Origin of the sequence: Stenotrophomonas sp. AN71, assembly GCF_050435725.1 — a bacterium.
Lineage (GTDB): Bacteria > Pseudomonadota > Gammaproteobacteria > Xanthomonadales > Xanthomonadaceae > Stenotrophomonas.
Map to the genome: position 1 here is coordinate 169,471 of NZ_JBNDKU010000007.1, position 55,296 is coordinate 224,766.

Annotated in this window: 57 protein-coding genes and 4 tRNA genes (2 of these 61 cut by a window edge); 47 read left to right on the plus strand and 14 right to left on the minus strand. The window is 65.6% G+C overall.

Translation table 11 applies throughout. The annotated features are described in order from the left end of the window. Positions 1 to 1,383 carry the end of an efflux RND transporter permease subunit gene (locus ABH900_RS12960; RefSeq protein WP_429623320.1) on the plus strand. Its footprint begins 1,821 nt before the window's first position, so only the last 1,383 of its 3,204 coding nucleotides appear in the window; its start codon lies off the left edge, out of view; its stop codon occupies positions 1,381 to 1,383. After that, complete coding sequence (locus ABH900_RS12965; protein WP_429623322.1) at positions 1,380 to 2,831, plus strand: efflux transporter outer membrane subunit; 1,452 nt, start codon at positions 1,380 to 1,382, stop codon at positions 2,829 to 2,831. The genes ABH900_RS12960 and ABH900_RS12965 overlap by 4 nt, the downstream gene beginning before the upstream one ends. On the opposite strand, the gene ABH900_RS12970 is transcribed toward ABH900_RS12965, so the two are convergent. From ABH900_RS12970 to ABH900_RS12980, 3 genes are read right to left on the minus strand one after another with little or no spacing between them, the layout of a single operon-like run. After that, positions 2,794 to 3,651, minus strand: coding sequence for a polysaccharide deacetylase family protein (locus tag ABH900_RS12970; RefSeq protein WP_429623324.1), 858 nt, complete (start codon positions 3,649 to 3,651; stop codon positions 2,794 to 2,796). The two genes, ABH900_RS12965 and ABH900_RS12970, sit on opposite strands and share 38 nt — an antisense overlap. Beyond that, complete coding sequence (locus ABH900_RS12975) at positions 3,644 to 4,789, minus strand: glycosyltransferase family 4 protein (RefSeq protein ID WP_429623325.1); 1,146 nt, start codon at positions 4,787 to 4,789, stop codon at positions 3,644 to 3,646. Before ABH900_RS12975 ends, ABH900_RS12970 begins: the two co-directional genes overlap by 8 nt. 20 nt (positions 4,790 to 4,809) lie before the next feature. Beyond that, positions 4,810 to 6,693, minus strand: a complete 1,884-nt coding sequence (locus ABH900_RS12980; protein ID WP_429623326.1) for a DUF3413 domain-containing protein — start codon at positions 6,691 to 6,693, stop codon at positions 4,810 to 4,812. A 197-nt stretch (positions 6,694 to 6,890) separates the two neighbouring features. On the opposite strand from ABH900_RS12980, the gene ABH900_RS12985 reads away from it, so the two are divergent. The 27 genes from ABH900_RS12985 to pnp all read left to right on the plus strand — a co-directional run bounded on the left by ABH900_RS12985 (position 6,891) and on the right by pnp (position 34,517). Further along, positions 6,891 to 7,826 (plus strand): isopenicillin N synthase family dioxygenase, encoded by a 936-nt coding sequence (locus tag ABH900_RS12985; RefSeq protein WP_429623328.1) that lies wholly within the window; start codon positions 6,891 to 6,893, stop codon positions 7,824 to 7,826. 533 nt (positions 7,827 to 8,359) lie between these two features. Next, positions 8,360 to 9,115, plus strand: a complete 756-nt coding sequence (gene tpiA, locus ABH900_RS12990; RefSeq protein ID WP_429623329.1) for a triose-phosphate isomerase — start codon at positions 8,360 to 8,362, stop codon at positions 9,113 to 9,115. 32 nt (positions 9,116 to 9,147) lie between these two features. Beyond that, a complete protein-coding gene (gene secG, locus ABH900_RS12995; RefSeq protein ID WP_429623330.1) occupies positions 9,148 to 9,585 on the plus strand; it encodes a preprotein translocase subunit SecG in 438 nt (145 codons plus the stop codon). Between the two features lie 51 nt (positions 9,586 to 9,636). Beyond that, positions 9,637 to 9,721, plus strand: a tRNA-Leu gene (locus tag ABH900_RS13000). A gap of 111 nt (positions 9,722 to 9,832) precedes the next feature. After that, positions 9,833 to 10,189 (plus strand): NADH-quinone oxidoreductase subunit A, encoded by a 357-nt coding sequence (locus tag ABH900_RS13005; protein ID WP_005414075.1) that lies wholly within the window; start codon positions 9,833 to 9,835, stop codon positions 10,187 to 10,189. After that, entirely contained in the window at positions 10,180 to 10,734 is a 555-nt protein-coding gene (locus ABH900_RS13010; protein WP_197580418.1) for a NuoB/complex I 20 kDa subunit family protein, read from the plus strand. The genes ABH900_RS13005 and ABH900_RS13010 overlap by 10 nt, the downstream gene beginning before the upstream one ends. Before the next feature lie 33 nt (positions 10,735 to 10,767). Next, positions 10,768 to 11,517 carry an NADH-quinone oxidoreductase subunit C gene (locus ABH900_RS13015; protein WP_429623331.1) on the plus strand — a complete coding sequence of 250 codons (750 nt, stop codon included), beginning with the start codon at positions 10,768 to 10,770 and terminating at the stop codon, positions 11,515 to 11,517. After that, entirely contained in the window at positions 11,514 to 12,821 is a 1,308-nt protein-coding gene (locus ABH900_RS13020) for an NADH-quinone oxidoreductase subunit D (RefSeq protein ID WP_429623332.1), read from the plus strand. Before ABH900_RS13015 ends, ABH900_RS13020 begins: the two co-directional genes overlap by 4 nt. Positions 12,822 to 12,918: 97 nt before the next feature. Then, a complete protein-coding gene (gene nuoE / locus ABH900_RS13025) occupies positions 12,919 to 13,446 on the plus strand; it encodes an NADH-quinone oxidoreductase subunit NuoE (protein WP_429623334.1) in 528 nt (175 codons plus the stop codon). Positions 13,447 to 13,450: 4 nt separating this feature from the next. Continuing rightward, complete coding sequence (gene nuoF, locus ABH900_RS13030; protein ID WP_429623336.1) at positions 13,451 to 14,791, plus strand: NADH-quinone oxidoreductase subunit NuoF; 1,341 nt, start codon at positions 13,451 to 13,453, stop codon at positions 14,789 to 14,791. Further along, on the plus strand, positions 14,788 to 17,022 hold the full coding sequence (gene nuoG, locus ABH900_RS13035) for an NADH-quinone oxidoreductase subunit NuoG (RefSeq protein ID WP_429623337.1): 2,235 nt from the start codon (positions 14,788 to 14,790) through the stop codon (positions 17,020 to 17,022). The genes nuoF and nuoG overlap by 4 nt, the downstream gene beginning before the upstream one ends. Continuing rightward, the gene (gene nuoH / locus ABH900_RS13040) at positions 17,019 to 18,113 is read left to right on the plus strand and encodes an NADH-quinone oxidoreductase subunit NuoH (RefSeq protein WP_429623339.1); all 1,095 of its coding nucleotides are present in this window, start codon (positions 17,019 to 17,021) and stop codon (positions 18,111 to 18,113) included. The genes nuoG and nuoH overlap by 4 nt, the downstream gene beginning before the upstream one ends. 4 nt (positions 18,114 to 18,117) lie before the next feature. Continuing rightward, positions 18,118 to 18,606 carry an NADH-quinone oxidoreductase subunit NuoI gene (nuoI, locus tag ABH900_RS13045; protein WP_005417924.1) on the plus strand — a complete coding sequence of 163 codons (489 nt, stop codon included), beginning with the start codon at positions 18,118 to 18,120 and terminating at the stop codon, positions 18,604 to 18,606. Positions 18,607 to 18,615: 9 nt separating this feature from the next. Beyond that, positions 18,616 to 19,272, plus strand: coding sequence for an NADH-quinone oxidoreductase subunit J (locus ABH900_RS13050; RefSeq protein WP_093999837.1), 657 nt, complete (start codon positions 18,616 to 18,618; stop codon positions 19,270 to 19,272). Next, positions 19,269 to 19,574: an NADH-quinone oxidoreductase subunit NuoK gene (gene nuoK / locus ABH900_RS13055; RefSeq protein ID WP_005410454.1), complete on the plus strand. Its 306-nt coding sequence runs from the start codon at positions 19,269 to 19,271 to the stop codon at positions 19,572 to 19,574. Before ABH900_RS13050 ends, nuoK begins: the two co-directional genes overlap by 4 nt. Before the next feature lie 7 nt (positions 19,575 to 19,581). Next, positions 19,582 to 21,747: an NADH-quinone oxidoreductase subunit L gene (gene nuoL / locus ABH900_RS13060; RefSeq protein ID WP_429623341.1), complete on the plus strand. Its 2,166-nt coding sequence runs from the start codon at positions 19,582 to 19,584 to the stop codon at positions 21,745 to 21,747. Between the two features lie 23 nt (positions 21,748 to 21,770). After that, positions 21,771 to 23,279 carry an NADH-quinone oxidoreductase subunit M gene (locus ABH900_RS13065; RefSeq protein WP_429623342.1) on the plus strand — a complete coding sequence of 503 codons (1,509 nt, stop codon included), beginning with the start codon at positions 21,771 to 21,773 and terminating at the stop codon, positions 23,277 to 23,279. 15 nt (positions 23,280 to 23,294) lie between these two features. Beyond that, a complete protein-coding gene (gene nuoN, locus ABH900_RS13070) occupies positions 23,295 to 24,755 on the plus strand; it encodes an NADH-quinone oxidoreductase subunit NuoN (RefSeq protein WP_429623343.1) in 1,461 nt (486 codons plus the stop codon). Between the two features lie 127 nt (positions 24,756 to 24,882). Further along, positions 24,883 to 24,959, plus strand: a tRNA-Met gene (locus tag ABH900_RS13075). 82 nt (positions 24,960 to 25,041) lie between these two features. After that, a tRNA-Met gene (locus tag ABH900_RS13080) sits at positions 25,042 to 25,118 on the plus strand. Positions 25,119 to 25,484: 366 nt separating this feature from the next. Then, positions 25,485 to 26,075, plus strand: a complete 591-nt coding sequence (rimP, locus tag ABH900_RS13085) for a ribosome maturation factor RimP (RefSeq protein ID WP_429623344.1) — start codon at positions 25,485 to 25,487, stop codon at positions 26,073 to 26,075. Between the two features lie 4 nt (positions 26,076 to 26,079). Further along, positions 26,080 to 27,591: a transcription termination factor NusA gene (gene nusA, locus ABH900_RS13090; RefSeq protein WP_429623346.1), complete on the plus strand. Its 1,512-nt coding sequence runs from the start codon at positions 26,080 to 26,082 to the stop codon at positions 27,589 to 27,591. A gap of 92 nt (positions 27,592 to 27,683) precedes the next feature. Further along, positions 27,684 to 30,335: a translation initiation factor IF-2 gene (gene infB, locus ABH900_RS13095; protein ID WP_429623348.1), complete on the plus strand. Its 2,652-nt coding sequence runs from the start codon at positions 27,684 to 27,686 to the stop codon at positions 30,333 to 30,335. Positions 30,336 to 30,421: 86 nt separating this feature from the next. Then, complete coding sequence (rbfA, locus tag ABH900_RS13100; protein ID WP_429623349.1) at positions 30,422 to 30,805, plus strand: 30S ribosome-binding factor RbfA; 384 nt, start codon at positions 30,422 to 30,424, stop codon at positions 30,803 to 30,805. A gap of 109 nt (positions 30,806 to 30,914) precedes the next feature. Further along, positions 30,915 to 31,823, plus strand: a complete 909-nt coding sequence (gene truB / locus ABH900_RS13105) for a tRNA pseudouridine(55) synthase TruB (protein WP_429623350.1) — start codon at positions 30,915 to 30,917, stop codon at positions 31,821 to 31,823. Between the two features lie 173 nt (positions 31,824 to 31,996). Beyond that, a complete protein-coding gene (rpsO, locus tag ABH900_RS13110; protein ID WP_005410445.1) occupies positions 31,997 to 32,257 on the plus strand; it encodes a 30S ribosomal protein S15 in 261 nt (86 codons plus the stop codon). A gap of 151 nt (positions 32,258 to 32,408) precedes the next feature. Beyond that, positions 32,409 to 34,517 (plus strand): polyribonucleotide nucleotidyltransferase, encoded by a 2,109-nt coding sequence (pnp, locus tag ABH900_RS13115; RefSeq protein WP_429623351.1) that lies wholly within the window; start codon positions 32,409 to 32,411, stop codon positions 34,515 to 34,517. A 127-nt stretch (positions 34,518 to 34,644) separates the two neighbouring features. On the opposite strand, the gene ABH900_RS13120 is transcribed toward pnp, so the two are convergent. Then, on the minus strand, positions 34,645 to 35,637 hold the full coding sequence (locus tag ABH900_RS13120) for a hypothetical protein (RefSeq protein ID WP_429623352.1): 993 nt from the start codon (positions 35,635 to 35,637) through the stop codon (positions 34,645 to 34,647). Positions 35,638 to 35,860: 223 nt separating this feature from the next. Here ABH900_RS13120 and ABH900_RS13125 point away from each other — a divergent pair, with 223 nt between their 5' ends. Both ABH900_RS13125 and ABH900_RS13130 read left to right on the plus strand, forming a co-directional pair. Then, positions 35,861 to 37,051, plus strand: coding sequence for a glycoside hydrolase family 18 protein (locus tag ABH900_RS13125; protein ID WP_429623353.1), 1,191 nt, complete (start codon positions 35,861 to 35,863; stop codon positions 37,049 to 37,051). 97 nt (positions 37,052 to 37,148) lie between these two features. Next, positions 37,149 to 37,541: a VOC family protein gene (locus tag ABH900_RS13130; RefSeq protein ID WP_429623355.1), complete on the plus strand. Its 393-nt coding sequence runs from the start codon at positions 37,149 to 37,151 to the stop codon at positions 37,539 to 37,541. A 99-nt stretch (positions 37,542 to 37,640) separates the two neighbouring features. Here ABH900_RS13130 and ABH900_RS13135 read toward each other — a convergent pair whose 3' ends face one another. From ABH900_RS13135 to ABH900_RS13145, 3 genes are read right to left on the minus strand one after another with little or no spacing between them, the layout of a single operon-like run. After that, the gene (locus tag ABH900_RS13135) at positions 37,641 to 39,200 is read right to left on the minus strand and encodes a PepSY-associated TM helix domain-containing protein (RefSeq protein WP_429623356.1); all 1,560 of its coding nucleotides are present in this window, start codon (positions 39,198 to 39,200) and stop codon (positions 37,641 to 37,643) included. Between the two features lie 10 nt (positions 39,201 to 39,210). Further along, positions 39,211 to 39,474: a hypothetical protein gene (locus ABH900_RS13140; RefSeq protein WP_429623358.1), complete on the minus strand. Its 264-nt coding sequence runs from the start codon at positions 39,472 to 39,474 to the stop codon at positions 39,211 to 39,213. After that, on the minus strand, positions 39,474 to 39,770 hold the full coding sequence (locus ABH900_RS13145) for a hypothetical protein (protein ID WP_429623360.1): 297 nt from the start codon (positions 39,768 to 39,770) through the stop codon (positions 39,474 to 39,476). Before ABH900_RS13145 ends, ABH900_RS13140 begins: the two co-directional genes overlap by 1 nt. A gap of 430 nt (positions 39,771 to 40,200) precedes the next feature. Here ABH900_RS13145 and thrS point away from each other — a divergent pair, with 430 nt between their 5' ends. From thrS to ABH900_RS13190, 9 genes are all read left to right on the plus strand, one after another. After that, positions 40,201 to 42,102, plus strand: coding sequence for a threonine--tRNA ligase (gene thrS / locus ABH900_RS13150; RefSeq protein WP_429623361.1), 1,902 nt, complete (start codon positions 40,201 to 40,203; stop codon positions 42,100 to 42,102). 48 nt (positions 42,103 to 42,150) lie between these two features. Further along, on the plus strand, positions 42,151 to 42,693 hold the full coding sequence (gene infC, locus ABH900_RS13155; protein ID WP_429623362.1) for a translation initiation factor IF-3: 543 nt from the start codon (positions 42,151 to 42,153) through the stop codon (positions 42,691 to 42,693). 254 nt (positions 42,694 to 42,947) lie between these two features. Continuing rightward, positions 42,948 to 43,145 (plus strand): 50S ribosomal protein L35, encoded by a 198-nt coding sequence (gene rpmI / locus ABH900_RS13160; RefSeq protein WP_005410436.1) that lies wholly within the window; start codon positions 42,948 to 42,950, stop codon positions 43,143 to 43,145. Positions 43,146 to 43,156: 11 nt separating this feature from the next. Then, positions 43,157 to 43,516, plus strand: coding sequence for a 50S ribosomal protein L20 (rplT, locus tag ABH900_RS13165; protein ID WP_005410435.1), 360 nt, complete (start codon positions 43,157 to 43,159; stop codon positions 43,514 to 43,516). A 194-nt stretch (positions 43,517 to 43,710) separates the two neighbouring features. Further along, positions 43,711 to 44,706 (plus strand): phenylalanine--tRNA ligase subunit alpha, encoded by a 996-nt coding sequence (gene pheS, locus ABH900_RS13170; RefSeq protein WP_429623363.1) that lies wholly within the window; start codon positions 43,711 to 43,713, stop codon positions 44,704 to 44,706. A gap of 83 nt (positions 44,707 to 44,789) precedes the next feature. Further along, positions 44,790 to 47,186, plus strand: a complete 2,397-nt coding sequence (gene pheT / locus ABH900_RS13175) for a phenylalanine--tRNA ligase subunit beta (protein ID WP_429623365.1) — start codon at positions 44,790 to 44,792, stop codon at positions 47,184 to 47,186. 27 nt (positions 47,187 to 47,213) lie between these two features. Continuing rightward, on the plus strand, positions 47,214 to 47,513 hold the full coding sequence (locus tag ABH900_RS13180) for an integration host factor subunit alpha (RefSeq protein ID WP_005410432.1): 300 nt from the start codon (positions 47,214 to 47,216) through the stop codon (positions 47,511 to 47,513). Then, a complete protein-coding gene (locus tag ABH900_RS13185; protein WP_005410431.1) occupies positions 47,494 to 47,850 on the plus strand; it encodes a MerR family transcriptional regulator in 357 nt (118 codons plus the stop codon). Before ABH900_RS13180 ends, ABH900_RS13185 begins: the two co-directional genes overlap by 20 nt. A gap of 68 nt (positions 47,851 to 47,918) precedes the next feature. After that, a tRNA-Pro gene (locus tag ABH900_RS13190) sits at positions 47,919 to 47,995 on the plus strand. Between the two features lie 65 nt (positions 47,996 to 48,060). Here the strand turns inward: ABH900_RS13190 and ABH900_RS13195 are convergent. Together ABH900_RS13195 and ABH900_RS13200 are read right to left on the minus strand one after the other, a co-directional pair. Next, positions 48,061 to 48,486, minus strand: a complete 426-nt coding sequence (locus tag ABH900_RS13195; protein WP_429623412.1) for a GNAT family N-acetyltransferase — start codon at positions 48,484 to 48,486, stop codon at positions 48,061 to 48,063. A 113-nt stretch (positions 48,487 to 48,599) separates the two neighbouring features. Then, positions 48,600 to 49,109: a DUF3011 domain-containing protein gene (locus ABH900_RS13200; protein ID WP_429623366.1), complete on the minus strand. Its 510-nt coding sequence runs from the start codon at positions 49,107 to 49,109 to the stop codon at positions 48,600 to 48,602. A gap of 241 nt (positions 49,110 to 49,350) precedes the next feature. Here ABH900_RS13200 and ABH900_RS13205 point away from each other — a divergent pair, with 241 nt between their 5' ends. Next, positions 49,351 to 49,746: a hypothetical protein gene (locus tag ABH900_RS13205; protein ID WP_429623368.1), complete on the plus strand. Its 396-nt coding sequence runs from the start codon at positions 49,351 to 49,353 to the stop codon at positions 49,744 to 49,746. Positions 49,747 to 49,758: 12 nt separating this feature from the next. Here ABH900_RS13205 and ABH900_RS13210 read toward each other — a convergent pair whose 3' ends face one another. Further along, positions 49,759 to 50,451 (minus strand): aspartate/glutamate racemase family protein, encoded by a 693-nt coding sequence (locus tag ABH900_RS13210; RefSeq protein WP_429623369.1) that lies wholly within the window; start codon positions 50,449 to 50,451, stop codon positions 49,759 to 49,761. Positions 50,452 to 50,566: 115 nt separating this feature from the next. Between ABH900_RS13210 and ABH900_RS13215 the strand changes: the two genes are divergently transcribed. From ABH900_RS13215 to ABH900_RS13225, 3 genes are all read left to right on the plus strand, one after another. Beyond that, positions 50,567 to 51,199 carry a cation transporter gene (locus ABH900_RS13215; protein ID WP_429623370.1) on the plus strand — a complete coding sequence of 211 codons (633 nt, stop codon included), beginning with the start codon at positions 50,567 to 50,569 and terminating at the stop codon, positions 51,197 to 51,199. Between the two features lie 97 nt (positions 51,200 to 51,296). Then, a complete protein-coding gene (locus ABH900_RS13220; RefSeq protein WP_429623372.1) occupies positions 51,297 to 51,938 on the plus strand; it encodes a LysE family translocator in 642 nt (213 codons plus the stop codon). 94 nt (positions 51,939 to 52,032) lie between these two features. Then, the gene (locus tag ABH900_RS13225; RefSeq protein WP_429623374.1) at positions 52,033 to 52,206 is read left to right on the plus strand and encodes a DUF1328 domain-containing protein; all 174 of its coding nucleotides are present in this window, start codon (positions 52,033 to 52,035) and stop codon (positions 52,204 to 52,206) included. 22 nt (positions 52,207 to 52,228) lie between these two features. Here the strand turns inward: ABH900_RS13225 and ABH900_RS13230 are convergent, their stop codons facing one another. From ABH900_RS13230 to ABH900_RS13245, 4 genes are all read right to left on the minus strand, one after another. Next, entirely contained in the window at positions 52,229 to 52,561 is a 333-nt protein-coding gene (locus tag ABH900_RS13230; protein WP_429623376.1) for an SMR family transporter, read from the minus strand. 13 nt (positions 52,562 to 52,574) lie between these two features. Continuing rightward, positions 52,575 to 53,147, minus strand: a complete 573-nt coding sequence (locus ABH900_RS13235) for a TetR/AcrR family transcriptional regulator (protein WP_429623377.1) — start codon at positions 53,145 to 53,147, stop codon at positions 52,575 to 52,577. A gap of 90 nt (positions 53,148 to 53,237) precedes the next feature. Continuing rightward, positions 53,238 to 53,471 carry a DUF1653 domain-containing protein gene (locus ABH900_RS13240; RefSeq protein WP_429623378.1) on the minus strand — a complete coding sequence of 78 codons (234 nt, stop codon included), beginning with the start codon at positions 53,469 to 53,471 and terminating at the stop codon, positions 53,238 to 53,240. A gap of 12 nt (positions 53,472 to 53,483) precedes the next feature. Beyond that, on the minus strand, positions 53,484 to 53,768 hold the full coding sequence (locus ABH900_RS13245; protein ID WP_429623379.1) for a hypothetical protein: 285 nt from the start codon (positions 53,766 to 53,768) through the stop codon (positions 53,484 to 53,486). Between the two features lie 405 nt (positions 53,769 to 54,173). On the opposite strand from ABH900_RS13245, the gene ABH900_RS13250 reads away from it, so the two are divergent. The 3 genes from ABH900_RS13250 to ABH900_RS13260 form a co-directional block, all read left to right on the plus strand. After that, positions 54,174 to 54,380 (plus strand): hypothetical protein, encoded by a 207-nt coding sequence (locus ABH900_RS13250; RefSeq protein ID WP_429623381.1) that lies wholly within the window; start codon positions 54,174 to 54,176, stop codon positions 54,378 to 54,380. Positions 54,381 to 54,497: 117 nt separating this feature from the next. After that, positions 54,498 to 55,052 (plus strand): DUF3011 domain-containing protein, encoded by a 555-nt coding sequence (locus tag ABH900_RS13255; RefSeq protein WP_429623382.1) that lies wholly within the window; start codon positions 54,498 to 54,500, stop codon positions 55,050 to 55,052. Between the two features lie 169 nt (positions 55,053 to 55,221). Further along, a protein-coding gene (locus tag ABH900_RS13260) for a hypothetical protein (protein WP_005417823.1) crosses the window boundary here: on the plus strand, positions 55,222 to 55,296 show its beginning. It continues 129 nt past the right edge of the window; the window shows 75 of its 204 coding nt (coding positions 1-75); it begins with the start codon at positions 55,222 to 55,224; its stop codon lies off the right edge, out of view.

Here is a 55,296-nt window from a genome sequence, read left to right on the forward strand (position 1 = left end):
GGCGGCTTCCTGTTCGTGGTGCTGGTGCCGCGCGGGCAGCGCCCGCCGGTGACCGAGGTGGTGGCACGCCTGCGGCCGAAGCTGGCCGGCATCGAAGGCGTGGCGACCACGCTCAATCCGGTGCAGGACCTCAATGTCGGCGGTCGCCAGACCACCTCGATGTATCAGTACGTGCTCAAGGCCGAGGATGCCGGCCAGCTGCAGCAGGCCTCCACCCGTCTGCTGGCGGCGTTGAAGCCGCACAGCGATGTGCTGGTCGATCTGAACGTCGACCAGCAGGATGCCGGGGCCAGTGCCTATGTCGAGGTCGATCGCGATGTGGCGGCACGGCTGGGGGTATCGATGCAGTCGGTGGACAACGCGCTCTACGATGCGTTCGGGCAACGCCAGGTGGCCAATCTGTATTCGGGCCTCAACCAGTACCATGTGGTGATGGAAGCCGCCTCGCGCTTCAATGGTTCGCCGTTGGCGCTGGCCGACATCAAGGTGCCGGCCGGTACGCTGGTCACCAGTGTGACCGGCACCACCACGCTGGCCACGACCAGCACGGTGGCGACGGCCACCAGCGCATCTGCCTTGCCCGCCCGGTACGCCGCGCCGACGCGCACGCTGGTGCCATTGTCTGCCTTCTCGCAGTGGTCCCCGCAGTCGGCACCCGCACGGCTCAACCACAGCGACGGTGAGCCCTCGGCCACGGTGTCGTTCAACCTGCCGTCCGGCGTTGCGCTGGGGCAGGCGGCACAGCTGATCGATCAGGTGCTGCAGTCGCTGCACTTCCCGGCCAGCGTGCGTGGTGAGTTCGGCGGCACCGCGCGCGTCTTCAACCAGTCGCTGGCAACGCTGCCGTTGTTGATCGTGGGCGCGCTGCTGGCGATCTATGTGGTGCTGGGCATTCTGTACGAAAGCGCGATCCATCCGTTGACCGTGATGTCGACCCTGCCGGCCGCCGGTGTCGGTGCACTGCTGGCGTTGATCGTCACCGGCAGCCAGCTGGACCTGATCGCGCTGATCGCCATCATCCTGCTGATCGGCATCGTCAAGAAGAACGCGATCATGATCGTCGACTTCGCGCTGGAGGCGCAGCGCAACCGTGGCCTGAGCGCATTGCAGGCGATCCGTGAGGCGTCGATCCTGCGGTTGCGGCCGATCCTGATGACCAGCCTGGCCGCCGGGTTGGGGGCATTGCCGCTGGCGATCGGCTTCGGGGACGGCGCCGAACTCAGGCGGCCGCTGGGCATTGCGATCATGGGCGGGTTGCTGGTCAGCCAGTTCATCACGCTGCTGACGACGCCAGTGGTGTTCCTGGCACTCGATCGATCCGGCCGGGCGCGTCGACGTGGAGAGGGCGCCTTGCCGGCGATGCCTTCAGGAGGAGTGTCATGAAACCGGGTGCTGGTCTGTCGCTGCTGCTGATCATGGGCGCATTGCCCGCCTGCTCGTTGGCACCGGCCTATCACGGCGTGCCCATGCAGGTACCGCCGGAAAAATTCAAGGAGGCCCCGGGCTGGGCGGTGGCGGTACCCTCCGACGCCGTCGGCAAGGGCCAGTGGTGGACGCTGTTCAACGACCCGGCGCTGGATGCTTTGCAGGCACGGGTGCAGGTGGACAACCAGAACGTAGCCCAGTCCCGGGCGGCCTACGCCGCCGCGCGCGCGCTGGTCCAGCAGCAGCGGGCCGCGCTGTGGCCACAGGTGACCGCGCAGGGCAGTGGCACCCGCAGTGGCGGGCAGGGCAGCGATGCCAGCGGCAATGCTGCGGGGGGGCGGCGCTATTCGGTGCAGGTCGGCGCCAGCTGGGAGCCGGACCTGTGGGGGCGGCTCGGCAACGGTGTCAGCCAGGCCAGCGCCGAGGCTGCCGCCAGTGCCGGTGACCTGGCCAATGCCACGCTGTCGGCACAGGGCGAACTGGCCATCGATTACCTGCAGTTGCGCGGGCTTGATGCGCAGCATGAGGATCTGGTACAGACCGTGCAGGGCTACCAGCGTTCGCTGGACATCACCGGCAACAAGTATGCGGTGGGTGTTGCCGGTGCCGCCGATGTCGAGCAGGCCCGCACCACGCTGGCCAACGCACAGGCCCAGCTGCGCGCACTGGAGCTGCAGCGTGCCCAGCTGGAACACGCCATCGCGGTACTGGTCGGCGAGAACCCCTCGGCCTTCCGCCTTGCCCCTGCCGATTGGAATGATCAGGTGCCGGAGATGCCTTCCAGCGTGCCGTCGCAGGTGCTGCTGCGGCGCGCCGACGTCGCCGCTGCGGAGCGCCGGGTGGCCGCAGCCAACGCCAACATCGGCATCCAACGGGCCGGTTATTTCCCGCAGTTCACCCTCAGTGGCGATCGGCAGAGCAACGCCACGGCCTGGGGGCAGTTGTTCACCGCCTCGACCAGCCTGTGGTCGTTGGGCGTCAGCGCCGTGCAGACGATTTTCGATGCGGGCGCCACCCGCGGCCGGGTCGCGCAGGCACGGGCGGAGTTCGAACAGGCGGCGGCGGTGTATCGGCAGGCCGTGCTGGGCGCGTTCCAACAGGTAGAGGACAATCTGGCGGCAATGCAGGCCTACGCCGATGTCAGCCGGTCGCGGGTACAGGCCGAAGCCGCTGCCAACCGCGCGGAGGCGATCCTGCGCAACCAGTACCGCGCAGGGACAGTCGATTACACCTCGGTGGTGGTCGCACAGGGCGCTGCCAGCGGTGCGCGGCAGGCGCGCATCCAGGCGGTGGTCGACCGGCAGACGGCCATGGTGGCGCTGGCCCAGGCCATCGGTGGCAGCTGGGCCGAGGTGCCGGCGAGGGATATTACGGCCCCGGCACCATCTTCTTCTGGCGCGCCTTGAAGCCATTGAACAGCGGCGCGATCAGCGGGTTGTAGCTCTGCGCGATGCGCTTGCGCAGCCAGCTCGCGGGGCGGTTGCGGATCGCGAAGCGATAGATGCGTTCCGGGTCGCCGCCGATCACGTTGCGGCCGAACGGATGGGTGGTGTGCAGGTAGCGGAAGCCGTGCTCGCGCGCCACTTCGACGTGGTCCTGGTCGAAGTCGCCGTACGGCCAGCACAGCGTGTCCGACACTTCGCCCAGCTTGTCCTGCAGCACATCGCGCGCGATCGCCAGGTCCTGGCTCAGGCCCGCGCGGCGCTGCGCACGGTCGAGGTCATCGCGGCGCAGCCAGCGCGTATGGGTATGGGTATGGCAGTGCACTTCGAACGTGCCGGCGGCGATCGCCGCGCGCGCCTCGCTCCAGCGCATCATCACCTCATCGCTGCGATTCTGTTCGTAGATCGCTGCTTCGCAGCCGCGATGATCCGGCGTGGCCGGCAGCGTCGCACCGGCCATGCCGGCGTGCGGACGTTCCGGGCCTTCGCCCATCCAGCCGGTCACCACGAACACCACGGCATGCATGCCGTACTTCTGCAGGATCGGGTGGGCATACACCCAGTTGTCCAGGTAACCATCGTCGAAGGTGATCACGATCGACTTGCGTGGCACCGGCCTGCCGGCCAGGAAACCGGCGTACTGATCCAGCGTCAGCGAGGTCCAGCCGTTGCCGGCCAGCCACGCGATCTGGCTTTCGAAATTTTCCGGCGACACCGTGATCATGCCCGGCGACGGGCTCACGTGATGGTGCATCAACACCGGTACGGTTCGGGCATCAGCCATGTCCCAGCTCCTTCAGCCACTGGTGGTAATAGTGTTCGGTGGTTTCGCCGTGGCCGGCGGGGCTGAAACGGTGTGCGCCATGCATCCAGTCCCAGCCGGCGCGACCCATCTGCCGGCGCCGTTCCGGATCGTCCACCAGCAGGCGCAACGCACCCGTGAGGGCTGCATTGTCACCCAACCGGGTCAGGATCGCATTGCTGCCATCAACCACCATTTCCGGAACGCCTCCAACGCGCGTGGCCACGATCGGCACACCCACATAGGCGGCCTCCAGGAATACGGTGCCGGCCGCTTCCTTGTGCGAGGCGAGGGCGAAGATGTCGAAGCCGGCCATCAGGCGGCAGGCGCCGTCCCGGTAGCCGAGCAGGTGGACCTGCTGCTGAAGTCCGTGCTCGTCGCGCAGCGCCTGCAGCCGTTCCATGACCGCCTGGCCATCGCCGATCACTACCAGGTGCAGGTTCGGATGGGTCCTGCACAACGGCACCATTGCCTGCAGCAGGTCGACATGGCCCTTGGGTTCGCGCAGCACCGCCACGCAGCCGACGACGATGTCCTGCTCACCGAAGCCGAGCTCGGCGCGCACTTCCGCGCGCACTTCCTGCAGGCGTTGCCAGGGATCTTCCAGGTGGATGTCGCTCCAGCGCGGCGGCACGGCGATCGGCGGCACGATACCGATGTGCTCGGCGGGGATGCCGCGCTCGGCCAGCAACTGCTTGACGAAGCTGCTCACGGTCAGCACCCGGTGTGGCAGGCCGGTATAGGTCAACAGCGAATTGACCGGGCTCATCAGGTGGCGCGAGCGCACCACCAGCGGCGTGCCGCCCAGGCGTGCGCCGGCGGCGGCGATCAGTGCATCGCGGCGGCTGGTGGTGTTGACCACGTCGTAGCGCTCGCGGCGCACCAGCCGCGACACCGACCAGATGCCGCGCAGCAGCCGGGCCAGCCCACCCATGCGCAGGGTGTGCACGGTGAAGCCATCATCGCGTGCCAGCGTGGCCAGCCGCGCATCGGGCTGGCACAGCAGCGACACCTCGTGGCCGCGCGCGCGCATCACCTGCATGTGGCGGAAGATGTAGATCTCCTGCCCGCCCATTCCCTTGGCGGCTTCAGTGTGCAGGATGCGCAGCGGACGGTTCATGCGGGATCGATCCTTGAGGGTCAGCGGTTGCGGAAGCGGGTCAGCGCTTCCCATGCGGTACGGACGGCAGCCGCATCGGGGGCCTGCTGCGGCAGCGGGCGGTAGTGCAGGTCCAGCGCGGTGGCGTTGCCGAACTTGTCGAACACGTAGATGGCCTCGCCATGGCGTACTGCGCGCTGCGACCAGCTTTCGACCACCAGCGCGCGCTTGCCTTGCGGCTCGGCCAGCAGATCCTGGCCCGTGCTGAAATCGGTCAACGCGTTCTCGCAACCCAGCGCGTGGCGCATCAGTGTGGGTACCCAGTCTTCGTGCGAACTGGTGCGCGACTCATGGCCGCTGGCCTGGCCCGGCCAATGCAGCACGAACGGTACCTGCAACTGGTAGTCGGAGAAGTTGCCGTTGTGGCCCCAGTAGTTCAGCTTGAGGTCGTTGAATTCCTCGGCATGGTCGCCGGTGACCAGCACGATGGTGTCCTGTTCAAGGCCCTGTGCACGCAGGTCGTCCAGCAGTGTGCCGATCAGACTGTCGGCGTAGTGCACCGCGGTGTGGTAGCGGTTGAGTTCCGGCGTGGGGTCGTGTTCCGGGCCGAACTTGAGGAAGTCGATGTCGGCCGCCATCGGCGTGGCCACCGGCGGATAGCCGGCGGGCATGTGGTACGGCGCGTGGGTGGAGTCGAGGAACACGAAGCCGAACCAGGGGTGTTGTGCCGCCTGGCTGGCACGGATGTCCTGCTGCAGCGCGCTGATGATCGCGCGGTCGCGGCCATCGGATTTCAGGTCCGACGGGCCCTGGTGCAGCTGGTCGCGCACATCGGCGAACACCGTGCGGTCGAATTCCGGGCTGTACATCGGCGCACTGCCATACAGGTGCAGGTCGTAACCCTGCTGGCCGAGCACCTGGAACAGCTGCGAGCCGCGCTGTTCGTCGAGCATGCTGGCCCAGTAGCCGCCGGGCAGGCCGTAGAGCAGCCCGAACAGACCGTAGCGGGTGGCATTGCCGGTGCTGAAATGGTGGTCGTAGACGCGTGCATTGCGTGCCAGCGACGCGGTGTTGGGCATCAGCTGCGGAGTGAGTACGTCGTGGCGCAGCGACTCCAGCACCACCATCAGCACGTTCGGCCGGTGCGGGCTCTGGCAGCGCAGCGGGTGCAGCGGATACAGCAGCTGCGCATGGCGCGGGTCGGGCAGGCCGGCATGCTGTTCGCTGACCACACCCAGGCGGCGCATGAAACCCTTGGCGGTGATCGGTTGCGCCCACGGCAGGTAATTCCACTGCGCGATCACATCACGATCGCCCCGGGCGTCGTAGTAGGCAGTGGCGACCTGGCCACCTCCCATCAGCAGCGCGACCAGCGCCCAGGCCTGCAGCACCCGGCGCCGGCGCGGTGTGGCCGGCAGCAGCTTCCAGCACGCCCAGGCCAGCAGGCCCTCGGCGGTGAAGATCGCCGCGACCAGCAGCCCGGCCTGCAGCCAGGTCTTCCAGGACAGCGCGACCTGGTCCTGCAGCGCGCCGCCGAACACCATGTTCACCACCATGGCGTTGAGGTGGAAGCGATACAGGGTGAAGACCTTGGCGTCGACCAGCAGCAGGCACAGCCACAGGCCCTGCAACAGCACGGCGGAGATGCTCAGCGTGCGCGCGCTGCGCGGCCACAGGCCGAGCAGCAGCGGCAGCACGCCGGCCAGCGCGCCGAAGGCGAGCAGGTGGCCGGGCAGGGCGATCGCCAGGTAGGTCAGCCCGGCGCCACCGCCCGGGTTGTCACGCAGCGGCACATTGCCGAGCGTGATTGCCGCCGCCAGCACCGCATTGCCCGCGACGAACAGCGACCACCAGGCCAGCCGGCGCCAGCGGCGGGCAGGTCCTTCAAGGGTGACGATGGGGGCGGAAGGTGCAGCTGCGGGCATTGGCAGGGCGGATTCAGGGAGCGCGGAGAAAGGGGAGGGCCCCGGTGCGGCGGAAGCGTTGCTCCGCGCGCGGGTCGCGCATTGTATCGGTTTGTTTCTTCGTATCGAGTGGCGTCCCCCGGGCGATCTGTCACAATGTTCATGCGGGCCATGAATGCGTTGGCCCCCTCAGACCCAACGACAAGCCAGGAACCGCTGTGAGCCAGATCCCCACCCTCGACATCACCCGTTTCGACAGCGACCGTGAGGCCTTCGTGGCCGAGCTGGGCGCGGCCTACCGCCAATGGGGATTCGCGGGCATCCGCAACCACGGTATCCCCCAGGCCGAGATCGACGCGGCCTACGGTGCCTTCAAGGACTTCTTCGCCCTGCCGGAAGAGGTCAAGCGCAAGTACCACGTGGCCGGCAGCGGCGGCGCCCGTGGCTATACCCCGTTCGGCGTGGAAACCGCCAAGGGTTCCAAGCACTTCGACCTGAAGGAGTTCTGGCACATCGGCCGTGAAATCGCCGATGACTCCCAGTACCGCGACGTGATGGCGCCGAACCTGTGGCCGACCGAGGTCGAGGGCTTCCGTGAGCGCGGCTACGGCCTGTACCAGGCGCTGGACAACCTGGGCTCGCGCGTGCTGTCGGCGCTGGCCCTGCACATTGGTCTGCCGGAAGACTTCTTCGCCGACAAGACCAACTTCGGCAACTCGATCCTGCGCCCGATCCACTACCCGCCGATCACCACCGACGACATTCCGAACGTGCGTGCCGGTGCACATGGCGACATCAATTTCATCACCCTGCTGGTCGGCGCCAGTGCCGCCGGCCTGGAAGTGCAGTCGCATGAGGGCGAGTGGGTGCCGTTCACTTCGGACGCGGACACCATCGTGGTCAACATCGGCGACATGCTGCAGCGCCTGACCAACCATGTGTATCCGTCGACCATCCATCGCGTGGTCAACCCCCCGGGCGAGCTGGCCCGCCAGCCGCGTTACTCGGTGCCGTTCTTCCTGCACCCGAACCCGGACTTCCTGATCGATGTGCTGCCCTCGTGCATCACCCCGGAGAACCCGAGCCGGTACCCGGAGCCGATCACCGCCCACGGCTTCCTCGAGGAACGCCTGCGCGAGATCAAGCTGAAGTAAAGAAAAGTGAGGCCGCCGAAAGGCGGCCTTTTTCTTTGCAGGGCTGCGCCCTGCACCCGCAGAGGCCAAAGCCAAGGCCCAAAGCCAAAGCGGCTCTGGATTCGTGCCGGTTGGGCGGGGCGGTGTGGGTTGGCAGGACACGCCGTGAACCCATCCATGGGGGCTCGATGGCGCCATCCATGGCGCCAACGGTCCTGCCAACCCACACCGTCCCACCCCTGACAGTTTCCCGGTGACGGTGGGTAAATCGCGATTTCCGGTAGGTGTCGACCTCGGTCGACACGATAGATCCACACCATGCGTGGATGAAATTTGTCAGATTGAGGTGGGGTAGGGGGTTGGTCCAACCCGGCAGCCACCCGCACGGCCAAGCCCACCAACCCACCCGGGGCCCTCCGCGACCAACCCAACCCCGACCCCCGCCACGAGGGGCCGCGCCGTTGGCTGAAAATCCATGTAACCGCTTACAAAGAAACGGATTTTTGCCGTAACGGGTATCATGATCGGCTGACTTCACACAGGAGCCACCGCTCATGCGCCGCAAGATCGTCGCCGGAAACTGGAAGCTGCATGGCAGCCGTCAATTCGCCAATGAACTGCTGGGGCAGGTGGCCGCCGGGCTGCCGCTGGACGGGGTGGATGTGGTGATCCTGCCGCCGCTGCCGTACCTGGGCGAGCTGGTCGAGGATTTCGGCGACACCGGTCTGGTATTCGGTGCCCAGGACGTCAGCAGCAACGAGAAGGGCGCCTACACCGGGGAGGTGTGTGCCGCGATGCTGCACGAGGTCGGGGCGCGCTATGGCCTGGTCGGCCATTCCGAGCGCCGCCAGTACCATCATGAGAGCAGCGAGCTGGTCGCGCGCAAGTTCGCCGCGGCCCTGCATGCCGGCCTGGTACCGGTGCTGTGCGTGGGCGAGACCCTGGAGCAGCGCGAGGCCGGGCAGACCGAGGCGGTCATCGCCAGCCAGCTGGCACCGGTGCTGGAACTGGTCGGCGCGGCGGGCTTCTCCCGGGCCGTGGTGGCCTATGAGCCGGTCTGGGCCATCGGCACCGGCCGTACCGCCAGCAAGGAGCAGGCACAGCAGGTGCACGCGTTCATCCGTGGCGAAGTCGCGCGCATCGATGCTAGAATTGCTGATTCACTGCCCATTGTTTACGGCGGTAGCGTGAAGCCCGACAATGCCGGGGAACTGTTCGCGCAGCCGGATGTCGATGGTGGGCTGGTCGGCGGTGCCTCCCTGGTGGCCGCGGACTTCCTGGCCATCGCAAGGGCGGCGGCCGCGAACTAATCCTAAGAAGTATTGTCCGAGGGCGGTTTTCAATGCTGATGTTGATCCTCAATGTCGTCTACGTGCTGGTCGCTGTGGCCATGATCGCGCTGATCCTGATGCAGCGTGGCTCGGGTGCGGCGGCGGGTTCGGGCTTTGGCGCCGGTGCCTCGGGTACGGTGTTCGGTGCGCGTGGCGCCTCGAACTTCCTGTCCAAGTCGACCAAGTGGCTGGCCGTGGTGTTCTTCGGCATCAGCCTCTTCATGGCCTGGTATGCCGGTCATGGCACCCGTCCGGCGGCAGACCAGGATCTGGGCCTGATGTCCGCTCCGGTGGCGACTGCTCCGGCGGCTCCGGCGGGCGAACTGCCGGCCGTTCCGAAGGCCGATGCGGTCCCGGCCGCCCCGGTTCCGGCCGCGAATGTGCCGGTCAAGGCGGAATCTTCGGTTTCTGGTGAAGAAAAGCCTTCGGAAGGCTCCCAGAAACACTGAAGCCGGTTACAATACGCGGCGCATCGGGAAGATAGTCTGATGTGATCGTTTGCCCAGGTGGCGGAATTGGTAGACGCACTACCTTGAGGTGGTAGCGACTTAGGTCGTAGGGGTTCGAGTCCCCTCTTGGGCACCATTTGTAAGTAAAGCGGGTTCGTCTGGCGCGCAAGGCGCCAGGCAGATTCCCGTCCACTCCCCCATGCCAAAGCGCCTGCAGGCGCAGCGGCAGAGGCAAGAGAGAATCGCTGTGCTGGCCGAATATTTGCCGTCTCTGCTGTTTCTGATCGTTGCCACCGGTATCGGCATTACGCTGATGCTGGTTGGCCGATTCCTCGGTCCCCGCCGCCCCGATCTGGAAAAGCTGTCGCCATATGAGTGCGGCTTCGAGGCCTTCGAAGACGCGCGCATGAAGTTCGACGTGCGCTACTACCTGATCGCGATCCAGTTCATCGTCTTCGACCTGGAAATCATCTTCATCGTGCCGTGGACCCAGGTCTTCATGGAACTGGGCGCCCGTTCGCTGGTCACCATGGGCCTGTTCGTCGGCATGCTGTTCCTCGGTTTCATTTACGTCTGGAAGAAGGGAGCGCTGGAATGGGAGTGATTCAGACTCTCGATGGCCTCATGAACAACCCGTCGCCGGAAGGCCGGGTGGATGACATCCTGCGGCCGGAAGGCGACAACCCGTTGCTGGAAAAGGGTTTCGTTACCACCAGCGTCGATGCACTGCTGAACTGGGCGCGCACCGGCTCGATGTGGCCGATGACCTTCGGTCTGGCCTGCTGCGCGGTCGAGATGATGCACGCCGGCGCCGCGCGCCTGGACCTTGACCGCTACGGTGTGGTGTTCCGCCCGTCGCCGCGTCAGTCCGACGTGATGATCGTGGCCGGTACCCTGGTCAACAAGATGGCTCCGGCGCTGCGCAAGGTCTATGACCAGATGCCGGACCCGAAGTGGGTCATCTCGATGGGCAGCTGTGCCAACGGCGGTGGTTACTACCACTACTCCTATTCTGTGGTGCGCGGCTGTGATCGCGTGGTGCCGGTGGACATCTACGTCCCGGGCTGCCCGCCGACCGCCGAGGCGCTGGTGTACGGGATCCTGCAGCTGCAGAAGAAGATCTGGCGTACACAGACCATCGCCCGCTGACCCCTTCACCTGACAAGAGCGCGCCAAGCCCCCATGGCAGAGCAAGCATCCTTCATCGACCGACTCTCCGCACGTTTCGCAGGTGCGAAGGTCATCGTGGTCGAACCCCGCGGCGAAGTGACGCTGGAAGTGCCTGCCGCCGAGTGGCACGCCACCGCCCTGGCGCTGCGTGACGAGTTTGGTTTCGAGCAGGCCGTGGACCTCTGCGGCGTCGACTACCTTGGCTATGGCTCCGACGAATGGGACACCGCCGACGTGTCCTCGCAGGGTTTCAGCCGTGGCGTCGAAGGCAAGGCCCAGGGCCGTTTCGCGTGGGGCGAGTTCCCCACCGAAGAAAACGGTGCCGACGGTGCCCGCCCGCAGCACATGCCGACCCAGCGTTTCGCCGTGGTCGCCCAGCTGCGTTCGTACCAGCACAATCTGATGATGCACCTGCGCTGCTTCGCCCCTGACGAAGCGCTGCCGGTGGTGTCCTCGCTGACCAATGTCTGGCCGGGCCTGAACTGGTTCGAGCGTGAAGCGTTCGACCTGTACGGCGTGATCTTCGAAGGCCACCCGGACCTGCGCCGGATCCTGACCGACTACGGTTTCGTCGGCCATCCGTTCCGCAAGGACTTCCCGCTGATCGGCAATGTCGAAGTCCGCTACGACGAAGAAAAGAAGCGCGTGGTCTACGAACCGGTCACCTCGGTGGAGCCGCGTGTCGGCGTGCCGCGCGTGATCCGTGACGACGCCCGTCTGCAGACCGCAGAAGGTGAGCGCGCGCAGGAGGCAGTGAAGTGAGTCAGTTCCATCAAGCCAGCGAAGCCTTTGCCAGCAATCCGGCCGAAGCACGGCAGGAGATCCGCAACTACACCATGAACTTCGGCCCGCAGCATCCGGCCGCGCATGGCGTGCTGCGCCTGATCCTGGAAATGGACGGCGAAACCATCATGCGTGCCGACCCGCACGTGGGCCTGCTGCATCGTGGTACCGAAAAGCTGGCCGAGTCCAAGCCGTTCAACCAGTCGATCGGCTACATGGATCGCCTGGACTACGTGTCGATGATGTGCAACGAGCACGCCTACGTGCGCTCGATCGAGACCCTGATGGGCATCGAGGCGCCGGAGCGTGCGCAGTACATCCGCACGATGTACGACGAAATCACCCGCATCCTCAACCACCTGATGTGGCTGGGCTCCAACGCGCTCGACCTGGGTGCGATGGCGGTGATGCTGTACGCCTTCCGCGAGCGCGAAGAGCTGATGGACTGCTATGAAGCGGTCTCCGGCGCGCGCATGCACGCGGCGTACTACCGTCCGGGCGGTGTCTACCGTGACCTGCCGGACCACATGCCGAAGTACAAGGAATCGCGCTGGCACAAGGGCAAGGCGCTGAAGCAGCTCAATGCTTCGCGCGAGGGCTCGCTGCTGGACTTCCTGGAGAACTTCACCAACGAGTTCCCGGGTCGTGTCGACGAATACGAGACCCTGCTGACCGACAACCGCATCTGGAAACAGCGTACGGTCGGCATCGGCGTGGTGACTCCGGAACTGGCCCACCAGTGGGGCATGACCGGCGTGATGCTGCGCGGCTCGGGCATTGCCTGGGACCTGCGCAAGAAGCGCCCGTATGCCAAGTACGATGCCGTCGATTTCGACATCCCGCTGGGCAAGGAAGGCGACTGCTACGACCGTTACCTGGTCCGCGTTGCCGAAATGCGCGAGTCCAACCGCATCATCAAGCAGTGCGTGGCCTGGCTGAAGGCCAACCCCGGCCCGGTCATGGTCAAGAACTTCAAGGTCGCTCCGCCCAAGCGCGAGGACATGAAGGACGACATGGAAGCGCTGATCCACCACTTCAAGCTGTTCAGCGAAGGCTATTGCGTGCCGGCCGGCGAGACCTACGCCGCAGTGGAAGCCCCGAAGGGTGAGTTCGGCTGCTACCTGGTCTCCGACGGCGCCAACAAGCCCTTCCGCGTGCACCTGCGCGCACCGGGCTTCGCCCACCTGTCCTCGATCGACTCGATCGTGCGCGGCCACATGCTGGCCGACGTGGTGGCGATGATCGGTACCTACGATCTGGTGTTCGGCGAGGTTGACCGGTAATGCCGTCCGCCACGCCAACGCCTGCTGCAGGCAGCCGGCGCAAGCCGGCGCCGCAGTTTCTGGAATTTCACGTTATGCATTTCGCTGAGGTCGGCCGATGAAGGCGACAGGTAATTTCGAGACGGCGCGCGACGTCGACCCGATGGTGGTGCTGAGCGACAAGACCCGTGCTCACATCGATCACTGGCTGTCCAAGTTCCCGCCGGACCGCAAGCGCTCGGCCGTGCTTCAGGGCCTGCATGCGGCCCAGGAGCAGAACGAGGGCTGGCTGACCGACGAGTTGATCGCCGGTGTGGCCAAGTACCTCGACCTGCCGCCGGTGTGGGCCTACGAGGTCGCCAGCTTCTACTCGATGTTCGAGACCGAGAAGGTGGGCCGCAACAACGTGGCCATCTGCACCAACATCAGCTGCTGGCTCAATGGCGCCGAGGACATCGTGCGCCATTGCGAGAAGAAGCTGGGCATCAAGCACGGTGAATCGACCCCGGACGGCCGCGTCTACCTCAAGCGCGAGGAAGAGTGCCTGGCCGGTTGCGGCGGCGCGCCGATGATGGTCATCAACGGTCACTACCATGAGCGTCTGACCCTGCAGAAGGTCGACGAGCTGCTGGACGGGCTGGAGTAAGGGCATGGCACATCACCACGAATCCAAGGGTCCGGTCGGCCCCGCACCGCTGCCGCACCAGGTGGTCTACACCACCCTGCATTACGACACCCCGTGGTCGTACGAAAGCTACCTCAAGACCGGTGGCTACGCCGCCCTGCGCAGGATCCTCGAAGAGAAGATCCCGCCGGAGCAGGTCATCGAGATGGTCAAGGCCTCGGGTCTGCGTGGCCGCGGTGGCGCAGGCTTCCCGACCGGCCTGAAGTGGTCCTTCATGCCCAAGGGCAACATGCAGAAGTACATCCTCTGCAACTCGGACGAATCCGAGCCGGGCACCTGCAAGGACCGCGACATCCTGCGCTACAACCCGCATTCGGTGGTGGAAGGCATGGCGATCGCCTGTTATGCCACCGGTTCGACCGTGGGCTACAACTACCTGCGCGGTGAGTTCCATCACGAGCCGTTCGAGCACTTCGAGCAGGCCCTGGCCGACGCCTATGCGAACGGCTGGCTGGGCAAGAACGTGATGGGCTCGGGCGTGGACATCGACATCTACGGTGCGCTGGGCGCCGGCGCGTACATCTGCGGCGAAGAAACCGCGCTGATGGAATCGCTGGAAGGCAAGAAGGGCCAGCCGCGCTACAAGCCACCGTTCCCGGCCAACTTCGGCCTGTACGGCAAGCCGTCGACGATCAACAACACCGAAACCTACGGTTCGGTGCCGGCGATCATCCGCAACGGTCCGGAGTGGTTCAAGGGCCTGAGCCTGACCGCCAATGGCGGTCCGAAGTGCTTCTCGGTGTCCGGCTGCGTGCAGAACGGCGGCAACTTCGAAGTGCCGCTGGGCACCACCTTCCACGACCTGCTGGAAATGGCCGGTGGCCTGCGTCCGGGCCGCACCCTCAAGGGCGCGATCCCGGGCGGCGTGTCGATGCCGGTGCTGACCGCGGCCGAGCTGAAGGATCTGCCGATGGACTACGACACCATCCGCGCACTGGGCTCCGGCCTGGGTTCGGGTGCGATCGTGGTGCTCGACGACAGCGTCTGCTGCGTCAAGTTCGCCTGTCGCATCAGCCAGTTCTTCCACAAGGAATCCTGTGGCCAGTGCACCCCGTGCCGTGAAGGTACCGGCTGGATGCACCGCGTGCTGGAGCGCATCGTCGCCGGCAAGGCCACGATGGAAGACCTGCACCAGCTGAAGGCGGTGGCCGGCCAGATCGAAGGCCACACCATCTGTGCGTTCGGTGAAGCGGCTGCATGGCCCATCCAGGGTTTCCTGCGCCAGTTCTGGGACGAATTCGAGTACTACATCGTCAACGGTCATTCGATGGTTGACGGCAAGAAGGTGGAGGCAGCCGCCGCATGAGCGCGCAACCCGTAAACCCGAACGTGCCACCGGATCACGTGACCATCGAAATCGATGGCAAGTCCCTGGTCGTGCCCAAGGGTTCGATGATCATCCAGGCGGCCGACAAGGCCGGCATTTCGATTCCGCGCTTCTGCTACCACGAGAAGCTGCCGATCGCCGCCAACTGCCGCATGTGCCTGGTGGACGTGGAGAAGTCGCCGAAGCCGGCGCCTGCCTGCGCCACCCCGGTGATGGATGGCATGAAGGTCGCCACCCGCAGCGAGAAGGCACTGAAGTTCCAGCGCTCGGTGATGGAGTTCCTGCTCATCAACCACCCGCTGGACTGCCCGATCTGCGATCAGGGCGGTGAGTGCGAGCTGCAGGACGTGTCGCTGGGCTATGGCCGTTCGGTCAGCCGCTTCAACGAGCGCAAGCGCGTGGTGCCGGACGAGGACATGGGTCCGCTGGTCGCCACCGAGATGACCCGCTGCATCCAGTGCACCCGCTGCGTCCGCTTCACCGCCGACGTTGCCGGTACCTACGAACTGGGTGGCATGTACCGCGGTGAGAACCTGCAGATCGGTACCTTCGACGGCAAGCCGCTGACCACCGAGCTGTCCGGCAACGTCGTCGACGTCTGCCCGGTCGGTGCGCTGACCAACAAGGTGTTCCAGTTCCGCGCCCGTCCGTGGGAACTGACCGCGCGCGAGTCGCTGGGCTACCACGACGCGATGGGTTCGAACCTGTTCCTGCACGTGCGCCGCGGCGAAGTGCTGCGCACCGTGCCGCGCGACAACGAAGCCGTCAACGAATGCTGGCTGTCCGACCGTGACCGCTACTCGCACCAGGGCCTGTACAGCGAAGACCGTGCGGTCAAGCCGCTGCGCAAGGTCAATGGCGAGTGGAAGGAAGTGAGCTGGGCCGAAGGTCTGGCCGCTGCCGCCGAGATCCTCAAGGCCAACCAGGGCGACAACCTGGGCGTGCTGGTGCACCCGTCGACCTCGAACGAGGAAGGCGCGCTGCTGGCCCGCCTGGCCAAGGGCCTGGGCTCGAGCAACATCGACCACCGCATCAACAACCGCGATTTCTCCGACGCCGCAACCGCCGAAGTGTTCGGCCTGCCGCTGGCCGAAATCGAAGGCGCCGACCGCATCGTCGTTCTGGGCAGCAACATCCGCCACGAACTGCCGCTGCTGCACGCCCGCCTGCGCAAGGCGCAGACCACCAACGGCGCGAAGATCCACGTCGTCAACCCGGTGGACTTCGACTTCGCTTTCAGTGTCGCCGGCAAGCAGATCGTTGCGCCGTCGAAGTTCGTCGATGCGCTGGCCAACGCCGAGCTGCGTTCGGCAGTGCAGGGCGGCAACAACACCGTGCTGATCGTCGGTGGCATCGCCGAGAACCACCCGCAGGCTGCCGCGATCCGCGCCGCTGCGCGTGACTTCGCTGCCGCCACCGGTGCCAAGCTGTGCCGCATTCCGCAGGGCGCCAACGCCGTTGGCCTGGCCCGTGCCGGCGTGCTGCCGGCCGGCAAGGACGTCGCCGCGATGCTGGCGCAACCGCGCCAGGCCTACGTGGTGTACGGCCTGGAACCGGGCCTGGACTTCGCCGATGCTCCGGCCGCGCGCAAGGCGCTGGTCGGTGCCAAGGTGGTGGCCTTCAGTCAGTTCGCTTGTGTCTCGACCCGCGACGTTGCCGACGTGATCCTGCCGATCGGTGCGCTGCCGGAAATCGACGCCACCCTGACCAACCTCGATGGTCGCGAGCAGTCGGCCCGTGCCGGCGGCAAGCTGCCGGGCGAGGCGCGTGAAGGCTGGCGTGTGCTGCGCGCTCTGGGCGGCGAGCTGGCCGTGGCCGGTTTCGACTTCACCGACCTGGTCGGCCTGCGCGCCAGCCTGGCTCCGGTGCCGGTCACCGTGGCCGCTTCGGCACAGCCGGTGGTCGCCGGTGAAGGCCTGGAAGTGGCTTCGACCGCTGCGATCTACCGCACCGACGCAGTGGTCCGCCGTGCGCCGGCGCTGCAGTCGCATCCCTTGAACAACGCCCCGCGCATCGTGCTGAACGCTGAAGATGCCACTCGCCTGCAGCTGCAGGACGGGCAGATGGCCAAGGTCGGCACCGATGCCGGCAAGGCCACCCTGCCGGTAGTGGTCGACGCCCGCGTCGCTGCGGGTTCGGTCTGGATTGAATCGGGCCACGGCGCGACCGCGCCGCTGGGTGCCGCTCGCGTAACGGTGGTGGCTGCATGAACGAATTGCTGTTGAACGCGACCGATCCGCTGCACCAGTGGCTGCTGGGCCTCGGTGACATCGGCGCGCTGATCTGGATCATCCTGAAGATCCTGGTGATCACCGTTCCGGTGATCGTCTCGGTAGCCTTCTACGTGGTCTGGGAACGCAAACTGATCGGCTGGATGCACGTCCGCCACGGCCCGATGTACGTGGGCATGGGCATCTTCCAGGCCTTCGCCGACGTCTTCAAGCTGCTGTTCAAGGAAGTGCTGCAGCCGAGCAGCGCCAACAAGGCGATCTTCCTGTTGGCCCCGCTGGTCACCCTGGCCCCGGCCTTTGCGGCCTGGTCGGTGGTTCCCTTCGATTCGCAGATCGTGCTGTCCAACGCCAACGCCGGCCTGCTGTACCTGCTGGCGATGACCTCGCTGGGCATCTACGGCATCATCCTGGCCGGTTGGGCATCCAACTCGAAGTACGCGTTCCTGGGTGCCATGCGCGCCTCGGCACAGATGATCAGCTACGAAATCGCGATGGGCTTCGCCCTGGTCGGCGTGATGATCGCATCGGGTAGCCTGAACCTGAGCAGCATCGTGATGGCGCAGGCAGGCAGCTCCGGCTTCTTCGACTGGTTCCTGCTGCCACTGTTCCCGCTGTTCGTCATCTACTGGGTTTCGGGCGTTGCTGAAACCAACCGCGCGCCGTTCGACGTCGTGGAAGGTGAATCGGAAATCGTGGCCGGCCACATGGTCGAGTACTCCGGCGGTGCGTTCGCCCTGTTCTTCCTGGCCGAATACGCGAACATGATCCTGATCAGCTTCCTGATCTCGATCTTCTTCCTCGGCGGCTGGCTGAGCCCGATCCAGGGCTGGGTCAATCCGGGCGACATCTCGCCGCTGGTCGACTGGATCTGGAAGGGCGGTGCACCGTGGCTGTTCGTCAAGGTGTTCTTCTTCGCCAGTGCCTACATCTGGTTCCGTGCCAGCTTCCCGCGCTTCCGCTATGACCAGATCATGCGCCTGGGTTGGAAGGTTTTCATCCCGCTGGCCATTCTGTGGATTGCGGTTACCGCCGTCATGGTGTTCTTCGGCGTGATTCAAAAGGGCGTCTAAAGTGATGAACAGGATTACCCATTACTTCAAGAGCCTGCTGCTGCTCGAACTGCTGGCCGGCCTCTGGCTGACGCTGAAGTACAGCTTCAAGCCGAAGTACACGATGATGTACCCGATGGAGAAGTTCCCGCAGTCGCCGCGCTTCCGTGGCCTGCATGCGCTGCGCCGTTATCCCAACGGCGAAGAGCGCTGCATCGCCTGCAAGCTGTGCGAAGCGGTGTGCCCGGCGCTGGCCATCACCATCGACTCGGCCAAGCGCGAGGACGGCACCCGTCGTACCACCCGCTACGACATCGACCTGTTCAAGTGCATCTTCTGCGGCTTCTGTGAAGAAAGCTGCCCGGTGGACTCGATCGTCGAAACCCACATCCTCGAGTACCACTTCGAGAACCGTGGCGAAAACATCGTTACCAAGCCGCAGCTGCTGGCCCTGGGCGACCGTCTCGAGTCCGAGATCGCCGAGCGTCGTGCCGCCGATGCCGCTTACCGCTGAGGTCGAGAAATGGATTGGGTAAATATCGCTTTCTGGGTCTTCGCCATCGCGGCAACGGTTTCGGCCGGTGCGGTGATCAGCGTGCGCAATCCGGTGCATGCCGTGCTGTGCCTGGTGCTGACCTTCTTCTCCATCGCCTGCGTGTGGCTGCTGGTGGGCGCCGAGTTCCTCGGTGTGGCACTGGTGCTGGTCTACGTTGGCGCGGTGATGGTGTTGTTCCTGTTCGTGGTGATGATGCTGGACATCGACCCCACCAAGATGCGTGAGGGTTGGGTGCGTTACCTGCCGGTCGGCCTGATCGTCGCCGTGGCCATGCTGGTGCAGATGCTGATCCTGATCGGCGTGAAGGGCAGGGCGGTTACCCCGTTCCCGGCCGACAACGCCGCCGCGGTCGCTGCCGACAGCTCCAACGTCACCTGGCTGGCGCGCACGCTGTTCACCGAGTACCTGCTGCCGTTCGAGTTCGCCGCCGTCATCCTGACCGTGGCCGTGGTTGCCGCCGTGATGCTGACCCTGCGTCGCCGTACCGGCGTGAAGAGCCAGAACCCGGGCGAGCAGACCATGGTCAAGGCCGGCCAGCGCCTGCGCATGGTCAAGATGGGCGCCGAGGCACCGGTCGTGCACAGCAACAGCAAGCCGGCCGCCGGCGAGGAGACCCAGCCGTGATTACCCTTGGCCACATGCTTGCGCTCGGCGCGGTGCTGTTCGCCATCAGCCTGGCGGGCATCTTCCTGAACCGGAAGAACGTCATCGTCCTGCTGATGTCGATCGAACTGATGCTGCTGTCGGTGAACATCAACTTCGTCGGCTTCTCGCGTCAGCTGGGCGATCCGTCCGGCCAGCTGTTCGTGTTCTTCATCCTGACCGTCGCCGCCGCGGAAGCCGCCATCGGCCTGGCGATCCTGGTGACCCTGTTCCGCACCCGCCGCACGATCAATGTCGGCGAAGTCGATTCGTTGAAGGGCTGATCCACAGATGGAAATCACTCTCTCCAAGAGTCTGTTGATCGCAGTGGTGCTTGCACCGCTGTTCGGCAGCATCATCGCCGGCCTGTTCGGTCGCCAGGTCAAGCGCTTCGGCGCGCAGACCATCACCATCCTCGGCGTCGCGGTTGCTTGCGGCCTGTCGATGTACACGTTCTACCAGTTGATGTGGGGCGGCGCGCAGCCGTTCAACCAGAACCTCTACACGTTCTTCGAAGTGGGGCAGTACTCGGCCCATGTCGGCTTCATGGTCGACAAGCTGACCGCGATGATGATGGTGGTGGTGACCTTCGTGTCGCTGCTGGTCCACATCTACACGATCGGCTACATGCAGGACGATCCGGGCTACCAGCGGTTCTTCAGCTACATCTCGCTGTTCACCTTCTCGATGCTCACCCTGGTGATGAGCAACAACTTCCTGCAGCTGTTCTTCGGCTGGGAAGCGGTGGGTCTGGTGTCGTACCTGCTGATCGGCTTCTGGTTCAAGCGCCCGACCGCGATCTTCGCCAACATGAAGGCGTTCCTGGTCAACCGCGTCGGTGACTTCGGCTTCCTGCTGGGCATCGCCGGCGTGCTGTGGGTGTTCGGTACCCTGGACTACTCGCAGGTGTTCTCGCAGGCCGGCATGCTGGCTGACCCGCGCGCCCAGCTGCAGATCTGGGACGGCACGATCCTGGGCATGCAGCTGCTGAACGAGCCGGTGATCTGGTCGATCGCCACCGTCATCTGCATCTGCCTGTTCATCGGTGCCATGGGCAAGTCGGCCCAGGTCCCGCTGCACGTGTGGCTGCCGGACTCGATGGAAGGCCCGACCCCGATCTCGGCACTGATCCACGCCGCGACGATGGTGACCGCCGGTATCTTCATGGTCACCCGCATGTCGCCGCTGTTCGAGCTGTCGCAGACCGCGCTGAACTTCGTGCTGTTCATCGGTGCCACCACCGCGTTCTTCACGGGCCTGATCGGCATCGTGCAGAACGACATCAAGCGCGTGGTCGCGTACTCCACGCTGTCCCAGCTGGGTTACATGACCGTTGCACTGGGCGTGTCGGCCTATTCGGCCGCCGTGTTCCACCTGATGACCCACGCCTTCTTCAAGGCACTGCTGTTCCTGGGTGCCGGCTCGGTCATCATCGCGATGCACCACGAGCAGGACATGCGCAAGATGGGCGGCCTGCGCAAGTACATGCCGATCACCTTCGTCACCATGTGGATCGGTACCCTGGCGCTGGTCGGTACGCCGTTCTTCTCCGGCTTCTACTCGAAGGACACCATCATCGAGGCGGCCGAGCTGCACGCGCACCTGTCCAACAACTGGGTGGCCACCTACGGCTACTGGGCAGTGCTGGGTGGCGTGATCGTCACCAGCTTCTACAGCTTCCGCCTGCTGTTCCTAACCTTCCATGGCAAGGAACGCTTCCGCGACGCGCATGATGATCACGCCCATGGTCACGACCATGATGATCACCACGCCGCCGACGCCCACCACGGCGATGCCCACGACGACCACGGCCATGGCCACGGTCCGCATGAGCCGCACGAAACCCCGTGGGTGGTGACCCTGCCGCTGATCCTGCTGGCCATCCCATCGATCGCCATCGGTTTCTTCAGCATCGGTCCGATGCTGTACGGCACCGACTGGGCCGGCAACCATGCGCACGACGCGATCAAGGGCCAGGCGCATACGTTCTTCACCGGTGTCGTCGATTTCTACGATCCGGCCAAGAACACCATCGGCTTCCTGGGTGAAGAGTTCCACGGCCCGGTCGCCTTCGCGCTGCACGGCATGATGGCGCCTGCGTTCTTCCTGACCGTTGCGGGCTTCCTGCTGGCCGCACTGTTCTACCTGTGGAAGCCGGATCTGTCGGGCAAGGCGCGCAAGACCTTCGCCCCGCTGGTGTCGGTGCTGGAAAACAAGTACGGCTTCGACAAGCTGTGGATCGATGGCTTTGCCGGCGGCAGCGTCAAGCTGGGCAGGGTCTCGCGCTGGATCGACAGCAACATCGTCGACGGCGTGGTCAATCTCTCGGCACGTGTTGTGGACGTCGCAGCCGGCGTGCTGCGTCGTACCCAATCCGGTTTCCTCTATCACTACGCCTTCGCGATGATCATCGGCCTGATTGCCCTGCTGGGCGTGCTGATGCATTACCTGCGTTGATGACCTGTACGGAATAAGAAGACGTGTCGAACTGGCCTCTACTCAGTGTCCTCATCTGGCTGCCGATCATCGGTGGTGCCCTGATCCTTGCGATCCGTGATGCGCAGACCGCCCGTTGGGCGTCGCTGGGCGTAGCGGTGCTCACCTTCGTTGCAAGCCTCTCGCTGCTGAGCGGCTACAACCCGGGCATCGACGGAATGCAGTTCGTCGAGACCCATGCGTGGATCCCGGCGTACAAGATCGGCTACAACCTGGGCGTGGACGGCATTGCCATCGCGCTGATCCTGCTGACCACCCTGGTGGGCGCGCTGGCACTGATCGGTGCCTGGACGTCCATCGACAAGCGGGTGAACCAGTACGTGGCCGCCTTCCTGATCCTGGAAGGCGTCACCGTCGGTATCTTCTCGGCGACGGACGCGATGCTGTTCTACGTGTTCTTCGAAGCGATGCTGATCCCGATGTTCCTGATCATCGGTGTCTGGGGCGGCCCGCGCCGCATCTACGCAGCCCTGAAGTTCTTCCTGTACACCTTCCTCGGCTCGGTGCTGATGCTGGTGGCGCTGATCTACCTGTACATGAAGGGCGGCAGCTTCCAGCTGGCCGACCTGTATGCGCTGCCGCTGTCGGCCAAGGAGCAGACCTGGATCTTCTTCGCCTTCCTGATCGCCTTCGCGGTCAAGGTGCCGATGTTCCCGGTCCACACCTGGCTGCCGGACGCGCACGTGGAAGCACCGACCGCCGGTTCGGTGATCCTGGCCGCCATCGCGCTGAAGATCGGTGGCTACGGCTTCCTGCGCTTCAACCTGCCGATCGTCCCGGACGCGTCGCAGGAATGGGCCTGGCTGGTGATCGCGCTGTCGCTGATCGCAGTGATCTACGTCGGCCTGGTCGCCCTGGTGCAGGACGACATGAAGAAGCTGATCGCCTATTCCTCGATCGCGCACATGGGCTTCGTCACCCTGGGTACCTTCATTGCCCTGTGGCTGGTGCGTGAAGCCGGCAACGCCGATGCCGCCCGCCTGGGCCTGCAGGGCGCCATGGTGCAGATGATCTCGCACGGCTTCGTGTCCGGCGCGATGTTCTCCTGCGTCGGCGTGCTGTACGACCGCATGCACAGCCGCCGCATCGCCGATTACGGCGGCGTGGTCAACGTGATGCCGTGGTTTGCCACCTTTGCCATGCTGTTCTTCATGGCCAATGCGGGCCTGCCGGGCACCAGCGGTTTCGTCGGCGAGTTCATGGTCATCCTGTCGGCCTTCCAGCGTAATCCGTGGATCGCGCTGGGCGCGGCCACCACCCTGATCATCGGCGCCGCCTACACCCTGTGGCTGTACAAGCGCATCTTCTTCGGCGAAGTGGCCAACAGCCATGTCGCCGAACTGAAGGACATCAACGGCCGCGAATGGCTGGTGCTGGGCGTGTTCGCCATCGGCGTGCTGGCCCTGGGTATCTACCCCAAGCCGCTGACCGACCTGATGGAGCCCTCGATCGCGAAGCTGGCCATGCAGATCGCATCCAGCAAGCTGCTGTAATTCCAGGATTTGATGATGACCACCTCGCCGCTGCTGCCATTGACCGCTGCTGACCTGCCACCGCTCGCTCCCGAGCTGGTGCTGATCGGCAGCGCCTTCGCCCTGATGATCCTCGACCTGTTCGTCAGCAACCGGAACAAGATCGTCACCCACCTGTTCTCGCTCGCTGCGCTGGCCGTGGTGCTGTTCATGCTGGCTACCGGCGTGGGCGGGCAGGGGGAGGTCTTCCATGGCATGTTCGTGCGCGATACCGCTGCGGACGTGATGAAGACCGGGATCGTGCTGCTCAGCGGCCTGACCCTGATCTACGGTTGGCGCTACCTGCGTGACCGCAATCTGTTCCAGGGCGAGATCCCGGTGCTGATCCTGTTCGGCACCGCCGGCATGATGATCCTGGTCTCGGCCGGCAGCCTGCTGATGGTCTACCTGGGCCTGGAACTGCTGGCGCTGTGCTCCTACGCGCTGGTCGCCAGCAACCGCGAAAACGGCCTGGCCTCGGAAGCGGCGATGAAGTACATCGTGCTGGGTTCGCTGGCCTCGGGCCTGTTGCTGTACGGCATGTCGCTGATCTACGGCGCGACCGGCAGCCTGCACCTGGACGTCATCCGTGATGCCATCCCGCACTCGGAAGAGCGCGTGCTGCTGATCACCGGTGCGGTGTTCATGATCGCCGGCGTCGCCTTCAAGCTGGGTGCTGCTCCGTTCCACATGTGGCTGCCGGACGTGTACCAGGGTGCCCCGGCACCGATCGCGCTGTTCATCAGCTCGGCTCCGAAGCTGGCCGCCTTCGGCATGGCCTACCGCCTGCTGGAAATGGGCGTGGGTCCGCTGTCGGCCGAACTGCAGCTGCTGATCGCTGGCCTGGCGGCGGTCTCGCTGGTCATCGGCAACCTGATGGCCATCGCGCAGAGCAACCTCAAGCGCATGCTGGCGTTCTCCACGGTCTCGCACATCGGCTTCCTGCTGATGGGCATTGCCGGTGGTGGTTCGCAGGGCTATGCCGCCGCGCTGTTCTATGCGCTGGCCTACGCCATCATGTCCACCGCCGCCTTCGGCGCGATCATCGCGCTGTCGCGTGCAGGCTTTGAAGCCGAGAACATCGAGGACTTCAAGGGCCTGAACGCCCGCAACCCATGGATGGCCGGCCTGGTGCTGTGCATCATGGCGTCGCTGGCCGGTATCCCGCCGTTCCTGGGCTTCTGGACCAAGTTGGCGGTGCTGGGCGCAGCCATCAATGGCGGCCTGCTGTGGCTGGCCATTCTGGGCGTGCTGTGCGCCGTGGTGGGCTGCTTCTACTACCTGCGCGTGATCAAGGTCATGTACTTCGATGAGCCGGTGGGCGAGGCCATGCCGCGCAGCAACGACCGCGTGCTGGGCGTGGTCCTGGGCGTGAACGCACTGGCGCTGCTGGCCCTGGGCCTGTCCTGGAACCCGATCATGCTGTGGTGCCAGAAGGCTTTTGCGCATCTTGCATAAAAGTTGACACAAAGCTGCGCGATTCGTGTAATATGCGCAGCCTGAGTTGTCACTGCAGCGGTTCAGCCAGAACATCGTTGCGGTAGCCCACCTCGAAAGAGTGGGGCAGCAGTTCAAACACTTCCGGTGCGGGGTGGAGCAGTCTGGCAGCTCGTCGGGCTCATAACCCGAAGGTCGCAGGTTCAAATCCTGCCCCCGCTACCAACATCGAATCGGCGCCAACCGGTTTGATGAATGAGGAAAAGCTTGCATTTATTGAAGTGATGCCTCATAATTCCGCTTCTGATGCGGGGTGGAGCAGTCTGGCAGCTCGTCGGGCTCATAACCCGAAGGTCGCAGGTTCAAATCCTGCCCCCGCTACCAAGTAAAGAGATCGCCTCCGAAGCCTTGCTTCGGGGGCGTTTTTCTTTGCGGTGTTCCGCTTTTCCATGCGATCAGGGTCAGATCCCTTTTTCCATGGAAAAAGGGATCTGACCCCGGGGCGCACCTTGCACCAGCGCGGTGCAGTCGCTATCATCTGCGGCCTAGCAGTACCCCTGAAGGCGGCCTTCCCACGGGAGTCCGGACCCGGAAGGAGGGCCGCAACCGGCACGCAGTGCAGGTTGCAACCGGAATCCAGTCACCGGAGTCTTTCCGGAAAAGGGGCCCAACGGGCCCTTTGTCGTTTCCGGGGCGTCATGTTTTCACGCTGGCCAAGGCCGGCACCCAACCAAGAGATCAAGGCAGGCTGTGAGCGACAAGGCAACCGACATCGCGAATCTGCTCGCCCCGACCGTTGTGTCGCTGGGCCTGGAGCTGCTGGGCGTTGAGTATCTGCCGGCCCCCGGCGGTGCGACCCTGCGCCTTTACATCGACGTGCCGCTGGCTGAGCAGCCCGAGCGCATCATCAATGTCGACGACTGCGAGCGGGTCAGCCGCGAAGTGTCGGCGCAGATGGACGTCGAAGACCCGATCAGCGGCAATTACACGCTGGAAGTGTCTTCGCCGGGCGTGGACCGCCCGCTGTTCAACCTGGAGCAGTTCGCTCGCCACCAGGGTGAATCGGCCAAGGTCACGCTGAAGCTGCCGCAGGACAATCGTCGTCGCCTGCAGGGCCGCATCGACGCCATCGACGAGGCCGCAGGCACCATCACCTTCATCGTCGACAAGACCGCAGTGGTCGTGTCGGCCGACAACATCGACAAGGCACGGATCATGCCCGACTGGGTCGCGCTGGGGCTGGCCCCGAGCAAGCCGACCGGTCCGGCGCCGAAGCGTCCGAAGCCGAACACGAATTCTTCTTCCAACGAGCCGGCGGCAAAGAAGCCGCGCGCGGAGTGAGCCAATGAGCAAGGAACTGTTGCTGGTAGTCGACGCGGTCGCCAACGAGAAGGGCGTGCCGCGTGAAGTGATCTTCGATGCGATCGAGGCCGCGCTGGCCTCGGCAGCGAAGAAGCGCTATCCCGACGAGGAAGTGCTGACCCGCGTGGTCATCGACCACAAGGATGGCAGCTACGAAACCTACCGCCGCTGGGAAGTGGTGGCCGATGACGTGGTCATGGAATCGCCGGACCGCCAGATCCGCCTGATGGACGCCGTCGACGAAGCCGAAGGCGTGGACGTCGGCGATTACATCGAAGAGCAGATCGAGAACCCGGATTTCGGCCGCATCGCCGCCCAGGCCGCCAAGCAGGTGATCGTGCAGCGCGTGCGCGAAGCCGAGCGCCAGCAGGTCGTGGATGCGTGGAAGGATCGCGTTGGCGAGCTGATCACCGGTGTGGTCAAGCGCGCCGAGCGCGGCAACATCTATGTCGACCTGGGCGGCAACGCCGAGGGCTTCATTCCGAAGGACAAGGGCATCCCGCGCGACGTGCTGCGCGCCGGTGATCGCGTGCGCGGCTATCTGGCCGAAGTGCGCTCGGAGCCGCGTGGCCCGCAGCTGTTCATCAGCCGCGCCGCCCCGGAATTCATGATCGAGCTGTTCAAGCTGGAAGTGCCGGAAGTCGGCCAGGGCCTGGTGGAAATCAAGGCCTGTGCCCGCGACCCGGGCGACCGCGCCAAGATCGCCGTGCTGGCCCATGACCAGCGCACCGATCCGATCGGCGCCTGCATCGGCATGCGCGGTTCGCGCGTGCAGGCCGTGTCCAACGAGCTCAATGGCGAGCGCGTGGATATCGTGCTGTGGAACGACAACCCGGCCAACTTCGTCATCAACGCGATGGCGCCGGCCGAAGTGCAGTCGATCATCGTCGATGAAGACAAGCACTCGATGGATCTGGCCGTGGCCGAAGACCGCCTGGCACAGGCGATCGGCAAGGGCGGCCAGAACGTGCGCCTGGCCAGCCGTCTGACCGGCTGGCAGCTCAACGTGATGACCCAGGACCAGGTCACCGCCAAGTCGGAGGCCGAGCAGGCTTCGGCCCGCCAGCTGTTCATGGACAAGCTGGAAGTGGACGAAGAGATCGCCGGCATCCTGGTCAGCGAAGGCTTCGGCACCGTCGAGGAAATCGCATATGTCCCGGTTGGCGAACTGCTGGCCGTGGAAGGTTTCGACGAAGACATCGTCGAAGAGCTGCGCGCTCGTGCCCGCGATGCGCTGCTCAATGAGGCCCTGGCAGTCGAGGAAGGCCTTGAAGACGGCCAGCCGGCGCAGGACCTGCTGTCCCTGAAGGGCATGGACGAAGCCACCGCATATGCGTTGGCCGGCCGCGGCGTGCGTACCAGCGAGGACCTGTCCGACCTGGCCGCCGACGAGGTCATGGACTTCGGCATCGAAGGGCTGGACCAGGCGCGCGCCGCTGCGCTGGTCCTGGCCGCACGTGCCGAGGAAATCGCCCGACTGGAACGCGGCGAATGAGCCGGCAATGAACAGGGCCCTGAGCCGATCAGGGCGTAGAATCCGCGCCACCTCCATATGCGGGGGGGCGCCCACAAGATCATAGGATCCGAATGTCGCAGCAAACCACCATCCGCAAGCTTGCCGAACTGGTCAACACGCCGGTCGAAAAACTGCTGGAACAGCTGGCCGGTGCCGGCATGAAGTTCAGCGGTCCCGACCAGGTCGTGACCAGCTCAGAGAAAGTGAAGCTCCTGGGCTTCCTTCGCCGTTCGCACGGCAAGCCCGAGCAGGTCCCGGAAGAGACGGATCAGTCTGCAAAGAAGATCACGCTCAACCGCCGGAAGCAGCAGGAAGTGACGGTCAATTCCGGTCGCAGCAAGACGACCGTGAATGTCGAGGTGCGCCAGAAGCGTACCTACGTCAAGGATGGTGCTCGCGCCATGACCCCGGACGAAGAGCGCGCCGACATCCTGCGCAAGCTCGAGGAGTCGCGTGCGCGCAACCTCGCCGAGCAGCAGGCGCTGGCCGAGAAGGATCGCCTGCGTGACGAGGCCATCGTCCGTGCACGCGAGGAAGAAGTCGCGGCCAAGGAACGTGCCGAAGCCGAGAAGAAGGCGGCCGAGGAGGCTGCTGTCGCGGCCAAGGCGGCCGAGGCACTGGCTGCCAGCAAGCCCAAGGTACGTGCTCCGATCGACGAAACCGCGCCGCGTCCGCCGCGTGCTCCGGCCGCCGCCCCGGCCGCGCCGCGTGGTGCACCGACGCCGCCGCCGCGCAGCGACGATCGCAACAACCGCAGCGCGCCGCGCAACGAGCGTGGCCCGGGCGACCGCTTTGCCGGCCAGATGCACCTGTCGGCTGCAGATCGCGCGCGTCGTGGCAACAGCAACAACAGCAACAACCGTGGCCGTCCGGGTAGCCGGAACCAGTCCGGTGGCCGTCGCGACATGTCGCGCGGTGGCAGCAACTCCGGTCCGCACGCCTTCGAGCGTCCGACGGCACCGGTGGTGCGTGAAGTGGCCATCGGCGACACGATCACCGTGGCCGACCTGGCGCAGAAGCTCGCGCTGAAGGGCGGCGAGGTGGTGAAGGCGCTGTTCAAGATGGGCGTGATGGCCACCATCACCCAGTCCATCGACCACGATACCGCCGCGCTGGTGACCGAAGAACTCGGCCACAAGGCGATCCGTGCCAATGACAACGACGCCGAAGACGCACTGCTGGCCTCGACCGGTGAAAACCAGGGCGAAGCCGTGCAGCGTCCGCCGGTGGTCACCATCATGGGCCACGTCGACCACGGCAAGACCTCGCTGCTGGATTACATCCGCCGCACCAAGGTCGCCACCGGCGAAGCCGGCGGCATCACCCAGCACATCGGTGCCTACCACGTCGATACGCCCAAGGGCGTCATCAGCTTCCTGGATACCCCGGGCCATGCCGCGTTTACTTCGATGCGTGCCCGCGGTGCCAAGCTGACCGATATCGTGGTGCTGGTGGTGGCTGCCGATGACGGTGTCATGCCGCAGACCAAGGAAGCGATCCAGCACGCCCGCTCGGCCGGTGTGCCGCTGATCGTGGCGATCAACAAGATCGACAAGTCCGGTGCCGACCCGATGCGGGTCAAGAACGAGCTGCTGTCCGAACAGGTCGTGGCCGAAGATTTCGGTGGTGACATCCAGATGGTGGAGATCTCGGCCAAGACCGGCCTGGGCATCGACGATCTGCTGGACGCCGTGTCGGTGCAGGCCGAACTGCTGGAACTGAAGGCGGTCGACGAAGGCCGCGCCAGCGGTGTGGTCATCGAATCCTCGCTGGACAAGGGCCGTGGCCCGGTTGCGACGGTGCTGGTGCAGCAGGGCCGCCTGAAGAAGGGCGACTACCTGGTGTGTGGCATCCAGTACGGCCGCGTCCGTGCGCTGTTCGACGAAACCGGCAAGCAGCCGGAGTTCGCTGGCCCGTCCATCCCGGTGCAGGTCCTGGGCCTGTCCGGCGTGCCGGAAGCCGGTGACGATTTCGTCGTCGTTGACGACGAGCGCCTGGCCAAGGACGTTGCCCAGCAGCGTGAAACCAAGCGCCGTGAATCGCGCCTGGTGGCCACTGCCGGCAGCCGCATGGAAGACATCATGGCGACCCTGGGCAAGGGCGAGGGCCAGCAGGTCCTCAACCTGGTCATCAAGGCCGACGTGCAGGGTTCGGTGCAGGCGCTGAGCCAGGCGCTGGTCGCGCTGTCCAACGAAGACATCCGCATCAACGTGATCCACTCCGGCGTGGGCGGCATCACCGAGTCGGACGCCAATTCGGCGGCCGCTTCGAAGGCGACCGTCATCGGCTTCAACGTGCGTGCGGATGCTTCGGCGCGTCGCATCATTGAATCCAACGGCGTGGACCTGCGTTACTTCTCGATCATCTATGACGTGATCGATCAGGTGAAGCAGGTGGCCTCCGGTCTGCTGGGCGTGGAGATCCGCGAAGAGATCATCGGTATTGCCGAGGTCCGCGACGTGTTCCGCAGCTCCAAGCTGGGCGCCGTCGCCGGCTCGATGGTCATCGAGGGCGTGGTCAAGCGCAACAAGCCGATCCGCGTGCTGCGCGACAGCGTGGTGATCTTCGAGGGCGAGCTGGAATCGCTGCGTCGTTTCAAGGAAAACGTCGAGGAAGTCCGCAACGGTACCGAATGCGGTATCGCGGTGAAGGCCTACAACGACGTCAAGCCGGGTGACCAGATCGAGTGCTTCGAGCGCATCGAAGTGCCGCGCACCCTGTAATGCTGCACGGAACCGGGCCTTCGGGCCCGGTTCCGGTTCCACCCTGTAAGCTGTTCAAGACCCAATACGAAGAAGAGCCCCGCCGCGTGCCCAAGACTTTCCATCGAACCGACCGTGTCTCCGCCCAGCTGCGCCGTGAACTCGGCACCCTGGTGCACAACGCCGTGCGCGAGCACGGGTTGCCCTCGGTGAGCGTGTCCGACGTGGAAATCACCCGCGACATGGCTCATGCCAAGGTGTTCGTCACCGCCCTGATGCCCGAGCGTTCGGCTGAAGCCGTGGCGGGCCTGAAGGAGCTGGGGTACCGCCTGCGCATGGACCTGGCCCGGGCGATGAAGCTGCGCCACGTGCCGGAGCTGCATTTCCACTACGACGACTCGGTCGATCGTGGCGAGCATATCGACAACATCCTGCGCGACCTGCCCGACACCGTGGCCGCCGAGAAGCGTCGCAAGGGCGACGAAGAATAACCGCGCGACGCCGGGCATGCCCGGCGTCGTTGCATTCCGGCTGCGTGATGTCTGATGCAGACCGCGCTGCGCGCTTGCCGGGCATGGCCCGGCGCTACCCGTACCTGTCATGACCCGAATTCAGTTCCGCCGCCTGGATGGCATCCTGCTGCTCGACAAATCGACCGGCATGAGTTCCAACGCTGCCCTGCAGGTGGCGCGCCGCCTGTTCCGTGCCGAGAAGGGCGGCCACACCGGCAGCCTCGACCCGCTGGCCACCGGCCTGCTGCCGCTGTGCTTCGGCGAGGCCACCAAGATCGCCGGCCTGCTGCTGGGCTCGGCCAAGGCCTACGATGCCGAGATCGTGCTCGGCCAGACCACCGATACCGACGACGCCGAGGGCCAGGTGCTGCTGCAGCGACCGGTGCCGGCGATCAGTGCCGACGCCCTGCAGGCGGCCCTGGCACCGTTGACCGGCAGCATCCGCCAGCGTGCGCCGATCTATTCGGCGTTGAAGCAGGGCGGTGAGCCGCTGTATGTGAAGGCGCGTCGCGGTGACGCCATCGAAGCCCCGGAGCGCGAGGTCCACGTGCACGCCATCGAGGTGCTGGAACAGCATCCGGAGCGGTTGCGTCTGCGTGTGACCTGCGGTTCGGGCACCTACATCCGCAGCCTGGCCCGCGATCTCGGCGAAAGTCTGGGGTGCGGCGCCCATATCAGTGCGCTGCGCCGGTTGTGGGTCGAACCGTTCCGCGAGCCGGCGATGGTCACCCTGGATCAGCTGCGTGCGATGGTCGAGGCCGGTGATGAGGCCGGCATGGACGCGCTGCTGCTGCCGCTGGCGGCCGGCCTGGCTGAATACCCCCGGGTCGACCTCGATGCCGACCAGGCCCACCGCTTCTGCGTCGGCCAGCGCCAGCGCGATGCGTCCTGGCCACAGGGCCTGGTGGCCGTGTTCGGCCCGGACGAGGTTGTCCAGGGCCTGGGCCAGGTCGATGGCAGCGGGCTGCTGGCTCCGCAGCGCCGCTTCAACCTCTGAACGGGGCAGGGCGGTTCAGCCCCGGACCTTGTTCCGGAGCCCCCTGACCGTTACAATTTCGCGGCCGTTTTCCGGCAATCTGCCTCGCGCAGGTTTCATCCTCGTAGTCCACGGCGAGCCTGGCGGTGCGCGAAGCGCGTTCCTGCCGGCCACGCATCACTGAGAAAGAAAAAATGTCGATCGACACCCAGAAGGTCATTGAAGACAACAAGCGCAGCTCGGCTGACACCGGCTCCCCGGAAGTCCAGGTGGCCCTGCTGACCGCCCGCATCGAGCTGCTGACCGGCCACTTCAAGACCCACAAGAAGGACCACCACAGCCGCCGCGGCCTGCTGCAGATGGTCAACCGCCGCCGCAGCCTGCTCGACTACCTGAAGAAGAAGGACGTCGAGCGTTACAAGGCCCTGATCGAGAAGCTTGGCCTGCGTCGCTAAGCAACGAATCCCCCGCGGCGCAGCGATGCGCCGCGGTTTTGTTTTGTAGCACCGCAATCCCCGATTCAGGCCGGAACGATCCGGCCACCCGCTGGCGGCAAGGGTCGCCGACGGTCCAAATTCGCAGACAGCATCCCCAAGGACACCCTCCGTGGCAAAAATCACCAAAACCTTCCAGTACGGCAAACATACCGTCACGCTTGAGACCGGCGAAATCGCCCGCCAGGCCGGTGGCGCCGTCATCGTCAAGTTCGACGACACCGTGCTGCTGGTCTCCGCCGTTGCCGCCAAGAGCGCGCGTGAGGGCCAGGACTTCTTCCCGCTGACCGTCGATTATCAGGAGAAGTTCTACGCCGGTGGTCGCATCCCGGGTGGCTTCTTCAAGCGCGAAGGCCGTGCGACCGAGAAGGAAACCCTGATCTCGCGTCTGATCGATCGCCCGATCCGTCCGCTGTTCCCGGAAGACTACAAGAACGAAGTGCAGATCATCGCCACGGTCATGTCGCTGAACCCGGACATCGATGGTGACATTCCGGCACTGATCGGTGCGTCGGCCGCGCTGTCGCTGGCCGGCACCCCGTTCATGGGCCCGATCGCTGCTGCCAAGGTCGGTTACAAGGACGGTGAGTACATCCTCAACCCGACCGTGACCGAGCTGAAGGATTCGCAGCTGGAGCTGGTCGTTGCCGGTACCTCCAACGCCGTGCTGATGGTGGAATCGGAAGCCGCGCTGCTGTCCGAAGAAGTGATGCTGGGCGCCGTGACCTTCGGTCACCGCGAGATGCAGAAGGTCATCAACGCCATCAACGAGCTGACCGTCGAAGCCGGCACCAAGCCGTCGACCTGGGAAGCCCCGGCCAAGAACGAAGCGCTGATCAGCGCCCTGAAGGAAGCCGTCGGCCCGCGCCTGGGCGAAGCCTTCCAGGTGCGCGACAAGCTGCAGCGCCGCGACGCCATCTCGGCGATCAAGAAGGACGTGCTGGAAGGCCTGGCGGGCCGCGTTGCCGCCGACGGCTGGAACCCGGCCGAGCTGTCGAAGGAATTCGGCGAGCTGGAATACAGCACCATGCGCAACTCGGTGCTGGACACCAAGGTCCGCATCGACGGCCGTGCGCTGGACACCGTCCGCCCGATCGCCGTGAAGACCAGCGTGCTGCCGCGTACCCACGGTTCCTCGCTGTTCACCCGTGGTGAGACCCAGGCCATCGTGACCATCACCCTGGGCACCGCCCGTGATGGCCAGGTCATCGATGCCGTCTCCGGTGAGTACAAGGAAAACTTCCTGTTCCACTACAACTTCCCCCCCTACTCGGTGGGTGAGTGCGGCCGCATGATGGGCCCGAAGCGTCGCGAGATCGGCCACGGCCGTCTGGCCAAGCGCGGCGTGCTGGCAGTGATGCCGTCGCTGGAAGCCTTCCCGTACACCATCCGCGTCGTCTCGGAAATCACCGAGTCGAACGGTTCTTCGTCGATGGCCTCGGTCTGCGGCTCGTCGCTGGCCCTGATGGACGCCGGCGTGCCGGTGAAGGCCCCGGTGGCCGGTATCGCCATGGGTCTGGTCAAGGAAGGCGATCGCTTCGTCGTCCTGTCCGACATCCTGGGTGACGAAGATCACCTGGGTGACATGGACTTCAAGGTGGCCGGTACCGCTGAGGGCATCTCCGCCCTGCAGATGGACATCAAGATCGAAGGCATCACCGAAGAGATCATGAAGCAGGCTCTGCAGCAGGCCAAGGCCGGCCGTCTGCACATCCTGGGCGAAATGGCCCACGGCCTGACCGCTCCGCGCGAAGAGCTGTCGGACTACGCGCCGCGCCTGCTGACCATCAAGATCCACCCGGACAAGATCCGCGAAGTGATCGGCAAGGGTGGTTCGACCATCCAGGCCATCACCAAGGAAACCGGCACCCAGATCGACATCCAGGATGACGGCACCATCGTCATTGCGTCGGTCAACGCCATCGCTGCCCAGGCCGCCAAGGCCCGCATCGAGCAGATCACCTCGGACGTCGAGCCGGGCCGCATCTACGAAGGCAAGGTCGCCAAGATCATGGACTTCGGTGCGTTCGTTACCATCCTGCCGGGCAAGGACGGTCTGGTCCACGTGTCGCAGATCTCCAGCGAGCGCGTCGAGAAGGTCGGCGACAAGCTGAAGGAAGGCGATGTGGTCAAGGTCAAGGTACTGGAAGTCGACAAGCAGGGCCGTATCCGCCTGTCGATGAAGGCCGTGGAAGAAGGCGAAGGTGCCAGCGCCGAATAATCGGCCTCGCCGATTGTGTGGTGGGTGAGGACCGTTGGTCCTCACGCTTTCGCAGATGAAAAAGCGGGCTTCGGCCCGCTTTTTCTTTGCCTGGAATCCTGTGGGTGAGGACCGTTGGTCCTTGCACTTACGCGCCTTCCTCCTCCTCCCCCAGCCACCACACCTGGCCAGGCTCAGGCTCACTCAGCGGATGCTCCCGCTGCTCGATCGTCTCCAGCACGCGTCCAGGGGCAGCGGCAACCCACATCGCCATCAACGTTTCCACGGCGGCCCGGCCCTGTGCGGCGATACCGAGATCGCGCTCGCACGCCCAGCCACTATCCTCCGCAGCCTCTGCCTCGTCGCCATGCTGGTGCGGCGTGCCATAGCTGCAACGTCGGCACAACCGTCGCACGCTCGCGGTCCAGTCCTCGATCATGCCGATACCGGGCAGGGTGAGTGCCTGCAGAGCATCGATGTCATCAGGCGCGGTGCATTGCACGAACACGGTGAAGGTGGCCATGTCCGACTGCCGCAGGCGCTGCATCGCATTGAACACCGGCACCTCGCGCTCGCCGTAGGCGCGACGTCCGGTGGAAGCGCCGTCATGCAGCACGATGTCACCGAAGCGGAAGCCGCTCTCCGGCAGCGGTACGTTGTCGATGCGTGCGCGCACCGGGTCGATGCGGCTCATGTAGACCACCTCGGCATCGGACCAGGGGGCCAGGCGCGCGCAGGCGACACCGAAGTTGCCCTCGATCGGGCCTTCGCCCTCGGGGAGGGTGATGCCGCACTGCGTCCACTGGTGGCGTGCCTCGGCCCAGTTCCCCATGGCGGTAGCGGCAATGCCGGCGTTCCATGCGCTGGCCTCATCGAACTCGCCCTGCAATTGTTGCGATTGCAGGTTGTCCTGCAACGAGGCCGGCCAGTCGCGCAGATACTTGTGCGCCAGCCCGCGCATGTAATGCAGGTACGCAATGTCCGGGGCATGCCCGATCAGTTCACCGAACAGGGCGACGGCCTGTGTGAGGTCTCCTTCGCGGAACACGGCGTAGGCACGCGCTTCCAGTAGCTGTCGTTCGTCGAGGGTTTCGTCGTCCAGCCGTTCGCCGTCGTTGGTGTTGTCGTGGTCGGTACTCATGTCCATGCGCGGTTGGAGATCCGCGGCTACCTTAGCCGATGCGGGAAGGAAGATTCCGCAGCGTCGCTGCATGTCCTGCTGCAGTGCACGAAGGCAGTGGCATGACTGCCCCGCTGTCGCCACCCGTTGGATCGAGCCTGTCCGGTGGACGACATGCCACGACATCCGCACCGCGGACGCATCGGTTTGCTAACGTGGCTGCGCCTTCGAACCGGGAGATCCCATGTTCCGCCAGACCGTGGCCGTCCTTGCCGTGCTGATTGCCGGTGCCTTGCCTATTGCCGCGCACGCCGCGCCGGCGCAGCCGCCGATCTTCGGTGCCTACTATCCGGGTGGTTCGGCCGAGCGCTATCCGGTATCGAGCATTCCGGCCGAGCGGCTGACCCACCTGTTCTACGCGTTCTCCACCATCGAGGACGGCCGCTGCACGATCGGCGCGGAAGCACCGAAGAACTTCGCCGCGCTGGCCGAGCTGAAGAAGGCACACCCGCATCTGCGCACCTTGATCTCGATCGGCGGCTGGGGTGCGGGCGGCTTCTCCGATGCGGCGCTGACCGAGGCCAGCCGCAAGCGCCTGGTTGATTCGTGCATGACGCTGTTCTTCGATCGCCACGCCGGCAGCTTCGATGGCGTGGACATCGACTGGGAATTCCCGGTCAGCGGTGGACCGAAGGAGCTGGCGCACCGTCCGCAGGATCGCGCCAACCTGACCAGGCTCGCGCAGGCGTTCCGCGTGGTACTCGACGCACACGGGCGCAAGGCGCGACAGCCGATGCTGCTGACTGCCGCATTGGCCGCCGGCCGCCTGCAGGCCGATGGCCCGTACGATCCGGCCGCCAGCTACGACCTTCCGGCGCTGGCCAAGGTGTTCGATTTCATCAACCTGATGAGCTACGACATGGGCACCGGCTTCTCGGCGGTGTCGACCTTCAACGCGCCCTTGCATGAGGTGGCGGCCGATCCGCTGGCGCCGGAATTGCGGCGCTGGAACAACGTGGCCGGCGCGGTGCAGTACTACCGCGAGCACGGTGTGCCGGCCCATAAACTGGTGCTGGGCGTGCCATTCTACGGGCGCGGCTTCAGGGTCACCGGCGATGCACCGGATGGCCTGTATCAGCCTTACAGCGCACCGGCCGACGCCGGCGACTGGCGGGTGATCAAGGCGCGCTATCTCGACCAGCCGGGTTGGACGAAGCATTGGCAGCCGCAGGCGCAGAGCCCGTGGCTGTACAACCCGGAGCAGAAGATCTTCATCAGCTACGAGGACCCGCGCTCGATCGGGCTGCGCGCGCAGTTCGCCCGCGAACAGGGCCTGGCCGGGGTGTTCATGTGGGAGCTGACCGGAGACGACGAGCAGGCCAGCCTGCTCAACGCCATGCTCGGTCCGTGGCAGAAGGCACGCATCGGCGATTGAACCGCCCGCTAGCGCCGGGCCATGCCCGGCGGATGCCGCAACGCCACCGGCCTGACGCGGCACATCCTGGCAACGCCCGCAGCGCTAGGCTGCGGGCATGATCCTCATCGAACGCCTGGACCATCTGGTCCTCACCGTCGCCGACATCGAACGCAGCTGTGATTTCTACCAGCGCGTGCTCGGCATGCAGGTCGTGCGCTTCGGCGCCGGCCGCACCGCGTTGCAGTTCGGCCAGCAGAAGATCAACCTGCACCCGGCCAGCGCACCGCTGCAGCCGCATGCCGCGCAGCCCACGCCGGGCAGTGCCGACCTGTGCCTGATCACGCGCATGGCCATGGCCGATGTGCTGGCGCACCTGCAAGCACAGGCCATCGCGGTGGAGGCGGGGCCGGTCGCACGTACCGGCGCGCTAGGGCCGATCGAATCGGTCTACTTCCGCGACCCGGACGGCAATCTGATCGAAGTGAGCCGTTACCCGGACGAGGTTTGACCCTGCTTTGGTAGCGTCGAGCTTGCTCGACGGCTCTTCGCGTGGAATCAGCAACAGTCGAGCAAGCTCGACTCTACCGGGGCATGCCTGGCAGAGGCCTCAATCCGCCCAGACGCTGTTGGGGTCGCCGTTGCGCGCACGGCGCTGGCTGGCCACCGCCAGGCGTGCGAAGCCGAACGCCATCGCCAGCGCAATCGCATCGACCCAGAACAGCGGCCAATGGCCATGCGTGGCGGCGCGCCACAGCCAGTCACCACTGAGCGCGCCATGCAGGATCGGTACCAGCGCCGTGCTGATCGCCGCGGCCCAGAGCAGCTCGCGCGCGGCCTGTGCAGGGCGGCGCAGCGCGGCCCACAGCGCACAGGCCGCCCAGGTGCCGAAACAGGCCCAGCGGATACCGTGGTCGACCGTCGACGGCGCCAGTCGTTCCAGCACCAGTGCGGTCACGAACGCCATCGAGATCGCCACGCACAGGCCGATGCACACGCCGACCGTGGCCCGCGCCATGTTCACTCCGGCGCGTGGCTGCTGCGGCTGGCGGCGCTTGCGCCGCGATTCGATCCACAGCAGGTTGCCCGAGTAGAACAGGAAGGCGCCGCCGAGGCCGAGCAGGAAGTACAGCCAGACCACCACGCCATTGCCGAACTCGCCGAAATGCAGCGCGTAGGCTGCGCTCAGCGTGGCATGGTTGGCGTCGCGCTGGCCGGGCAGCTGGCTGGCCAGTACGTTGCCGGTGGCCACATCCAGCGCCACCGCACCGAGTGGGCCGAGCGTACCGCTGGCTTCACCGGTGATCTCGATGGTGGCATTGGCATCGCCCGCGTTGGCCAGCTTCAGGTAGGCCGGTTCGAAGTTGGTCACGCCCTGCGCGCGTGCCACTTCCAGGGCGCGCGCATGCAGCACGCGCAGGCTGCCCGGCGGCGCCGGAATGCCGGTGGCGTCGCGGACGGGCGCGGTATCCATGGCCGTGGGTACGGCCTGCAGGGCCTTGCCGTCGTAGATGAGTGGATTGAGCAGGGCCATCTGCACGAACACCAGGCAGAGCAGGGCGCCGGTCACCGCGAACATCAGGTGGAAGGGCAGGCTGAGCACGCCGATCACGTTGTGCGCGTCCTGCCACAGCTGCTTCAGGTTGCGGCCGGGGCGCAGTGCGAACAGGTCGCCGAGCAGCTTCGGCAGGTGGATCACCAGGCCGCTGAGCAGGGCCATTCCATACAACAGGCTGACGATGCCCATCACGTAGATGCCAGCCACTGGCAGGCCGAGGCTGTAATGCAGTTCGTTGACCAGTTCCGCCAGCCCGGTCTGCGGCGGCGTTGGGCTGCCGGCGATCTGTCCGGGCCAGGCGTAGCGCCAGCTGCCATCCAGGGTCTGCCAGTAGGCCAGTGGCTGCGGGTGCTCGGCACCGGGGAAGGTCATGCCGATGTGCTGGCGTGCTTCCGGATGCGCGGCCAGTACATCCTCCAGCAGGTACTGCGCATCGTCCAGGCCGGCGGGCAGCGCGGTTGCCGCGCCCGGGGTCTGCCAGAGCGGCAGGTCGTGGTGGAACAGGGTCAGCGAACCGGCATAGAAGGCCACGAACAGGCCGAAACCGGCCACCAGTCCAACCCAGGTATGCAGGGTGGTGAATGTGCGCAGGGTCTGCGAGCTGAACTTCATGCGGTCGGTCTCATTGCACGGCGCCGGCCAGGCGCAGCAGCCCAAGCACGGCGAAGCCGGCCGCGGCACTGGCGGCCAGCACCAGCCAGGCGCGCAGCGCGCTGCGGAAGCTGAACGCCCACAGGGCGGCCAGCATCCAGAGCGGGATGAAGGTGATCAGGGATGGCACCAGGGCGCGCTGCCAGGGGCCGGGCGGTAGCCAGGTCACCAGGCCGGTCACGGCAGCGGCCAGCAGGAAGCCGGCGATGATGCCGGCGAAAGCGCGCGGCCACATCAGGGCGACTCCGTGCCGGGACGGTGCCAGGCGGCCAGCGCCGGCAGCAGCATCGCCGCCAGCATCCAGGTGCACAGCATCGCGACCAGGCCAGCAGCGAAACCGAGCTCGGCCATCCACAGCCACAGCGCGGCGGCGGCGGCGACCAGGCCGATCTGCCGGCCGAGGCGGCCGGCGCGACGCAGTCGTGGCCAGCGGCAGTGGGGCGAGGCGGCGTAGAAGGCCAACGCCGAGAACATCGCCGACAGGATGCCCAGGCTGCAGAAGCCGAGCGTGGAAAGGCCGACGGTGATCACAACGGGCGACCGGTGCGGCCGGGGTGCGGCGAACGCGGAGCACGGGCGGGGCCGGCGGGAGCCGGTCGGAGCGGGTGGCGCATCACGAGGTCCTGGGGGAAAGCGGGCAGGCTGGCACGGGGCGGGCTGCGGGCACATGGTAATCATTGCGTTTTCACGCCGCCACCGAGGTCCATTCAGCGGACCGTACGGTAGCCCTTGGGCTTTCCCGTGCGCTGGTTTAAGATCGGTATCGACCCCTTTCTGGAACAAGGTGGCCCGCGCCCCGCGCCGGCCGAGCGTGCGACATGAGCACTACCACCGCCCACTGTTGACCTGCCCTCGAAGGCCCTGGGTTCCAGGCGCCCTCGCGGCGCTTTTTTATTGCCCGGGCGTCGGCCCGGGACCGCTTTCCAGCCCGCTCGAGCGGGCCCCGCACGAAGCCAATGCGATGATCAACATTACTCTTCCCGACGGCAGCCGCCGCGAATTCGAAAATCCCGTCAGTGTCATGGACGTCGCCCAGTCGATCGGTGCCGGTCTGGCCAAGGCCACCATCGCCGGTTCGGTTGACGGCGTGCTGGTCGATGCCAGCGACGTGATCGACAAGGACGCATCCCTGCGCATCATCACCGCCAAGGACGAGGAGGGTGTGGAAATCATCCGCCACTCCTGTGCCCACCTGGTCGGCCACGCCGTCAAGCAGCTGTATCCGGACGCGAAGATGGTCATCGGCCCGGTGATCGCCGAGGGCTTCTACTACGACATCTACTCCGAGCGCCCGTTCACGCCGGACGACATGGCCGCCATCGAGAAGCGCATGGGCGAGCTGATCGCCCAGGACTACGACGTCATCAAGAAGGTGACGCCGCGTGCCGAGGTGATCGAGATCTTCAAGGCCCGTGGCGAGGACTACAAGCTGCGCCTGATCGAGGACATGTCCGACGACATCCAGGCGATGGGCATGTACTACCACCAGGAATACGTGGACATGTGCCGCGGCCCGCACGTGCCGAACACCCGCTTCCTGAAGGCCTTCAAGCTGACCCGCATCTCCGGCGCGTACTGGCGCGGCGACGCGCAGAACGAGCAGTTGCAGCGCATCTACGGCACTGCATGGGCCGACAAGAAGCAGCTCGAGGCGTACATCAAGCGCATCGAGGAAGCCGAAATGCGCGACCACCGCCGCATCGGCAAGCAGCAGGACCTGTTCCACCTGCAGGAAGAAGCGCCGGGCCTGGTGTTCTGGCATCCCAAGGGCTGGGCGCTGTGGCAGGTGGTCGAGCAGTACATGCGCAAGGTCTACCGCAGCAGCGGCTACGGTGAAGTGCGCTGCCCGCAGATCCTGGACGTGAGCCTGTGGAAGAAGTCCGGGCACTGGGACAACTACCAGGACAACATGTTCTTCACCGAGTCGGAGAAGCGCACCTACGCGGTCAAGCCGATGAACTGCCCGGGCCATGTCCAGGTGTTCAACCAGGGCCTGCACAGCTACCGGGACCTGCCGATCCGCTACGGTGAATTCGGCTCCTGCCATCGCAACGAGCCGTCCGGCGCGCTGCACGGCATCCTGCGCGTGCGTGGTTTCACCCAGGACGACGGCCACGTGTTCTGCACCGAGAACCAGATCGAATCGGAAGTGACCGCATTCCACCAGCAGGCGCTGGCGGTCTACCAGCACTTTGGCTTCGACGAGATCCAGATCAAGATCGCGCTGCGTCCGGAATCGCGCCTCGGTGATGATGCCACCTGGGACAAGGCCGAGGGCGCGCTGCGCTCTGCGCTGGGCGCCTGCGGCGTGGAGTGGCAGGAACTGCCGGGTGAGGGCGCCTTCTACGGCCCGAAGATCGAGTACCACCTGAAGGACGCCATTGGCCGTACCTGGCAGCTGGGCACGATGCAGGTCGACTTCATGATGGCCGGCCGCCTTGGCGCCGAGTACGTGGACGAGAACAGCCAGAAGCAGCACCCGGTCATGTTGCACCGGGCCATCGTCGGCTCGATGGAGCGTTTCCTGGGCATCCTGATCGAGCATCATGCCGGCCAGTTCCCGGCCTGGCTGGCGCCGACCCAGGTGGTGGTGGCCAATATCACCGATGCCCAGGCTGAATACGTCTCGAGCGTGACCAAAACCCTTGCGGAGCAAGGCTTCCGCGTCAGCTCGGATTTGCGTAACGAGAAGATCGGCTATAAAATCCGCGAGCATACGTTGCAGCGCGTGCCTTACCTGCTGGTCATTGGTGACCGCGAGAAGGAAAACGGGGCTGTGGCGGTGCGTACGCGTTCTGGCGAAGACCTGGGCAGCATGAGCCTGCAGGCCTTCATCGAGCGGCTCCAGGCCGAGGGCGCGTAAGCAAAGGTCCGGTCCGGGGGCACAGGCGCCCGGACCGGTTCGATACCCTTGGGAGAACGTAATATCAGCACCCCTGACAACAAACAGAACCGCAAGAATCAGGAAATCCGTGTGCCGCGCGTCCGCGTGATCGGCAGTGACGGAGAAATGATCGGCGTGTTGACGCGCGACGAAGCGCTGTCCATGGCCGAAGATGAAGGCCTGGATCTGGTCGAAATCCAGCCGCAGGCCGATCCGCCGGTCTGCAAGATCATGGACTTCGGCAAGTTCAAGTTCGAAGCGCAGAAGAAGGCCAGCGAGGCCAAGAAGAAGACCAAGCAGGTCGAGATCAAGGAAGTGAAGTTCCGTCCGGTCACGGACGAGGGCGACTACCAGATCAAGCTGCGCAAGATGCGGGGCTTCCTCGAGGAAGGCGACAAGATCAAGGTCAATATCCGCTTCCGTGGCCGTGAAATGAGCCACCAGGAGCTGGGTCGTGAGATGGCCAACCGGATCGAGACCGATCTGGGTGAGGACATCGTCATTGAATCCCGTCCGCGCCTGGAAGGGCGTCAGATGGTGATGATGATCGCGCCGAAGAAGAAGACCTGAAGCCTGACGGGCCGCCTTCCGGGGCGCCTGGCTGAATGGTTCAGGGTAAAGGGACGCCGCCGGCGTCCCTTTGCTTTTGTGGCCTGCCGGCGAAAAGGTCAGGGGGCTGGTGAGAGGGCGGTTTTGCCTGTATCATGCCCGGCTCGACCCACCCAGGACGGGTCGTACGCCGATCATGGCAGGAAGGAAAGAGCGGCCCAGGCCGCCGCCAGATCAGTCAGAAACCAGGGTCATATCCCATCAAGGACATTGCAATGCCCAAGATCAAGACCAACCGGGCAGCGGCCAAGCGTTTCCGCAAGACCGCCTCGGGCAAGTACAAGTGCGGCCACGCCAACCGTAGCCACATCCTCACGAAGAAAGCGACCAAGCGTAAGCGTAATCTGCGTCAGACGGGCCATGTCCGTGCAGAAGACGCAGGCCGTCTGGACCGCATGCTCCCTTACCTCTGAGGAACTGAAAAATGGCACGAGTTAAGCGTGGCGTACAGGCGCGTCGCCGCCACAAGAAAATCCTGGATCTCGCCAAGGGCTATTACAACGCCCGTCGCAAGGTCTTCCGCGTTGCCAAGCAGGCGGTCATCAAGGCACAGCAGTACGCCTACATCGGCCGTAAGCAGAAGAAGCGCAACTTCCGTTCGCTGTGGATCACCCGCATCAATGCGGCTGCCCGCATCAATGGTCTGAGCTACAGCCGCTTCATGAACGGTCTGCTGAAGGCCGGCATCACCCTGGACCGCAAGGTCCTGGCTGACATCGCCGTGCACGACGCAGCCGGTTTTGCCGCGCTGGCCGAAAAGGCCAAGGGCGCGCTGGCGGCATAAGTCCTTCCCGATGCCGTAACCGTTCACTCGGAACGGTGTCAGGTCAAGGCAATGCATGGGGAAGGGCGCAAGTCCTTCCCCATTCTTTTTTGGGTCCCGGCGAGGCCACAACGGCGGCGCGGGGACGGCGGTGGCGACAGGGGTCGGCCCTTCGCGCATCGCGATGGCAGATCGACTGGAGTTCCGGCCCCCCCATGAGCGACATCCAATCCCTCACCACCCAGGCGCTGGCCGATGTGGCCGCCGCACAGAGCCCCGACGTGCTGGAACAGCTGCGCGTGGCCCTGCTTGGCAAGAGTGGCAGCATCACCTCGCAGCTCAAGCAGCTCGGTGCGCTGCCGGCCGACGAGCGCAAGGCTGCCGGCGAAGCGATCAACCAGGCCCGCGACGCGCTGACCCGTGCGCTGGGCGAGCGCAGGGCGCTGCTGGAAGACGCGGCACTGGATGCGCGCCTGGCCGCCGAAGCCATCGACATCACCCTGCCGGGCCGCAATGGCGATCGTGCCGGCCTGCATCCGATCACCCGCACCCTGGAGCGCATCACCGGCATCTTCGGCCGGCTGGGCTATGAGTTGTCCGAAGGGCCGGAGATCGAGGATGACTGGCACAACTTCGAGGCGCTGAATTTCCCGCCGCACCACCCGGCGCGTGCCATGCACGACACCTTCTATTTCGGCGACGGCCGCCTGCTGCGCACGCATACCTCCGGTGTGCAGGTGCGCTACATGGGCGACCACGCGCCGCCGCTGCGCATGATCGCCGCCGGCAAGGTGTACCGCAGCGACAGCGACCAGACCCACTCACCGATGTTCCATCAGGTGGAAGGGCTGCTGGTGGACGAGCATTCGACCTTCGCCGACCTGAAGGGCACGCTGGCCGAATTCGTGCGCGCGTTCTTCGAGCGTGATTTCGAAATGCGCTTCCGCCCCAGCTACTTCCCGTTCGTTGAACCGGGCGCGGAAGTGGATATCGCCTGGCAGCAGCCCGATGGCAGCACCCGCTGGCTGGAAGTGCTCGGCTGCGGCATGGTGCATCCGAACGTGCTGCGCAATGTCGGCATCGATCCGGAGCGTTACACCGGCTTTGCCTTCGGCATGGGCGTGGAGCGTTTTGCGATGCTGCGCTACGGCGTCAACGATCTGCGCGCGTTCTTCGAGAACGACGTGCGCTTCCTCAGGCAGTTCGCGTAACGCACTAGGTAGCGCCGGGCCATGCCCGGCGGACTCAACAACGCAGGCCCAGGCGCATGCGCCGGGCCCACCAGGGTGACACCATGAAATTCTCCGAAAACTGGCTGCGCAGCCACGTCCCGACCCGCGCTTCGCGCGATGAACTGAGTGCGGTGCTGACCGCCATCGGCCTGGAAGTGGAAGAGGTGACCGCGCTCGGCGAAGGCCTCGATCACGTGGTCGTGGCACGCATCGTCGAGGCCGTGCGCCATCCCGAGGCCGATCGCCTGCAGGTGTGCAGGGTCGATGCCGGGCAGGGTGAGCTGCTGCAGATCGTCTGTGGTGCGCCGAACGCGCGCCCGGGTCTGGTTGCGCCGCTGGCGATGGTGGGGGCGCAGATCGGCGAGCTGAAGATCAAGCCGGCCAAGCTGCGCGGCGTCGAGTCCAACGGCATGCTCTGCTCAGCCAAGGAGCTGGGCCTGGACAATGATGCCTCCGGCCTGCTGGAACTGCCGGACGACGCACCGATCGGCCAGACCCTGGTCGAGTACCTGGGCCTGCCGGACGCCAGCATCGAGATCAAGCTGACCCCGAACCGCGCTGATTGCTTCAGCCTGCGCGGCATCGCCTACGACGTCGCTGCGGCCACCCGCAGCGAAGTGCTGGAATTCGCCGCCGATGCCATTGCGCCGGTCGGCAGCCGTGCGCTGTCCATCCAGCTCGACGCCGGCGCCGAAGCGCCGCGTTACCTGGGCCGTGTCATCGAGGGCGTCAACGCCGCGGCCAAGACCCCGCTGTGGATGGCCGAACGCCTGCGCCGCAGTGGCGTGCGTCCGGTCTCGCTGCTGGTCGACATCACCCAGTACGTGATGCTGGAGCTGGGCCAGCCGATGCACGCCTACGACCTCGGCACCCTGCAGGGCAGCATCGCGGTGCGCCGTTCACGTGCCGGCGAGACCCTGAAGCTGCTGGACGGTCGCGATGCCACGCTGGATGACAGCTTCCTGGTCGTCACCGATGCCGACCGTGCCGTCGGCCTGGCCGGCCTGATGGGCGGCTTCGATACGCGTGTCACTGATACCACCACCGCCGTGTTCCTGGAGGCCGCGCACTTCGCGCCGGCCGCGATCATGGGCCGGGGCCGCAAGCTGGGCCTGCACACCGATGCCGGCCATCGCTTCGAGCGTGGCGTCGACCCGGCACTGCCGCGCACCGCCATCGAATACGCCACCCGCCTGGTGCTGGATCTGGCCGGTGGTACCCCGGCGCCGGTCACCGAGGCCGTGCGCTCCGATGACCTGCCGCAGCCGGCAACGATCGTACTGCGCCGCGCGCGCATCACCCGCGTGCTGGGCATCACCATCGACGACGCCGAAGTCGAGCGCATCCTGCGCGCGCTGGGCATGGTCGTGGTCGCCAGTGCCGACGGCTGGCAGGTGGCTGCGCCGAGCCGCCGCTTCGACATTGCCATCGAGGAAGACCTGATCGAGGAGCTGGCTCGTATCCATGGTTACGAGCAGATTCCGACCACGCTGCCGGGTGGTGCCTCGCGCGTGGCGATGCCGAGCGAGACCCAGCTGGACGCGCTGAGCGTGCGTCGCCAGCTGGTCGCCCGTGACCAGCAGGAAACCGTCAATTTCGCCTTCGTCGACGATGCGCTGCTGGCCCAGTGGCAGCTGCGCGACGGCCTGGTGCCGCTGGCCAACCCGCTGTCGGCGGAACTGGCCGTGATGCGTCCGTCGCTGCTGCCGGGCCTGGTTGCCACGCTGGGCCGCAATGCTGCCCGTCAGCTTGGCCGCGTGCGCCTGTTCGAGATCGGCCGGGTGTTCGCCCAGCAGGCCGGCGACGCGTCGCTCGGCGAAAGCCGGCCGGCACCGCTGGAAACCCTGCGCGTGGCTGCCGCGGTCTGTGGCGAAGCGCAGGCGGTGCAGTGGGGCCTGCCGACCCGCAAGGTCGATTTCCATGACCTCAAGGGCGACCTGGAGTCGTTGGCCGCCGCCAGTGGCGCGCAACTGGAGTTCCGTCCGTCGGTCCGTGCCTACGGCCACCCGGCGCGTTCGGCCGAGGTGTTCCGCGACGGCGTGGCGATCGGCTGGATCGGCCAGGTCCATCCTCGCCTGACCAGGGCGATGGAGATCGAGGCCGATGTCTATGCCTTCGAGCTGGACCTGGAGCCGCTGACCGCCCGCCGCCTGCCGCGTGCCGGCGAGCTGTCGCGCTTCCCGGCGGTACGCCGCGACCTGGCGTTCCTGGTACCTGAGCAGGTGGCCTGGGCCGACCTGGCGGCCACCGTCCGCCAGGCTGCCGGCCCGCTGCTGCGCGACCTGAACCTGTTCGATCGCTATGTCGGCCAGGGCGTCGAGCCGGGATTCAAGAGTCTCGCTATGGGCTTGATTTTGCAGGACAAGTCGCGCACTCTGACGGACCGCGACGTGGATGCGGTGGTGGCCGAGGCGGTCACTGCCATCGAGCGTGAACACCACGCCCGGATCCGCGGCTGAGCGGGCAGCACTCGGGGGTAGCAGGCAATGGCATTGACCAAGGCGGAGATGGCGGAAAAGCTGTTCGACGAAGTCGGTCTGAACAAGCGGGAAGCCAAGGAATTCGTCGACGCGTTTTTCGATGTGCTGCGTGAAGCATTGGAACAGGGACGTCAGGTGAAGCTGTCGGGCTTCGGTAATTTCGATCTGCGGCGCAAGAACCAGCGCCCGGGTCGCAACCCCAAGACCGGCGAGGAAATTCCGATTTCCGCCCGTACGGTGGTCACCTTCCGTCCGGGCCAGAAGCTCAAGGAGAGGGTGGAAGCTTATGCTGGATCCGGGCAGTAACCGCGAACTACCGCCGATCCCGGCCAAGCGCTACTTCACCATCGGTGAGGTCAGCGAGCTGTGCGACGTCAAGCCGCACGTCCTGCGCTACTGGGAAACCGAGTTTCCCAGCCTTGAGCCGGCCAAGCGCCGAGGCAACCGCCGTTACTATCAGCGCCATGATGTGCTGATGGTGCGGCAGATCCGCAGCCTGCTGTACGAACAGGGCTACACCATTGGTGGAGCACGCCTGCGCCTGGATGGTCCCGATGCCCGCGAGGAATCGGCGCTGAGCAACCAGATCATCAAGCAGGTGCGCATGGAGCTGGAAGAAGTGCTGCAGTTGTTGCGCCGCTGATCCCATTTCCATCGTAATCCGCTATACTTCACGGCCCGCCGCACTGGCGGGCACATCGCAGCATCAGTCGGGGCGTAGCGCAGCCTGGTAGCGCATCTGCCTGGGGGGCAGAGGGTCGTCGGTTCGAATCCGGCCGTCCCGACCACTGTGATGAATCAAAGAGCCCGCGCAGCAATGCGTGGGCTTTTTTGTGCGTGCGGTCGTTGGCGATCATGGGGCGACGGCAAAGCGGTAGATCCGTTCCGGATCGCCCTCGTCCAGGCCATGCACGATGCCGCTGCCGATGAAGCCGATGGCATGGAGCAGGCGCTGCATGCCAACGTTGGATGCGTTGGTCGAAGTGAACAGCTTGCCGTGCCCGTGCAGGGCGATCGCGTGACGCAGCAACCCACCACCAATGCCCTGGCCAAGCTGTGCGGGCGCCACCATCAGCATTTCGATGAAGGCTTCGCCGAAGAAATGGTGATGGATGACCATGTAACCGACAGCCGCTTCGTTCCGCTCGGCGACATGCACGCCGCCGGCTGCCAGCCATCGGGTGATCTGCCATGTCCGCCGGGGATCGTCGCGCGCCACGCTGTCGAGTGCGATAAGTGCGGCGATGTCGGTGGGCGCGGCGTCGCGGATGCGCAGCATCGTGGCGGGAAGAGCAGGTGGCACCTTCAGGCACTCCTGGAACAGATGGGCCCAGTCTATCCGCCTCGCCGGCCGTGACCGCTGACACGCCGCAGCCAGCGCGTGGCCGGCAGTCAATACACCCGGAACTCGGCGCGGCAGCCATCGCTGACCCATACGCCGCGACGATCCCAGCCCCAGTTGCGGTCCTCGATGCAGGGAGTTGCCGACTTCTGCTTGATCAGGCGCACGTCGCGGCGAACGCGGATGCGGCACTCCTTGTCCTTCTGCTCGTACGACTCGCAGACCAGGCGCTCGCCATCGTCGTCACGGTCACGCCCGCGTCCTGGCCAGCGTCCGCGCCCATGCTCGTCGGCAACGAACTCCGCTCGGCAGCCATCGGTGACCCAGAGCACGCGCCGGCCCTGGCCCCAGTTCTGGTCCTCCACGCAACGAGTGACCGAAAGCTGCTTGGCCAGGCGCATGCGACCTTCGATCGGGCACTGTTGGGGCTTGTTGAACTGCGATTCGCAGCGCAGCGGAGAACTGTGATCGCTGTCGTAATCCTGAGCCGCCACTGTGGTGGCGGCCAGCAGCAGGGCCACGCTGGCGGTGGTGATCGAAAACAGCAGGCGATGGGTCATGGGGAGCCTCAGCAGGGGAGCGGGTGGCAAGAATGGACCAGCCCGAGGCCCTCGGAACGGACCGTTCCGGCACTGGCTCAGTGGGGATTTAGTAGTGCGCACGGGCCCATGCAGAGGCTTACATCCCGTATCATCGCTGCACATCCGATCGCATCGGCTTACACCTTCTTACATGCCTCCCGCGCTTGTCGGCGCAGCCTGTGGCTGCCGTCACTGGCGTGCAGTGAGCGGGTGGAGGAGGATGCGCGGACCACGACGACCACAGGGGGTTGCGTTGATCAGCAGTATCGTCATTCATCGCTCGGCTGGCACAGAGGCCGGGCAGGTGCGTGTCCTGGACACCACGTTCAAGGGCAAGCATGTGTTCATTGCCTGGGGTCTGCGCGGGCCGGAGCTGGCGCGCAGCGCGGACCCGGCGGCCACCGTGGCCGCGCGCAAGGCGTTGCATGCCGTGGCGGGGCACAGCGAAGGGCCGCGCAGCCCGGAAGTATTCATTGCCAACCAGTCGGCGGTGGCGATCACCGTCTATCGGCTGCTGACCGAGGCGCGTTCGGGCGATGCCATCTTCTTCCTGTGTGATTCGCAGGCGGTGGTCGAGTGGCTGATCACTGCGCTGGAAGTGCAGGGCACGGACTGAGTCCTTGCCGCGTCAGGCCAGGGCCGCGTCCACCGCAGCGAGTGCATGCAGGGTGGTGGTGTCGAACAGCGGCACAGCACTGTCCTCGGGGCGCACCAGCAGCATGATTTCAGTGCAGCCGAGGATGATCGCCTCGGCGCCACGTGCCACCAGGCGTGCGATCACGTCGGCATAGACCTGCCGCGACGTTTCGCTGACCACACCGGCAATCAGTTCCTGGTAGATGATGTCGTGCACGCAGCGGCGATCATCGGCATCTGGGACCAGTACCTCCAGCCCGAAGCGCTGCTCCAACCGGTCACGGTAGAACGTCTGTTCCATGGTGAAGGCGGTGCCGAGCAGGCCCACTCTGCGGATGCCGGCCTGCACGATGGCAGTGGCGGTCGGGTCGGCGATATGCAGCAACGGCAGCGGGCATTCCGCTTCGATGCGGTCGGCCAGCGTGTGCATGGTATTGGTGCAGATCAACAGCAGCTCGGCGCCGCCGGCCTGCAACCGGCGTGCGGCATCCACCATGAGCTGGCCCAGCGCATCCCAGTCGCCGTCGTGCTGCAGTTGCTTGATGCCGGCAAAGTCCACCGACCACAGCAGCAGCTGCGCCGAATGCGCGCCACCGAGCTGATTCCGTACCGCTTCGTTGATGAGCCGGTAGTACTGCGCCGAACTCTCCCAGCTCATGCCGCCGATCAGGCCCAGGGTCTTCATGCTCTGCTCCATGCCATGGGGGGTCATTGCAGCACAGGATGGCGGCCGGGGGGAGCGGATCGACCCGGCACGCGCACGGCGCGATAATGCCCCATCAACTGCGGAAGGCCAGGTAATGGGCGAGTGTTGCGGCTGTGGCAAGACCCTGGACGTGGCGGCGATGCAGGCCCGTCACCGGCGCGTGCTGTGGATCGTGCTGCTGGTGAACCTGGCGACTTTCGCGATGATGGTCGCCGCGGCGTGGTACAGCCATTCGTCCTCGCTGTTGTCTGGCGCGCTGGACAACCTCGGCGATGCGGCGACCTATGCGTTGAGCCTGGCTGTGGTCGGCGCTGGCCTGGTGGCGAAAGCGCGGGTGGCGCTGTTCAAGGGCCTGCTGATCCTGGCCGCAGCGCTGGCGGTGGCGATGCAGATCGGTTGGCGACTGCTGCACCCGGAGGTGCCGCTGTTCGCCAGCATGGGCCTGGCAGCGCTGCTCAACCTGGCCGCCAATGCGTTGTGCCTATGGCTGCTGACGCCGTATCGCAACGACGACATCAATCTGGCGTCGGCCTGGGAATGCTCGCGCAACGATCTCTACGAGGGCGTATCGGTGCTGCTGGCAGCCGGGCTGGTGGCGCTGTTCGGTGCTGGCTGGCCGGACCTGCTGGTGGCCGGCGCGCTGCTGGTGCTTTTCCTGCGTTCGGCACTGCGGGTGCTGCGTACGGCCTGGACCGAACTGCGCAGTGCACGCCTGGCGGCCCGCTGAGCGGGAATCTGTAACCGTTGCATCCGTGGCGCGCTGTATGTGCCACGTTCGATCGGTGCCCCCTATGCTGGTGCCGTCTTCTGAAGTGGATTTCGACATGGCCCTGCATACCTGGTGGTGGTTCCTGGCCACGGTTTTTGTGCTGTGCGGAACGCCCGGGCCGAACATGCTGCATATCCTCGGTCGCAGCGTCGGGCTGGGCTTCCGAGGCAGCCTGCCGGCGATGGCGGGCTGCCTGCTGGCGATGCTGCTGGTGCTGGCCGCATCGGCGGCAGGGCTGAGCGCGCTGCTGCACTCCTCGCCGATGCTGTTCGAGGTGTTGCGCTATGTGGGCGTGGCTTACCTGGCGTGGCTCGGCATCAAGGCCTGGCGCGACAGCTGCCGCCCTGCCTCCACGGTGGCCAGCGACGCCGAGCCGCCGCTGGCCCCGATGCATGGCGCAGGCGCGGTGTTCCGCGGTGGTCTGTGGGTCGGCCTGAGCAATCCCAAACTGCTGCTGTTCGCCGCAGCGTTCCTGCCGCAGTTCGTCGATCCGTCGCGGGGCCAGGCCGTGCAGTACAGCGTGCTGGTGGTGACCTTCGCTGCCTGCGAGCTGTTCTGGTACGTGATGTATGCGGCGGGCGGGCATGGCCTGCGTCGCTGGCTGGCCAAGCCGTTCGCGCAGCGCTGGTTCGAGCGGCTGGTGGGCAGCGTGTTCCTGGCATTCGCGGTCGCTCTGCTGCGCTTCCGCCCGCGCTGATTCACGCCGCACACGCGGCCTGTTCACGAGCGCCGCATCGGCGGCGGCCTAGCCTGATCACACCGTTTGCATTCCCTGCGGGGAAAGGATCGACATGATCAAGTGGGCCATCATCTTCGCCATCATCGGCGTCATCGCAGGCGTACTAGGCTTTGGCGGCATCGCCGGTGCCGCAGTAGGCATCGCCAAGTTCCTGTTCTGGGCCGGCATCATCATCGCCGTGGTGCTGTTCCTGATCGGCATGAGCGTGGCGAAGAAGGTCAGCTAGCGTGCGCCGCGCAGCAGCGCGCTCAGTGCGCGCTGCTGCGCGAGAACAGGTTGATCACCAGCACGCCGGCACAGATCAGGCCGATGCCGATCAGCGCCGGGGCATCCAGGCGCTGCTTGAACACCGTCAGGCCGATCAGTGAGATCAGCACGATGCCGACACCGGACCAGATCGCGTAGGCGATGCCGGTCGGAATCGACTTCATCGTCACCGACAGCAGATAGAAGCACAGCCCATACCCGACCAGCGCGCCCAGGGTCGGCGCCCACCGGCTCATGCCGTCGGAGGCCTTCAGCAGCGAGGTGGCGATCACTTCCAGCACGATGGCGGCGGCGAGATAGACATAGGGATTCATCGCGGGCTCCAGGCTACAACGGGTCGCACAGCTTCAGGGCCTGCTCGGCCATGGCCAGTGCATTGAGGCGCTCTTCCTCGTCCAACGGGCGACCGTAGGCGGTAGCCCAGTAGCCATCGGCGGCGCAGCGCGCCGCATACAGGCGAGGATCAAGGGCTTCGCCGGGGAATTCGGCCAGCATCGCGCGCTTCCAGCTACGCCAGTGCGCGAGCAGGGCTGGCTCCATCAGGCTGCCCAGGGTCAGGCCGATGTCGTTGTCCTGTTCCTGCTGCAGCAGATGCTCGAAGTTGGCCCGCACGTAGGCGCGGCTGAAGCAGCCATGTCCCGGCGTGACCACCTGCAGCAGGGCGCGCACGCGTGCTTCGAACTCGCCGATCAGGGCGCCGACGGCGGCGTCGACCAGCGCCTGTTTGCTGCTGAAATGGTGGAACAGGGCGCCCTTGCTGACCCCTGCCGCACGAGCGACGTCCTGCACGGTCAGTGCTGCCAGCCCGTGCTGGCCGATGACTTCAACGGTGGCCTGCAGCAGCGACTGACGCACGCTGTCGGGCGCCTTGCGGCGCGAGCGGGGAGGGGGTGCGGACATGATGGAAAGAAACCGACTGGACGGTACGATTGTAGCGCAGCCGAACCGCATTCCCAGCGAGACTGCCGGCCTGCGCCGGCGGTGATCGGTTCAATCGTCGATGCGTGCGAAGCGTGGCTGCGGGCCGTGCGCGCCAGCGACCTGCTCGACGAACATCGGGTACGGGCGGACCCACAGACCGCCTTCGCCGTACAGGGCGCGATACAGCACCATCGGCTGCAGCGTCTCGCTGCTGCGGACGATATCGACCACCTCGTATTCGCCGCCCTTGAAGTGGCGGTAGCGGCCACGCGCGAGGTCGGGCAGGGGGCTCAGCTCAGCCATGACCGATCGTGCTCACTTGCGTGCCGGGCTGGCAGGCGTGGCGCAGTAAGCGTCGATGGCCTCGGCGGTGTTGGCCAGGCCCTGCGCCTGCGCCAGTTCCCACGGGCGCTCACAGCGCTGGCTGTGCTCGCACCACTGGTAGCCCGCCGAGCCGATGCAGCCGTGCGCGTCGCGATCACCGCCTACCCTCTGCGGGGTGGCCGATGACGCACTGGCATCGGCGCGCGCAGTCGCTTTGTCCGGGCTGGCGCACGCGGCCAGGACCAGCAGGGCTGGAATCAGAAGAAGGGCTTTCATCGGGCTGGCTCCGTGCCTAAAGCGGCAGTTTGCTTCGCAGCTGCCACGGCAGCAAGCACTCAATGCACGGCGGCGCGGATCAATTCTTCGATCAGCACCAGATAGCTGGCCACGAAGTAGAACTTCAGCAACGCCCAGCGCTGCTGTGAGAAGAAGGTGCGCATGTGGAAGGGGCCCCTGTTGATGACGATAGTGTGAAGCCGAGCTGACTCCGTGACAAGGATCACTAAATGAAAAGGCTAAATGGGCTCAGGGATGTGAGGGAGACAGCGACTGACCGGATGCTGCGGCATTTTCGTACAAGTCTGATAGGCCATCCCCGAGGCGCTCGCTAGCCTGATGGTGTACCGGCACGCGCCCCTTCCGCCTGCCGTCACCACTTCCTTCCCCCCGCAGGAGCCCCCAATGGTCATCACCGTTCAATGCAACGCCCAGCGCTGGTCCGTGCTGCATCCGCAGGCACGCGACGCCACCCGCTATGCCCGTGGTGCCGACGCTTTCGATGCCGCCGCCGCGCTGGCGCTGGAACACCATCGCCGTACCGGCCAGCGCAGCACGGTGCGCGTCGAGGCGCTCGGCAGCACGGTGGACGCCCTGCACGTCGGAGAGTGACGTCAGTCAGCCACGGTTGTGAAGTTTGAATGGGGAAAAACCGTCGTTGCGCGCCCCTCTGTGCGGCGCGCCGCGAATCCCGGATGCTTGCGCCATCGTATTCATCTGGAGATCTCGATGGGCAAGGCACTCCCCTGGCGCACCCTGGCCTGCACCCTGTTGCCGATGCTGGCGGCCGCAGGCGGCGCCCAGGCGCAGAGCTACGGCTACGGTTATGACGATGACCGCTACGGTGGCCGCGATGGCAGCGGTATCGTGCGTTGTGAGTCGGTCAAGAACCGCAGCAATGAGTGCCGCCTGGAGGGCCGGGCGCGGTTGATCCGGCAACTGTCCGGCTCGCCGTGTGTGGAGGGCGAAACCTGGGGCCAGTCGCGCAGCGGCGTGTGGGTCACCCAGGGCTGCCGTGCCGAGTTCGTCGGTGAATACCGCCGTGGCGGCGGCTGGGGCAACGGTGGTGGCTGGGGGAACGGCAACGGGTGGGGTGGTGGCGATGTGGTCACCTGTCACTCCAATGGCCATCGCCAGGAATACTGCGATGCGCGCATCCGTCGTGGCGTGCGCATGATCCGCCAGGACTCGCGCAGCGCCTGCATCGAGGGCCAGACCTGGGGGTGGGACCGCCGCGGCATCTGGGTCAGTGACGGTTGCCGGGCCCAGTTCCAGGTGAACTGAGCCGTTCGGAGTTGTCCGTGAAAATCAGAATAATCTGATACAGCTCACATTTTGAACGCCGTATCGTCTGCAATCAGGGCGCCCTGCGTGCCCTGATTCCTCGCGATGTCGCCCGGGACCGGTCCGACATCACGCCGCCATCGATACGCTGCCTCAAGGAGTGAGCTGCATGTTGATCCGCCTGCAATGCGAACAACGCCAATGGCGTGTGCTGCATCCGGATAGGCCGGAGCCGATCGAGTTC

Coding starts and splice junctions, on each gene's coding strand:
- ABH900_RS12965 (WP_429623322.1), top strand. CDS start 1,380: ATGAAACCGGGTGCTGGTCTGTCGCTGCTGCTGATCATGGGCGCATTG.
- ABH900_RS12970 (WP_429623324.1), bottom strand. CDS start 3,651: ATGGCTGATGCCCGAACCGTACCGGTGTTGATGCACCATCACGTGAGC.
- ABH900_RS12975 (WP_429623325.1), bottom strand. CDS start 4,789: ATGAACCGTCCGCTGCGCATCCTGCACACTGAAGCCGCCAAGGGAATG.
- ABH900_RS12980 (WP_429623326.1), bottom strand. CDS start 6,693: ATGCCCGCAGCTGCACCTTCCGCCCCCATCGTCACCCTTGAAGGACCT.
- tpiA (WP_429623329.1), top strand. CDS start 8,360: ATGCGCCGCAAGATCGTCGCCGGAAACTGGAAGCTGCATGGCAGCCGT.
- secG (WP_429623330.1), top strand. CDS start 9,148: ATGCTGATGTTGATCCTCAATGTCGTCTACGTGCTGGTCGCTGTGGCC.
- ABH900_RS13010 (WP_197580418.1), top strand. CDS start 10,180: ATGGGAGTGATTCAGACTCTCGATGGCCTCATGAACAACCCGTCGCCG.
- ABH900_RS13015 (WP_429623331.1), top strand. CDS start 10,768: ATGGCAGAGCAAGCATCCTTCATCGACCGACTCTCCGCACGTTTCGCA.
- nuoE (WP_429623334.1), top strand. CDS start 12,919: ATGAAGGCGACAGGTAATTTCGAGACGGCGCGCGACGTCGACCCGATG.
- nuoF (WP_429623336.1), top strand. CDS start 13,451: ATGGCACATCACCACGAATCCAAGGGTCCGGTCGGCCCCGCACCGCTG.
- nuoG (WP_429623337.1), top strand. CDS start 14,788: ATGAGCGCGCAACCCGTAAACCCGAACGTGCCACCGGATCACGTGACC.
- nuoH (WP_429623339.1), top strand. CDS start 17,019: ATGAACGAATTGCTGTTGAACGCGACCGATCCGCTGCACCAGTGGCTG.
- nuoI (WP_005417924.1), top strand. CDS start 18,118: ATGAACAGGATTACCCATTACTTCAAGAGCCTGCTGCTGCTCGAACTG.
- ABH900_RS13050 (WP_093999837.1), top strand. CDS start 18,616: ATGGATTGGGTAAATATCGCTTTCTGGGTCTTCGCCATCGCGGCAACG.
- nuoL (WP_429623341.1), top strand. CDS start 19,582: ATGGAAATCACTCTCTCCAAGAGTCTGTTGATCGCAGTGGTGCTTGCA.
- nuoN (WP_429623343.1), top strand. CDS start 23,295: ATGACCACCTCGCCGCTGCTGCCATTGACCGCTGCTGACCTGCCACCG.
- nusA (WP_429623346.1), top strand. CDS start 26,080: ATGAGCAAGGAACTGTTGCTGGTAGTCGACGCGGTCGCCAACGAGAAG.
- infB (WP_429623348.1), top strand. CDS start 27,684: ATGTCGCAGCAAACCACCATCCGCAAGCTTGCCGAACTGGTCAACACG.
- truB (WP_429623350.1), top strand. CDS start 30,915: ATGACCCGAATTCAGTTCCGCCGCCTGGATGGCATCCTGCTGCTCGAC.
- rpsO (WP_005410445.1), top strand. CDS start 31,997: ATGTCGATCGACACCCAGAAGGTCATTGAAGACAACAAGCGCAGCTCG.
- ABH900_RS13120 (WP_429623352.1), bottom strand. CDS start 35,637: ATGAGTACCGACCACGACAACACCAACGACGGCGAACGGCTGGACGAC.
- ABH900_RS13125 (WP_429623353.1), top strand. CDS start 35,861: ATGTTCCGCCAGACCGTGGCCGTCCTTGCCGTGCTGATTGCCGGTGCC.
- ABH900_RS13130 (WP_429623355.1), top strand. CDS start 37,149: ATGATCCTCATCGAACGCCTGGACCATCTGGTCCTCACCGTCGCCGAC.
- ABH900_RS13135 (WP_429623356.1), bottom strand. CDS start 39,200: ATGAAGTTCAGCTCGCAGACCCTGCGCACATTCACCACCCTGCATACC.
- ABH900_RS13140 (WP_429623358.1), bottom strand. CDS start 39,474: ATGTGGCCGCGCGCTTTCGCCGGCATCATCGCCGGCTTCCTGCTGGCC.
- thrS (WP_429623361.1), top strand. CDS start 40,201: ATGATCAACATTACTCTTCCCGACGGCAGCCGCCGCGAATTCGAAAAT.
- rpmI (WP_005410436.1), top strand. CDS start 42,948: ATGCCCAAGATCAAGACCAACCGGGCAGCGGCCAAGCGTTTCCGCAAG.
- rplT (WP_005410435.1), top strand. CDS start 43,157: ATGGCACGAGTTAAGCGTGGCGTACAGGCGCGTCGCCGCCACAAGAAA.
- pheS (WP_429623363.1), top strand. CDS start 43,711: ATGAGCGACATCCAATCCCTCACCACCCAGGCGCTGGCCGATGTGGCC.
- pheT (WP_429623365.1), top strand. CDS start 44,790: ATGAAATTCTCCGAAAACTGGCTGCGCAGCCACGTCCCGACCCGCGCT.
- ABH900_RS13180 (WP_005410432.1), top strand. CDS start 47,214: ATGGCATTGACCAAGGCGGAGATGGCGGAAAAGCTGTTCGACGAAGTC.
- ABH900_RS13185 (WP_005410431.1), top strand. CDS start 47,494: ATGCTGGATCCGGGCAGTAACCGCGAACTACCGCCGATCCCGGCCAAG.
- ABH900_RS13195 (WP_429623412.1), bottom strand. CDS start 48,486: ATGCTGCGCATCCGCGACGCCGCGCCCACCGACATCGCCGCACTTATC.
- ABH900_RS13200 (WP_429623366.1), bottom strand. CDS start 49,109: ATGACCCATCGCCTGCTGTTTTCGATCACCACCGCCAGCGTGGCCCTG.
- ABH900_RS13205 (WP_429623368.1), top strand. CDS start 49,351: ATGCGCGGACCACGACGACCACAGGGGGTTGCGTTGATCAGCAGTATC.
- ABH900_RS13210 (WP_429623369.1), bottom strand. CDS start 50,451: ATGAAGACCCTGGGCCTGATCGGCGGCATGAGCTGGGAGAGTTCGGCG.
- ABH900_RS13215 (WP_429623370.1), top strand. CDS start 50,567: ATGGGCGAGTGTTGCGGCTGTGGCAAGACCCTGGACGTGGCGGCGATG.
- ABH900_RS13220 (WP_429623372.1), top strand. CDS start 51,297: ATGGCCCTGCATACCTGGTGGTGGTTCCTGGCCACGGTTTTTGTGCTG.
- ABH900_RS13225 (WP_429623374.1), top strand. CDS start 52,033: ATGATCAAGTGGGCCATCATCTTCGCCATCATCGGCGTCATCGCAGGC.
- ABH900_RS13230 (WP_429623376.1), bottom strand. CDS start 52,561: ATGAATCCCTATGTCTATCTCGCCGCCGCCATCGTGCTGGAAGTGATC.
- ABH900_RS13235 (WP_429623377.1), bottom strand. CDS start 53,147: ATGTCCGCACCCCCTCCCCGCTCGCGCCGCAAGGCGCCCGACAGCGTG.
- ABH900_RS13240 (WP_429623378.1), bottom strand. CDS start 53,471: ATGGCTGAGCTGAGCCCCCTGCCCGACCTCGCGCGTGGCCGCTACCGC.
- ABH900_RS13245 (WP_429623379.1), bottom strand. CDS start 53,768: ATGAAAGCCCTTCTTCTGATTCCAGCCCTGCTGGTCCTGGCCGCGTGC.
- ABH900_RS13250 (WP_429623381.1), top strand. CDS start 54,174: ATGGTCATCACCGTTCAATGCAACGCCCAGCGCTGGTCCGTGCTGCAT.
- ABH900_RS13255 (WP_429623382.1), top strand. CDS start 54,498: ATGGGCAAGGCACTCCCCTGGCGCACCCTGGCCTGCACCCTGTTGCCG.